The following is a 51,862-nucleotide window of genomic DNA, read 5'->3' on the forward strand; positions in this document are numbered from 1 at the left end:
GATCTTGGCAAGAAACCGCCCCTCCAGGGGCCCTCTCGTACCAAGATCTCCACCGGTGCCTCGGTGACCTGGTGTCCGGGGCGACTCCGGTGACCCCCGGCGACCGCAGTGACCCAGTGACCCAGTGACCCGAGGACCGGCTCACCCGACTCACCTGGGTTCACTCGACTGAGCCGGATGAGCCAGGTGACCAGGTGAGCAGGTGAGCAGGTGAGCAGGTGAGGAGGCTGAGCAGATGAGCAGATGAGCAGGTGAGCCGGGGAGCAGGTGAGCCGGGAGTCGGTGACCCGTGGGCCCGGGTGTGACCGGTGTCCGGTTTCGGGGTGGCTGTCCGGGGCGGCTTGAGCCGGTGAGTCGTCAGCGGTTGGCGTGTCGGTGCCGGGTGGGTGGTTTGGGGGTGTGACCGGGGGCATCGTGGGGGGCGGAATCGTGGCCGGGGCGGGGTCGTTACACCCTGCGTACGACCGAGCAAGACCACCCCGCCGAGGTCACGCCGCCCCGACGGATGGCGGGCCCGGGGCCCCGGAATGATGGCGGGCCGGCGGTGGTTACACATGGTCCGGCCGACGCGAGGGCACCCCCCCGCCCCGCACAAACAGCCCGGCCCCCTTCGGCCCACCACGGGTTCGGACATCCGGCCGGCACGGCCGAGCTGATCTTCCCTCTGATCTTGCTCCGGCTTGATCGTCGGAGATTCTCTCCAGGTTTCCGCTGGAGATCCCCCGTGAGTTCATGAGCGCCGACGGTGCTTGCACCCGCGTGAAGCCGATCCCCCTTTCGGTGTGGGTGCCGACCCCCGAATGGAGCGTTTCTGATGAACACGATCATCCGTAAGAGCGTTCTCGGTATCGCTGGTCTCGCGTTCGCCGGTGGCGTGTTCGCCGGTCCCGCGACCGCGCACGCGGCCCCGTCGGTGGAGTCGACCCCGGTCGCGGTGACGGTGCAGGCTGACAAGCCGGCCGTGGACAAGGCCAAGCTGGTCCCGCACGGTGTGCAGGGCACCCAGTCGCACGTCGACCTGTCCGACGAGCAGGTCGCCAACGTGAAGGCCATCATCGCGGCGACGAAGAAGGCCGGTATGGACGAGCGGGCCGCGGTGGTGTCGATCGCGACGGCGTTGCAGGAGTCGAAGTTGGAGAACCTGGGTCATCTGGGTGACCGCAACGACCACGACTCGCAGGGCCTGTTCCAGCAGCGCCCCTCCAGCGGGTGGGGCACGGTCGAGCAGATCACCGACCCCGAGTACTCCACCACCGCGTTCCTCAAGGGCCTCAAGCAGGTCGACGGCTGGCAGGACATGCCCCTGACCAAGGCCGCCCAGACCGTGCAGGTCTCGGCCTACCCCGACCACTACGCCCAGTGGGAGCAGCAGGCCGCCGACCTCGTCACCGAGCACTGGAACAGCTGACACAGACTTTCCACCACAAGGGGGATCGCTGGCCGGCACCCGAACACAGGGTGCCGGCCAGCGGCACATCCACCGCCGGCCATCCGGAGAGGGCTCGACGTCAGGTTCCTGGCCGGACGGCGGCCGAAGCCACGGCGGACTGGAGCACGAGCGCCAGGAACACGTTCGGGGTTGTCGCAGGCGATGAGGACGCGCTGACGCGTCCCGGCCGGCATCTGCCACACGTGAGTCGTGGTCCTCGACGGGGTGTCGCCCCCAGGTCCCGTCAGGGCAGGAGCGGCACAGGCGGGGACGGCGGCGCGGCGCAGGCGGTGACGGCGGCGGGCAGCGTGGACAGTCGGGTCGCCGGTGCGGCGAGCGGCTCGATCCAGCCCGGGCCGGCGCCGTACACCCGGGTCGCCGGGAAGTCGCGGGCGAAGCGCACCAGGCGGTACGCGCGGCCGGTGACCGGCGTCTGCGCCCAGACCACGACGATGCGCGGACGGACCCGACGGGCGGCGCTGGCGAGCGCCGTCCACGGCAGTGCCGGCCCGAGCAGCAGGCTCCCCCGGGACCGCTCGCGCAGCGCGGCGGCCAACGCGTGCAGGCCGAGGCAGTGCGTCTCCTGCTCCGCGCCGGCCAGCAGCACGCCGCCGGTGGGCAGCGGGCGGCCCGGTACGCGCCGGAACACGTCCAGGCCGACGCGGACGCCCTCGGCGAGGGCGTGCTCGACGGCGACCTCGATGGCGGTGTGCCCGGGCAGTGCGGCCAGCATCGGCACGCAGACCTGTTCCCACAGCGCCGCCGCGCCCCACTCGTCGGCCACCTCGACGACGAGGGCGGCGATCCGGTTGGCGTCGAGGTCGTCGGCGGCCAGTGACAACTGCTTGCGCGCGGTCTCGACGGCCCCGACCGGCATGGGATCTGTCAGCACCAGACGTACCCCCGGGTAGACGTTCACTACCCGGGGGTTCGTCGGGAGGGCCGCGGCTGGATGCGCCCGGGTGCGACTACCGGCGGCGAGATGCCGCCCAGCGCGTCGCCAGGGCGGCGGCGCTGCCCCAGATGCCGCGCCGGAACACCAGGACGACGAGGACGAAGATTCCGCCGGTGACCAGGCCGATCGCCTCGAACCCGGAGAACGACAGCCAGTCCTCCAGGCGGACCAGGATGCCCGCGCCGAGCACCCCGCCCCAGAGCGTGCCGATGCCGCCGAGCACCACCACGATGACCGCCTTGCCGGAGGTGGTCCAGTGCAGCACGTCGAGGGAGACGAAGCGGTGGCCGACGGCGAACAGCCCGCCGCCGAGCCCGGCGATGAAGCCCGACAGCACGAACGCGGTCAGCTTGTAGCGGTGCACGGGGTAGCCGAGCGCGCGGGCGCGGGCCGGGTTGTCGCGGATGCCGACCAGCACCCGCCCGAAGGGCGAGTGCACGATCCGCCAGGCGGCGGCCAGCCCGAGCAGCACGATCGGCAGGATCGCGTAGTAGAAGTAGTAGTCGTCGGTCAGGTCCAGCCCGAACAGCTCGCGTGGCACGCCCTGCAGGCCGTTCTCGCCGCGGGTGACCGAGCGCCACTCGTTGGCGACGTAGTAGACCATCTGCGCGAACGCCAGGGTGACCATGGCGAAGTAGATGCCCGTCCGCTTCACCGCCAGGTAGCCGATCGGCACCGCGAGCACGGCCGCCGCGAGCGCCCCGGCCAGCACGGCCGCCGGGAACGGCAGGCCGAGGTGGATGGCCGTCAACCCGGTGACGTACGCGGAGGCGCCCCAGAAGGCCGCGTGCCCGAAGGACATCAGCCCGGTGAAGCCGAGCAGCAGGTCCACGGCGACGGCGAAGAGCGCCCAGCAGAGGATGTCCACCGCCACCGCCGGGTAGAGCCCGTTGGGCAGCCAGAACGCCACCAGCAGCCCGACGGCGAGCAGCGCGTACCGGACCCAGCCGGGGGCCCGGGTCACGGCGACCAGACCGGACCTCGGCGCCGGGCGACCGGCGTCGGTCTCGGTGTCGACGGTGCTCGTCATGCCGGTGCCTCCTCACGGCCGAACAGCCCGGCCGGGCGCCAGAGCAGCACGACGGCCATCACGATGAAGACGATCGTCTGCGACACGATCGGGAAGTCGGACAGGTACGCCTCGCCCCACGCCTGCACCAGGCCGATGCCGAAGCCGGCGGCGACGGACCCGAAGATCGAGCCCAGCCCGCCGATCACCACCACCGCGAAGACCACGATGATCAGGTCGGCGCCCATCAGCGGGTTCACGGCCCGCATCGGCGCGGCCAGCACCCCGGCCAGCCCGGCGAGGCCGATGCCGAAGCCGAAGACCGGGGTGACCCAGCGCCCCACGTCGATGCCGAACGCCCGGGTCAGCTCGGGTCGCTCGGTCGACGCCCGGACCACCATGCCGACCCGGGTGCGGGTGAGCACCCACCAGACGCCGGCGCAGACGGCGAGCGCGAAGCCGAGGATGAAGACGCGGTAGGTGGGGAAGTCGAAGAGCCCGAAGTCGACCGACCCGCTGAGCGCGGACGGGGTCTCGTACGGGCTGGACTGCACGCCGTAGCGGAGCTTCACCAGGTCCTGGAGGATGAGCGTCAGGCCGAAGGTGAGCAGGAAGTTGTAGAGCGGGTCGAGCCGGGTGAGCCGGTGGATGAAGGCCCGCTCCAGGGCCATGCCGACCAGGGCCAGCCCCACCGGCATGATCACCAACGCCGCCCAGAACGGCACGCCCGCCTCGGTGAGCAGGACGTACGCGCCGAAGGCGCCCAGCATGTAGAACGCCCCGTGGGCGAAGTTGACCACCCGCAGCATGCCGAAGATGACGGCGAGCCCGAGGGCGAGCAGGGCGTAGAACGCCCCGCTCACCAACCCGTTGAACGTGTTCTGCAAGAAGCTGGTCATGCCCTGGTCACATCTTGCAGTCCGCCGACGGGGCGCGGAACGCCTCGGCGGCGGGGATGGTCTTGAGAACCTTGACGTAGTCCCACGGCTCACTGACCTCTGACTGCGGCTTCACCTGGGCGAGGTAGGCGTCGTGGATGACCCGGTGGTCCTCGGCGCGGAACTTGCCGTTGCGCAGGAAGACGTCGTTGACCTCCTTGCCCTCCAACTCCTTGACGATCGCGTCGGCGTCGTCGGTGCCGGCGGCCTGCACGGCCTCCAGGTACTGCATCGCGGCGGAGTAGTTGGCCGCGTGCGCGAAGGACGGCCGGGTAGCGGTCTCCTTCTGGAACCGGTCGGCGAACTCGCGGTTCTTCGCGTCGAAGTTCCAGTACCAGGCGTCGGTGTAGGTGGTGCCGGCGAGCGCGGCCGGGGTGAGCGAGTGGATGTCGGTGATGAACATCAGGCCGACCGCCAGCCCGACGCCCTTGTCGCGCAGCTTGAACTCGTTGTACTGCTTGACCACGTTGACCAGCTCCGCGCCGGCCTGCATGGTGCCGAGCACCTGCGGTTTCGGGTTGAGCGTCGGCGCCTTGAGCAGGAAGGTGGAGAAGTCGCCGCTGGTGTTCGGGAACGGCGCTCCGTCCTTGCCGACGACCTGCCCGCCAGCGGCGGTGATGGCGGCGGTGAAGCTCTTCTCCATGTCCTGGCCGAAGGCGTAGTTCGGGTAGAGGATGTACCAGTTCTTGCCGACCTGCTCGGTGGTGACCTTGCCCGTTCCGTTGGCCAGCATGTAGGTGTCGTACGCGTAGTGGAACGTGTACTTGTTGCAGCTCTTGCCGGTCAGGTCGGTGGTCGCGGCGCCGATGTTGAAGTAGAGCTTCTTCTTCTCCTTCGCCACGTCGGCCACCCGCAGCGCCGCCGACGAGGTGGGCACGTCGAGGATCAGATCGACGCCCTGGCGGTCGTACATCTCCTGGGCCTTGGTGTTGGCGATGTCGGGCTTGTTCTGGTGGTCGGCGGTCTCCACGGTGATGTCCTTCGTCACCGCCCTGTCGCCGTGCCTGGCCTTGAAGTCGGCGATGGCCATCTCCACGGCCTTGACCGAGTTCTTGCCGGACAGTTCGGAGTACGCGCCGGACTGGTCGTTCAGCACGCCCAGCACGATCTTGCCGCCGGTCAGCTTCTGGTCCCCGCCCGCCTGGGGACCACCGCCGCCGCAGCCCGCGACCAGCACCACCGCCGCCGCCGAAGCGGCGGCCACACCCACCGTCCTACGCATGCCCATCCCTCCACCCCGCGCGCCGCGCGGGTCGTCGAATCGGAATTCAGATACCGAGGTACGACAGCAGCTCCCGTTCCCGCGAGCGCACCTCGGAGTTGTCCATCGCCTCCACGACGCGTCCCTCGGCCAGCAGGTAGTGCCGGTCGGCGACGCCGGTGGCGAAGTGCAGGTTCTGTTCGACCAGCAGCACGGTCACCCCGTGTCGTTTGGCCTCGCGCAGGAGGTCGCCGACCTGCTGCACGAGCAGCGGCGAGAGCCCCTCGGTCGGTTCGTCGCAGAGCAGCAGCCGGGCGCCCATCCGCAGCACCCGGGCCAGCGCGAGCATCTGCTGCTCGCCGCCGGAGAGCATGGTGGCGGCCGAGTCCCGCCGCTGGTGCAGGGCGGGGAACGCCTCGTACACGCGCTCCAGCGACCACGGGTCGGGCCCGACTCTCGGCGGCAGGATGAGGTTCTCCGTCACGCTCAGCGTGGCGTAGCTGCCCCGGTCGTCGGGGACCCAGCCGAGCCCCAACCGCGCCCGCCGGTACGCGGGCAGCCTCCCGACGTCCCGCCCGTCCAGCTCGATCCGGCCGCGCTGGCCGGCGTGCAGGCCCATCACGCAGCGCAGCAGGGTGGACTTGCCGGCGCCGTTGCGCCCGACGAGGGTGACCACCTCGCCGGCGGCGACGTCCAGGCTGACCTCCCGCAGCACCTGCGCCTCGCCGTACCAGGCGGACAGGTTCTCAATGCGCAGCATCGGCGGCTCCCAGATAGGCGGTGATCACGCGCTCGTCGGCGCGCACCTGCTCGTACGGGCCCTCGACGAGGACCTTGCCGGCCTGTAGGACGGTGACGGTGTCGGCGAGCCGCCCGACAACGCTCATGTTGTGCTCGACCAGCACCACCGTCCGGCCCCGCCGGACCCGCGCGACCAGCTCGACGGTGCGGTCGACGTCCTCCAGGCCCATCCCGGCGGTCGGCTCGTCGAGCAGCAGCACCTTCGGGTCCAGGGCGAGGGCGATGGCCAGCTCCAGCGCCCGCTTGCGCCCGTACGCCAGCGCCTCGGCGGGGGCCTCGGACAGCTCGGCCAGCCCGACCATGTCGAGCAGTTCGCCGGCCCGGTCGGTGTAGCGGCGCATCAGCTTCGCCGAGCGCCAGAACCGCCAGCCCAGCCCGCTCGGGCTCTGAAGCGCCAACTCGACGTGCTCCCGCGCGCAGAGCTGCGGGAAGAGGCTGGTGATCTGGAACGACCGGGCCACGCCGAGCCGGGCGACCCGCTCGGGGGGCAGCCCCGTCACGTCGCGGCCGGACAGCTCGATGCGCCCGCCGCTGGGCCGCAGGAAGCCGGTGAGCAGGTTGAACAGGGTGGTCTTCCCGGCGCCGTTCGGGCCGACGAGCGCGTGGACGCTGTCCGCCGCGATGTCGAGGTCGACCTCGTCGACCGCCCGGAAACCCCGGAAGTCACGGGTCAGCCCGCGGGCCGACAGGAGCGCTTGCCCGGCCATCGCCTACTCCTTCGTAGGTCCGGCGACGACCGGATCGGTGACCGGGGTCACATGGCCGTCGCGTGCTGGAAACCTACGGCGGCGTCGCGATGTCGAACTATGTCGATGGCAGCCACATTCTGGGACGCCCGACCGTGCGGGAACTCCACCCCGCCGCCCGGCCACCCCGCCCGCCGGCATCGACGGCGGTGACTGTCGAGCCACGGCCTACCACGTCATGTGGGCGCGCCACGGCCGCGCCCCACCTGCGTTTTGCCTTGACCGGTGCCCCTAGGGTGATGGCCCCCTCCTGCGAAAGGTGCCGAGCGAAATGCCCTTCGGCTTCACTGTTGCGATCATCTTCGCCGTCGGCCTGGCGATCTCCGGCCTGCTGGCGCTCGCCGCTCCGAACAGGTCGACCAAGCGGACCGCCACCCTGGCGGCGCTCGGCTGCCTCGTCGGCGCGGTCGTGTTCGTCGTCGGCTCCAGCGCCCACTCCGTGCCGATCCGCTCGGTCGGCATCGTCACCAGCTTCAACAAGCCGACGGGCAAGGTCACCGGCTCCGGCCTGAAGTGGGTCGCCCCCTGGCACAAGGTCGGCGAGTGGGACGCGGGCCGGCAGAAGTACGACCACATCGGCGGCGACCACTGCGTGCGGGTCCGCACCGGCACCCTCGCCGACGCCTGCGTCGAGGTGCTCGTCGAGTGGCAGGTCAAGCCGGAGAACGCGCCCAAGCAGTTCATGGACTACAAGGGCGACTTCGACAGCTTCCGGGGCCAGCGGGTGGGCGTGCAGCTCGACAGCGCCGTCAACGACGCCTTCGCCACCTACAACCCGCTGGAGAAGATCGACTCGGACACCGGCAGCCTGAACGTGGACCTGAAGCCCTTCGCCGAGAGCATCAAGACCAGCGCCGAGTCGCGGCTCTCCAGCGACGTCGACATCCTGTCGGTGACGATCACCCGGGTCAACCACGACGACAAGACCGAGGGCAACATCAAGGCCTTCCAGGACAAGCTCGCCCAGACCCGCAACCTGGAGCAGGACCGGAAGAACGCCGCCATCCAGAAGCAGATCACCGAGACCAACGCGAAGGTCGACAAGGTGTCGCGGTGCCTGGAGATCGCCGAACGCAACGGCAGCAACCCCGGCCTCTGCATCAACCCGGGGATCGTCACCGGCGCCAAGTGACGGTCGGCCGGCGTCGACCCCGCCCTTGGCCGCGCCCCGGCCTCAGCCGGTGAGCGCGTCCAGGGCGAGGTCGACGTCGGCCTCCGTGGAGTAGACGTGGAAGGACGCCCGCACCCGGCCGGCACGGACCGCCGCCCGGACGCCGGCCCGCTCCAGCCGCTCCGCCGCGCCCGGCACCTCCACCGCGACGATCGCGCTCTCCCCCGGCGGGCGGCCCAGCCCGGCGAGGAACCGGTTGGCCAGGGCGACGTCGTGGGCGTGCACGGCCGGCACGCCGATCTCGGCGAGCAGTTCCAGTGCGGGGGCCGTGCCGACCCAGCTGAACCACGCCGGCGAGATGTCGAACCGGCGCGCGTCGCCGGCCAGGCGCAGCGGCAGGCCGTAGTAGGAGGCGTGCGGGTCGTCCCCCGCGTACCAGCCGGCGGCGTCGGGGCGCAGCCGCTCCCGCAGCGCGGGCGCCAGGTAGGCGAACGCGGAGCCGCGCGGGGCCATCAGCCACTTGTACGCGCCGACCGCGACCACGTCGGCGAGGCTCGCGTCGAACGGCAGCCAGCCGCACGCCTGGGTGGCGTCGACCGCGACGAGGGCGCCGTACGCCCGGGCCGCCGCGACGATCTCGGCGTACGGGGCGACCGCGCCGTCGGCCGACTGCACCAGACTGAACGCCACCAGGTCGGTGTCGGCGTCGATCGCGTCGACGAGCCCGGCCAGCGGCACGGTGCGTACCCGCACGCCCCGCTCGACCTGCACCAGCCACGGGAAGAGGTTGGAGGTGAACTCGACCTCCGGCACCACGACGGTCGCGCCGGCGGGCAGGGCGGCGGCGACCGGGGCCAGCAGCTGCGAGACCGTGCTGCCGACCGTGACGTCGGCGACCGGCACCCCGACCAGGCCGGCGAAGGCGGCGCGCGACCGCTCGGTGGCCTGCCCCCAGCCCTCCCACGACGTGCGCCCGGCCCGCCAGTCGGTCAACGCCTCCTGCACCGCGTCCCACACCGGATCGGGCGGGAGCCCGTAGCTGGCGGTGTTCAGCCAACCCGGCTGCGACTGCCACAACTTCTGCGCCTGTGCGATCTCCACAACGCCGACGCTAGCCACTCGCGCCGCGTACCGGGACGGCCAATCCGGCGCTCGCGGCCCCGGGTGCTGGTTCAGGTCGCCGCGCGCAGGGCGTGCAGACCTCGTCGCACCTCGTCGAGCCCCCGGTCGAGGTCCCAGGTGGCAATCTCGTGCAGCGGGTGGCGCTCGCGCAGGAGCCGGACCAGTTCCAGGCCGACCAGGTAGCCGCAGCGGCGCGGCAGGTCGCCCCGGTGGTCGCTGTCGCGCATGAGGAACCAGGCGGCGTACCGGTCGAGGTCGGTGGCGTCCACGTCGGCGGCGATCCGGTGCAGGATCTCCGGCCAGCGGCGCCGGCAGTCGGCGAGCCACCGCCGGTGGGTGGCGCCCATCCAGAGGTGTTCGTCGTCCGGTCGTCGCGGGTCCAGCTCGGCCGTCACCTGGGTGGCCAGCCCCTCGGTGAGCAGCGCGTGGGCGACCCCGCGCTCCGGCCAGTCCCGGATGCGGGCCAGCCGGTCGTGCACCACGTGCGCCACCTCGTGCCGGACCAGCAGCTCGTCGTGCTCCGGCTCGCCGAGCCGCTCGACGGCGAGAAACAGGGCGAAGCGGCCCCGGAACTCGTCGGCCCAGCCGTTGGCCTGTTCCAGCCCGACCAGCAGGACGCAGTCGAGCGGTTCCCCGTCGCCCGGCCAGCCCATCGCCCGGCCCACCCCGGCGACCGTGGCGGGCAGCAGCGCGGCCAGCCGCTCCGCGCGCGCGGCGAACACCGCCTCATGCCCGTGCAGCCGCTCCAGGACGGCTTCGAGGTCGTCCACGCCGGACCAGTCGCCCCGGCGGTCCAGCGCCGCGTACAGGTCGCGGTGGGGCGCCAGGTAGTGCGTCCGCCACAGCTGCGCCCACCGCTGCCGGGGGACGTGCGCGGCGCGGCTCGCGTACGCCAGGAAGTCCGGCACCAGGTCGCGGACCCGCAGCGGGCTCGCGGCGGCCTCCCCGGCGGGCACGGTCATGCCCGCGATCATGCCGCATCCGCCGCGGGCCCGCTCGATCGTCAGTCGAGGCGGTCGGCGCGGTGAAGCAGGTACCGCCGCTCGACCTGGTTCGCCGTCAGGGTGGCCGCCTCGCGGTACCGCGTCGCCGCGCCTCGCGCGTCGCCGGTCATCTCGAGCAGGTGGGCGCGCACCGCGCGTTCCCGTTGCCGGGTCAGCGGTTCCCGGTCGAGCCCGAAGCGCCGGTTGAGGTCGTCGAGCAGGGCCAGCCCCCGGGCCGGCCCGTACGCCCGGGCCACCGCGACCACCCGGCTCAGCCGTACCGGCGCGGTGGGGTGCAGTCGTTCGAGCCACAGGTAGAGCGCCGCGATCTGCGGCCAGTCGGTGTTCTCCGGCGACCCGGCGTCGGCGTGCACGGCCGCGATCGCCGCCTGCAACTGGTAGGGGCCCACCTCGCGCCGGTGCCAGACGCTGTCGATCAGCGCGGTGCCCTCCCGGATGAGGTCGGGGTTCCACCGGGTCCGGTCCTGCTCGTCCAGCGGCACCAGCTCGTCGTCGCGGCCGGTGCGGGCGGCACGCCGCGACTCGGTGAGCAGCATCAGCGCGAGCAGGCCGGCGACCTCGGCGTCGTCAGGCAGGCTGGCGTGGAGCATCCGGGCCAGCCGGATCGCCTCGCGGGTCAGGTCCACGCGGGCGAGTTCGGCCCCGGCGGAGGCCGTGTAGCCCTCGTTGAAGATCAGGTAGAGGACCCGCGTCACCGCGGTCACCCGGTCGTGCCGGTCGGCGTCGGTCGGCGGGATGAAGCGGGCGCCGGCACGGGCCAGTTGCTGTTTGGCGCGGCTGATCCGGGTACCCATGGTGCCCTCGGTGGTCCCGTGGGCGTGCGCGATCTCGGCGGTCGTCAGACCCCCCACCGCGCGCAGCGTGAGCGCCACCTGGGAGCTGCTGCTCAGCGCCGGATGGCAGCAGAGCAGCAGCAGGGTGAGGCTGTCGTCGGTCTCCGGCGGAGGGGAGGCCAGCCGGGCGGGTTCCCGCATGGCCAGTTCGGCTGTTCCGGCTTCCCGCTCGCGTCGGCGCCGGGCCCCCTCGGAGCGGAGCAGGTCGACCATCCGCCGGTAGCCGATCCGGATCAGCCAGCTACGCGGGTTCTCCGGCACGCCGTCGACCGGCCACGCCCGGCTCGCGGCGAGCAGTGCCTCCTGCACCGCGTCCTCGGCGACGTCGAAGTGCCCGAAGCGCCGCACCAGCGCGCCGAGCACCTGCGGCGCCTCAGAACGCAGCAGGTGCTCGACGTCCGTGGGCACGCCGGCGTCCCCCTTCGTACCCGCGCCCGGGCCTGCGCCCGCAACGGGTGCGGGCCGGCGCGGAGGGGTCATGCCGTGAAGTCCTCGCCCATGATCGGCCGGATCTCGATGGGCTCACCCAGCGCCTCGACGATCCGCGAGGCGATCTCGACGGCCCGTTCCCGACTTGCCACGTCGATGACGGCGAAGCTGGCCAGGACCTCCTTCAGCTCGGCGAACGGCCCGTCGGTGGCGATCACACCGGCCGGGGTCGGGCGGACGGTGGCGCTGACCACGGGGTGGCCGAGGCCCTCGCTGCCGACGAGCTCGCCGGTCTCGGTCAGCTCCCGCTCGAACCTCTGGTACGCGGCGAACGCGGCCATCGCCTCCTCGGACGGGACATCGGCGGTCGCGCCGTCCCAGGCGGCGGCCGGCGTGTAACTGAGCAGCAGGTACTTCACGGGTTCTCTTCCTGGTCGGGCCTGGATCGACGGTACGTGGGGTCAGGCGGGACGGCGCAGGGACAGGGCGAGGACTGTCGTCCAGGTGAAGGCGACGAGTCCGTTCACGGCGATCTGGATGCTCATCCGGTCCGGCGACACGGGCAGCAGCAGGACGAGCGCGGCGAGGCTGCTCAGCACGGCCGGCAGCACGGCCCGGCGGCGCCCGCACCGCACGGCCAGCACGATGGCGGCGACGGCCAGCGCGGTGAAGGCGACGGTGGCCGAGGCCGAGTGCGCGACGCTGTGCCAGGACATCCGGTCGACCGGACCGTCGGGGGTGCCGGCCGGGAAGCCGTTCTCCGGATCCATGGTGAACAGGCCTGCGGCGACCAGGCCGACGCCGAAGGTCCCGACGAGGATCGGCAGCGCGCGCCGGCCGACCCCCTCGGTGAGGGCGCGGCTGATCCCGGCGGCCAGCGCCAGCCCGCCGAGGCCGGCGAGGACGAACGTCGTGATCTGGATCCAGCCGAGGCTGCCGGTGGCGAGCTGGCTGATCGGGTGCCGGGTGATGTCGAAGCCCTCCCGGGTCAGCATCTGGACGACGGCCGAGGCGAAGAAGACCGGTCCGGCGAGGGCACCGGCCAGCAGCAGGTGGTCGGAAGAGCGGCGGACGGCGGGGACGGCGAGGGTGGCCACGGGTTCCTCCTTGGTGGGTTCCTGCCGCTACCTCGTGGCCGGCCCAGGGATCTCGACACGGCCATGCGGTGATCGGGGTCACATCAGGCGCGTGTCGAGATCTTCCGGCCGCCTCCGAGGTACCGGCAACGACCCAGCAAGGAGGACGACATGTCTGAAACCCCTGAGCCGAGCGCCGACCTGACGGCCCTGGACCGCCTGGTCGGCACCTGGACGGTCACCGGCGGGGCCGAGGGAACCGTGACGTACGAATGGATGGAGGGCCGGTTCTTCCTGCTCCAGCGCGTCGCGCTCACCCAGTTCGGCCAGCCCGTCACCGGCCTGGAGGTGATCGGCAACCTGCGCCCGTTCGGCGAGCCGGTGGGCGCGGACGTGGTGTCGCGGTTCTACGACTCGACCGGCAACACCCTCGACTACGTCTACGAGCTGGCCGGCGACAAGCTGACGATCTGGGGCGGCGCGAAGGGCAGCCCGGCGTACTACGAGGGCACGTTCAGCGCCGACGGCACCACGGTCACCGGCGAGTGGGTCTACCCCGGTGGGGGCGGCTACCCCTCGACCATGACCAGGATCTGACCTCGACCCACCCCGCCGGCCAGGCTGGCCGGCGGGGTGGCGGCGTCAGCTGACGTTGGCGGGGCCGAGGACGCTCTTCAGGTCGCCCATCAGCGCGGTGGTGGCCGCCACCCGGAACGGCCCCAGCCGCAGGGTGGTGGTCCGGCCGCCGTTGAGCAGCTTGACGTGCACCTCGGTGTCGCCCGGATGCAGCACCAGGGTCTCCTTGAGCCGCTCCACCAGCGGCGGGGTGCACCGGTGCACCGGGATGGTCAGCGTGACCGGCTTGCTCCCCGGGGTGCTGCTGACGTCCGGCATGGACATGTCCATCGCCATGATGCGCGGGGTGTCGTCGCGCCGGTCCACCCGCCCCTTGACCACCACGATGGCGTCCTCGGCGATGTACTGCCCGATCACCTCGTAGGTGTTGGGGAAGAAGAGGGTCTCCACGCCGCCGGCGAGGTCCTCCAGGGTGGCCGACGCCCAGGCCCGGCCCTGCTTGGTGACGCGCCGCTGCACCCCGGAGAGGATGCCGGCGAGGGTCACCACGGCCCCGTCCGGAACGGTGCCCTCCTCCGACAGGGAGGCGATGGTGCAGTCCGCCGCCGCGCCGAGGACGTGCTCCAGGCCGAAGAGCGGGTGGTCGGAGACGTAGAGGCCGAGCATCTCGCGTTCGAAGGCGAGCTTGTCGCGCTTGTCCCACTCCCCGTCGCCGATGACCGGCATCACCGTGGTGCTGTTGGTCTCCGCGTCGCCGAAGCCGGCCCCGAAGAGGTCGTACTGGCCGACAGCCTCCTTGCGCTTGACGTCGGCGTACGCGTCGATCGCCTCCGCGTGCACCGTGAGCAGCGCCTTGCGGGAGTGTCCGAGCGAGTCGAACGCCCCGGCCTTGATCAGCGATTCGATGGTCTTCTTGTTGCAGACCACGGCGTCGACCTTCGACAGGAAGTCGTAGAAGTCGGCGTACTCGCCCTTCTCCTCCCGGCAGCGCATGATCGCGGCGACCACGTTGGCGCCGACGTTGCGCACCGCGCCGAGGCCGAACCGGATCTCCTTGCCGACGGGGGTGAACGGCCCGGCGGAGGTGTTCACGTCCGGCGGCAGCACCTGGATGCGCATCCGGCGGCACTCCGACAGGTAGAGCGCCATCTTGTCCTTGTCGTCACCGACGGACGTGAGCAGCGCCGCCATGTACTCGGCCGGGTAGTGCGCCTTCAGGTACGCCGTCCAGTACGACACCAGCCCGTACGCCGCCGAGTGCGCCTTGTTGAAGGCGTAGCCGGCGAACGGGACCAGCACGTCCCAGACCTTCTGGATCGCCTCGTCCGAGTAGCCCCGCTCCCGGCAGCCGTCCCGGAAGGGGATGAACTCCTTGTCGAGGATCTCCTTCTTCTTCTTGCCCATCGCGCGGCGCAGCAGGTCGGCCTGGCCGAGGGTGTAGCCGGCGAGGATCTGCGCGGCGCGCTGCACCTGCTCCTGGTAGACGATCAGGCCGTAGGTGGGCGCGAGGATCTCGCGCAGCGGCTCCTCCAGCTCCGGGTGGATCGGAGTGATCTCCTGGAGGTTGTTCTTGCGCAGCGCGTAGTTGGTGTGCGAATCGACGCCCATCGGGCCGGGCCGGTAGAGCGCCAGGACGGCGGAGATGTCCTCGAAGTTGTCCGGCTTCATCATCCGCAGCAGGGAGCGCATCGGCCCGCCGTCGAGCTGGAACACGCCCAGGGTGTCGCCCCGGGCCAGCAGCTCGTACGCGGCCCTGTCGTCCAGCGGCAACGCCAGCAGGTCCAGCTCCTTGCCGTGGTTGAGCTGGATGTTCTTCACCGCGTCGTCGATGATCGTCAGGTTGCGCAGGCCGAGGAAGTCCATCTTCAACAGCCCGAGCGACTCGCACGTCGGGTAGTCGAACTGGGTGATGATGACCCCGTCGGAGTCCCGGCGCATCAGCGGGATGTGGTCGATGATCGGCTCGGCGGACATGATGACGCCGGCGGCGTGCACGCCCGTCTGGCGGATCAGCCCCTCGATGCCCCGGGCGGTGTCGATGACCTTCTTGACGTCCTGTTCGGCCTCGTACATGCCCCGGATCTCGCCGGCCTCGGCGTAGCGGGGGTGCTTGGGGTCGAAGATGCCCTCCAGGGGGATGTCCTTGCCCATCACCGCCGGGGGCATCGCCTTGGTGATCCGGTCGCCCACCGCGTACGGGTAGCCGAGCACCCGGGCCGAGTCCTTGATCGCGGCCTTGGCCTTGATGGTGCCGAAGGTGGCGATCTGGGCGACCTTGTCCTCGCCCCACTTGTCGGTGACGTACTTGATGACCTCACCGCGCCGGCGCTCGTCGAAGTCGATGTCGACATCCGGCATGGAGACGCGCTCGGGGTTGAGGAAGCGCTCGAAGATCAGGCCGTGCGGGATCGGGTCGAGGTCGGTGATGCCCAGCGCGTAAGCGACCAGCGAGCCGGCGGCCGAGCCACGGCCGGGGCCCACGGCGATGCCCTGGTTCTTGGCCCACTGGATGAAGTCGGCGACCACGAGGAAGTACGACGGGAAGCCCATCTGGATGATGACGCCCAGCTCGTACTCGGCCTGCCTGACGTGCCCCTCGGGGATGCCGCCGGGGTAGCGCCGTTCCAGCCCGGCGAAGGTCTCCTTGCGGAACCAGGACTCCTCGGTCTCCCCTTCCGGGACCGGGAAGCGCGGCATCAGGTTGTGGAACTCGAACATCCCCGCGGGGTCGACCTTCTCGGCCACCAGCAGGGTGTTGCGGCAGCCCTCCAGCCAGAAATCGGAGTTGTCGACGGCGCGCATCTCGTCGGCGGACTTGATGTAGTAGCCGCTGCCGTCGAACCGGAACCGGTTCGGGTCGGCGACGTTCGCCGCCGTCTGCACGCAGAGCAGCACGTCGTGCGCCTCGGCCTGCGACTCGTGGGTGTAGTGCGAGTCGTTCGTGACCACCGGCGGGATGTCCAGCTTGCGGGAGATGTCGTGCAGCTCCTGGCGGACCCGGCTCTCGATGCTGATGCCGTGGTCCATGACCTCCAGGAAGTAGTTCTCCTTGCCGAAGATCTCCTGGTACCGCGCGGCGGCCTTGAGCGCCTCGTCGTACTGGCCCAGGCGCAGCCGGGTCTGCACCTCGCCGGAGGGGCAGCCGGTGGTGGCCATCAACCCGTCGGAGTTCGCGGCGAGCAGCTCCGCGTCCATCCGCGGCCACTTGACGAAGAACCCCTCCGTGTACGACCGGCTGGTGAGCTTGAAGAGGTTGTGCAGGCCGGTCTTGTTCTTCGCCCAGATGGTCATGTGGGTGTAGCCGCCGCTGCCGGAGACGTCGTCGCTCTTCTGCTCCGGCCGGCCCCACTTCACCCGCTGCTTGTGGAACCGCGACTCCGGCGCCACGTACGCCTCGATGCCGAGGATCGGGGTGACGCCGGCGGCCATCGCCTGCTTGTAGAAGTCGTTCGCGCCGTGCATGTTGCCGTGGTCGGTCATCGCCACCGCCGGCATGCCCTGCCGCTTGACCTCGGCGAAGAGGTCCTTCAGCCGGGCCGCCCCGTCGAGCATCGAGTACTCCGTGTGCACGTGCAGATGCGCGAACGAATCGCCCATGCGTGGCGCCCCCCGGGTCGGATCTTGGGTTGGTCGAGCTCGGACGGCCTACCCTATCGCCGCCGGGAAACGCGGCTCCAGACGCCGCGCGGACAGGGCCTGGCCGGGTGGCGCGCGTCTCTCCGCCGGCCCCGCCCCGCGCGCTCGGCGGGGCCCACGACGGCCTCCGGCAGTCGGTTCCCGGACTCGGGGCGCCCCGATCGGCGGCGGCGGCCGTAGCCTGGTCGGACGGTATCCGGCGAGCATTGGACGACCTGATGCCCCTCCCGGACGGTGTCGAGGAGCTGGTCGAGTCGGCGGCGCGCGGCGATCCCGCGGCGCTCGACGCGCTGCTGGTCGGGGTCCGCCCGGAGGTGCTGCGGCTCTGCGCCCGCCTGCTGCCGAACCGCCAGGACGCCGAGGAGGCGTGCCAGGACGCGCTGCTCGCGCTGGCCCGGGGCGTCGGCCGCTTCGAGGGCCGCTCGTCGTTCCACACCTGGCTGTACCGGCTGACGGCCAACCGGGCCCGCTCGACGTACCGGGTGCTGCGGCGGCGCTGGCTGGTGGAGGCCGACGGCGTGCCGCTGCCGGAGCCGGTGGACCCGCGCCGCACGAGCGTGGTCGCCGGCACCCGGCTGGACCTGCTCGACGCGCTCGACGCGCTGCGCCCCGAACTCGCCGAGGCGGTGACCCTGCGCGACGTCCTGGGGCTGGGCTACCGGGAGATCGCCGGCCTGCTCGGCGTGCCCGAGGGCACCGTCAAGTCCCGGATCCACGAGGCCCGCCGCCAGCTGCGGCACCGGCTCTCCGGTGAGCCCGCCGCCGGCGAGGGCCGGCGGTGACGGCGACGGGCCGCCGCCGAGGCTTCGGCGGCGCACGGTTCTCCGCCCCGCGGCTCGCCGGGATCGCGGTGGTCGCCGTGACCGTGGCCGTGCCGCTCGCGGGATGCGGCGGCGGGGACGCTCCCGTCTCCCCGCTGCCCGTGCAGGCGCCGGCCTCCCGCTCCCCCGGCCCGGCCCCGCCCTCCCCGTCGGCCCTCCCACCGTCGGCCTCCCCGCCGTCGCCGAGCACGCCAGGCCGTCCGCCGGGCACGTCGGCCGTCGTCCCGCCGTCCCGCCGGCCCCCGCCGGCCGCGCCCCCGACGACCGCCGCCGGGCGTACGCCGACCGCGACGCGCTCGCCGGGCGAGCTGCCCGGCACCTGCTTCGGGGCGGTACGCCACGACCTGGTGCTGGCCGAGACCGAGCTGGCGCTGGTGCGCTCGCTCTGCTTCGCGACCGGCGGGGTGCTGCGGATCATCGGCATCGGGCCGGGTGAGGTCGGCGTGGACCGGGAGGACCTGGTCTCCCGCAGCTACGAGGCGGGGGTGGTCGACATCCGGTTCGTCCGCCCCGGCACGGTGGACGTGCTGATCCCCCAGGGCGGTACGACGCACACGGTCACGGTGGTGGTGCGCTAGCACCGACGGAGGGCGGCGGTGCGCCGGCACGGGCGTACTCCCCCGTCGATGACGGCCCCCTCGATGGCGGGCTGACCAGCCGTTTCCCTAGGCTGGACCGTCATGACGGAGCGGAAGACGATCCTCGTGACCGGCGCCACCGGCAATCAGGGCGGCGCCACGGCCCGCCGGTTGCTCCAGGACGGCTGGCAGGTGCGGGCACTCGTCCGCGATCGGGCCAGGCCGGCCGCGCGCCTCCTCGCGGAGCAGGGCGCCACCCTGGTCGAGGGGGACATGGACGATGCCGGGTCGCTACGCGAGGCGATGCGCGGTGTGCACGGTGTCTTCAGCGTCCAGGCACTGGCACACACTCCGGACGGCCTCGCGGCCGAGGTCAGGCAGGGCAGGACGGTCGCCGACGTGGCCGGGGAGACCGGTGTCGCGCACCTGGTCTACAGCTCGGTGGGCGGCGCGGAGCGGCGGACCGGCATCGACCACTTCGAGACCAAGGCCGAGATCGAGCGGCACATCCAGGCGTCGGGCCTGCCCGCGACCATCCTGCGCCCGGCGTTCTTCATGAACAATCTCCTCCATTACGCCGACGCTGAGGGAGAACGGGTCCTGCGCCTCCAGGTCCTTCCCGACCGACCGCTGCAGATGATCGCCTCCGACGACGTCGGCCGCATCGCCGCGTACGCCTTCGCGCACCCCGCGGACCACCTCGGCACGCAGATCGAGATCGCCGGGGACGAGCTGACCTTCACCCGGGTCGCCGAGATCTACGAGGCGCTCACCGGCACCCCCACCCGCCTGGAACCGCAGCCGGTCGAGCACCGCATGTACGCCTGGTTCGCCGAGAGCGGATACCAGGCCGACATCGCCGGCCTGCGCAACCGGTTCCCCGGGCTGCTGACGTTCGAGGAGTTCCTGCGCGACCGCCTCGGCCGGGCGGCGGCGTCCGCTGGGCACGGGGACCGGGCCGGGGAGCCCGCGAAGCGGGGCGGGCCCCGGGAGAGCTAGTGCCTCGTTCCAGAGCGGTGTCCGTCGGTGGCGGATCCGCACGTACGACGCTGTCGAGCTGATGTCGCAGACGACTCACCGCCCCCTGGTGCCCCAGTAGTGGCCCCGACGACGCCTGATGTCACAGACGACTCAGCTCGACAGCGTCATCCGATCCTCCCGCCCGCGGACCGGCTCGGCGGCCACCGCCGCCCCACGCACCGCGGAGTACCCGCGCAGGGCTACCTGACGAGGCACTAGTCCACCCGCACCCCGGCCAGCAGCGTGTCGACGAAGTCGGCCCGGCTGCCGGCCGGGGGCGTGATCTGCACGTAGACCAGGCCGGCGCGACCGGGTGCGAGCCCGGCGGCCTCGACCACCTCGGGCCGTCCCCGGTCGCAGGTGAACCGGGCCACCACCCAGTCCACGCCCGCCTGTCGGGTACGGCGTACGGGCGCGGCGGCACACCCCGCGTGGGAACGCTCGGCGACGAAGCCCGCCGGGCTGGTGCGCGCGGCGATGCTGACGGAGAGCCCGACGAAGGCACCCGGCACGGTGGGGTCGGCCGCCCACCGGTGCGGGTCGGGCGACATCACCAGGGCGGGTTCGAGCCGGCCGTCGGGTCCGTACCGTCCGGCCCAGCCGGTGCCGGTGGCCCGCCACCCGGGCGGCAGCGCGACGGTGACCGGCCCGCTCGTCCAGCTTCCGGCGTCCCGCCGGCCCGTCGTGTCGTCGCCGGCGGTGGACAGGGCCGCCAGGAGGGTCAGGGCCCCCAGCGCCAGCGCGCCGAGCCGCCGCCGGGCGACCGGCCGCCCCGCCGTGCGCGCCCGGAGGGCCGGATGCCTGACCGTCCCGTCGGCCGGCACGGGAGCGGCCGGCACCGGAGCGGCCGGCACGGGAGCGGCCGGCACGGGAGCAGCCGACGCGGAGGCGGCCGGGGCGGGGCGGCGCAGGGCGGCGCGGAAGGCGGTGGCGTCCGGGTACCGGTCCGCGGCCCGGGGCGCGGTGGCCCGCCGTAGGACCTCGGCCACCTCCGGCGGGGCGCCCCCACCCGCCCCGCCCGCCGCCTGGGCGACGGCGACGGCACCGGGGGCGGCAGCGACGTCGGGGGCCGGGGCGAGGAGGCGGAGGCCGAGCCGGCCCAGCGCGTACACGTCGGCGCGGGTGTCGACGATGGCGAACGGGTCGTCCTGCTCCGGGGCCATGTAGCCGGGGGTGCCGGCCCGGGCGGTGAGACCGGAGGCGGCGGCGAGGGCCTTGGCCAGCCCGAGGTCGGCGATCAGCACCCGCTCGCCGTCCGGGCCGGAGCGGAACAGCACGTTGCCCGGGCTCAGGTCGCGGTGCACCACGCCGTGCTGGTGCAGGACGGCGACGCCGGCGGCGATCTCGGCCAGCAACTCCAGGGCGGCGGGCGCCGGCACCGGCCCGGCCGCCAGCCGGTCGCGCAGGCTGCCGCCGTCGGCCCAGGTCAGCACCGAGTACGGCCGGCCGTCGGCCAGTTCGCCGACCGCGTGGACGCGGACCAGCCGCTCGTCGTCGAGCTGGCGCAACAGGCGGGCCTCGTCCAGGAAGCGCTCCCGTACGCGCAGGTCGTGGTGCCAGTTCTCGGCCAGCACCTTGATCGCCACCCGGGAGTCGAGCACCGGGTCGTGGGCCAGCCACACCGTCGCGAACGACCCCGTGCCCAGCAGCCGCTCGACCCGGTAGGGCCCGATCCGCCCCGGACTGGTCACCGCACCACCCCCGACACCGGCACCGCCGGTCGCCGTTCCGCCTCGACAGTAGACGGCGCAGCGGGCCGGGGGCAGCCCGCGCGGGTCGGCGCGTCGGGCGGGCCGGGGCGCACCGGTCGGGGCCTGCCGGTCGGGGCCTGCCGGTCGGGCGCACAGGTCCGGGCGCACAGGTCCGGGCGCATCGGTCGGGAAGCCGACGAACCGATCCGGCCGGACGGGTGACCAACAAGACAAGGACACCCGCACTCCGGAGAAGGAGATCCCCGTGCACCGTCTCTCGTACACCGTCGTCACCGCCCTGCTGGCCACGGCCGGGCTCGTGCCGATCACCATGGCGGCACCGGCCGCCGCCGCGCCCAGGCCGGCCGCCGTCGCCGGGAACCTGTCCGAACGGACCGACGGCCACCTCGGCGCGGGTACGGACGGCGCCGCCCGGCCGGCCGCCGCCGACCCCGACGAGGTCCGGCTCATCAGCGTCCGGGGCGCGGGGCCGTTCCGGATCGGGGCCCGTCTGGCTCGCCTCACGGCGGCCGGCCTCATCGACTGGATGGTTGCCGGCTGCGACGGCACGGTCCATGCCGGCGTCACCGGGGCCTGGGCGGGGAAGATCCTGCTGGCCTTCCGCGACGGGCGGCTGGTGGAGGTGGGCACCGCCACCGCGCCGCCGCGCACGCCCGCCGGGGCGGGGGTGGGCATGTCCTTCGCCGCCCTGGAGGAGATCTACGGCCCGCGGGGCTCGATGATCCGCAACGACGCGGACGACGCCTCGGCCTATCTGGTGCGCGTCGGTTCCCGGGTGGAGCTGTTCACCGGCCACCCGATCCGGCCGGGGGTCGGCTACCTCCAGGTCGGGCCGGCGTCCGTCGTCGAGCGCGGTTTCCGGGAGGGCCGGTCCTGCTGAGCGACCGGCACCCACGGCGGCGGATCCCTCCGAGGGGATCCGCCGCCGTCCGTTTCGCCCGAACACACTAATGTTGCCGCGCACGATGATGTAGCGCTGGACGATAGTGTGTGGCACACAGTATGGTGTGACGCATGGTTAGCGATGAGATCCTGCGAACGCACCTCCAGGAGTTGCGTCGGGGCACCGTGGTGGTGGCGAGCCTCGTCGCGCTGCGCCGTCCCGACTACGGTTACGCGTTGCTGCAACGCCTCTCCGACCACGGCTTTCCGGTCGACGCCAACACGCTCTACCCGCTGCTGCGGCGGCTGGAGGAGCAGGGGCTGCTGACCAGCGAGTGGAACACCGAGGAGAGCCGGCCACGCAAGTTCTACCGGACCAGCGAGGAGGGCGAGTCGGTGCTGGGCCGGCTCCTCACCGACCTCGCCACAGTGCAGACCTCCCTGACCGGGCTGATCGAAGGAGCCGACCGATGACCACCCTGACCGACCGATACCTCGCCGCGACCCTGCGCTCGGTGCCGGTCGCGCGCCGCGCGGAGATCGCCACCGAGCTGCGCGCCTCGATCGCGGACATGGTCGAGGGCCGTACGGCCGGCGGGCAGGACGCCGTTGTCGCCGAGCGGGAGGTGCTCACGGAGCTGGGCGACCCGGACAAGCTCGCCGCCCGCTACGCCGACCGCCGGTTGCAGCTCATCGGCCCGGCCTACTACCTGGCCTGGTCGCGGCTGATGAAGTTGCTGCTCAGCTTCATCCCGGCCCTGGTCGGCGTGCTGGCCGGCCTGCTCAGGGTCGCCGACGGCGGCAACGCGGGCGAGGGGATCGGCGCGGGCATCACCACCGCCTTCCAGGTGGCCGTCCAGATCGCCTTCTGGGTGACCGTGGTCTTCGCGGTGCTGGAGCGCACCAAGACCCCCCTGCACCTGCCCGCGTGGAGCGTCGACCAGCTTCCGGAGGACACGACCGACCGGCAGATCACCCTCACCGACATCGCCGCCTCGGTCACCTTCCTGGCGCTGGTCATCGCCTACCTGCCGATGCAGCACTTCCGCTCGTTCGTGCCCACCGACGACGGCGAGAACCTGCCGATCCTCGACCCGGCGCTGTGGAGCTTCTGGCTGCCGTTCCTGATCGCGGTGCTGGTGGCCACGATCGGCCTGGAGTTCGCCAAGTACCGGGTCGGGCGCTGGACCTGGCCGCTGGTCGCGGTCAACGCGGTGCTCGGTTTGGCGTTCGCGGCGCCGGTGGTCTGGCTGATGTCGACCGACCGGCTGCTCAACCCCGAGTTCGTGGCCCGCTTCGAGTGGCTCGGCGAGGGCGACAACCTGAACATGGTGGCGACGGCCGTGATCGCCGGCACGGTGCTGGTGACGCTCTGGGACATCCTCGACAGCGCCGTCAAGACGTGGCGCAACCGCACCTGATCCACCACCGTCACGGCCCGGCGCGCCACGCGTGCCGGGCCGTGACGCGTCCGGTCCGCGACGGGCCGGGCCGCCCCGGCCGGGTGCCGGATCGGCGGTGCCCGGCGGGATGAGATCCTGACCTGGATGAACAGCGACACCGACGAGGACTGGCGGCGCCCGGGGCCCACCGCGGAGCAGCGCCGGCTGGACGTCTACATCGGGCTGGCCGCGACCGTCCTGGCGCTGTTCAGCCTGACCCTGGCCCGCAGCGCCGGAGCGTTCCTGCTCGGCCCGCCGCCGTCGGTCCCGGAACAGATCTTCTGGACCGTCGCGGTGACCCTGCCGCTGATCTGGCGACGCCGGTTCCCCGCCGCCGTCACGCTGGTGGTCTCGATCGCGTTCATCGCCGCGCAGGCCCGCTCCGCCCCGGAGACGCAGCTCGCCTCGTGGGCGCTGTTCGCCGCCCTCTACACGTTGGGCGCGTGGGGCCGGGAACGACGGCTGTCCCGGCGGCTGCGGATCGGCGTCATCGCCACCATGTTCCTGTGGCTCGGGGTCTACTACGCGACCACCTACACCACCATCCCCCCGGACGCGTTCGCCCGCGCCGTCGGGCCCGTGCCCCCGTTGCTCGCGGCCATGGTGAACGGCGTGCTCGTCAACGGCCTCTACTTCGGGTTCGCGTACTTCTTCGGGGAGACGGCGTGGCTGGCCGCCCGGCGGCAGCACGAGGTGCAGGCCCGGGCCGAGGAGCTGCGCCGCTCGCAGGCCGAGGTCCGCGAGCACGCGGTGGTGGGCGAGCGGGTCCGCATCGCCCGGGAGCTGCACGACGTCGTCGCCCACCACGTGTCGGTGATGGGGGTACAGGCGTCCGCCGCCCGCCGGGTGTTCGACAAGGACCCGGTCAAGGCCCGCGCGGCGCTGAGCGCCATCGAGGAGACCGCCCGCACGGCCGTCGACGAGCTGCGCCGGATGCTCGGCCTGCTCCGCGCCCGCGACGGCGGCCCGGACCGCCCGGACCAGCCGGGACCGGCCGGAGTCGACCAGATCGCGGCCGTGGTCGAGCGCGCCCGCGAGGCCGGGCTGCGGGCCACCATGGGGGTGTACGGGGACCCGGCGCCGCTGCCGGAGTCGGTCTCGCAGGCCGCGTACCGGGTGGTCCAGGAGGCCGTGACGAACACGCTCAAGCACGCCGAGGGCGCGACCGCGCTCGACGTGCGCATCCGCTACCTGGCACACGAGGTGGAGGTCGACGTGACCGATGACGGACGGGCGACCCGCCCGGCGAACGCCGACGGGCTCGGCCTGGTCGGGATGCGCGAGCGGGTCGCCACCCACGGCGGCGCGCTGGAGGTCGGCCCGCGCGCCGGCGGCGGCTGGCGGGTACGGGCCCGGTTCCCGCTGCCGCTGCCGGTGGGGCGGCCCGCGTGAGCGCCGGCCAGGAGGCGCCCGGGACCGACCGTCCGGTCCGGGTGCTGCTCGCCGACGACCAGCACCTGGTCCGCACCGGCTTCCGGGTCATCCTGGAGGTGGAGGACGACATCGAGGTCGTCGGGGAGGCCGCCGACGGGGAGCGTGCCGCGAGCATGGCCCGGGCGCTGCGTCCCGACGTCGTGCTGATGGACGTCGAGATGCCCGGGGTCGACGGGCTGGAGGCCACCCGCCGGATCACCGCCGGGGAGGACGGGCCGGGCGGGCCGGCCGTACTGATCCTCACCACCTTCGACCGGGACGACTACCTGTTCGCCGCGCTGCGCGCCGGGGCCAGCGGCTTCCTGCTCAAGAACGGCACCCCGGAGGCCCTGATCGAGGCGATCCGGGTGCTCGCCCGGGGCGACGGTCTACTCGCCCCGGAACTCACCCGGCGGGTGATCGCCACCTTCGCCCGCCCCGGCGATCCCGGCCCGCCGGGCAGCCCGAGGACGGCTCCCGAGGCGGCGCTGCGGGACCTCACCCCCCGCGAGCGGGAGGTCCTGGTCCTGGTCGCCGGCGGCGCCAGCAACGCCGAGATCGCCGCCGAGCTGCACCTGGGCGAGGCGACGGTGAAGACCCACGTCAGCCGGGTGCTCGCCAAGCTGGGCCTGCGCGACCGGGTGCAGGCGGTGGTCTTCGCGTACGAGCACGGGGTGGTGCGCCCCGGCGGCTGACCCGGCTCCGCCATGAGGGGGACGTCGTGCTCGATCTCGGGGCGGACGGCGGGGCGCGGCCGGCGATCTAGCGTCGACGCCGTGACCAATGTGCTCCGCCTCGACGGCGTCGACCGCAGCTTCGGCGACCGGCGGGTGCTCCAGAACGTGTCCTTCGACGTGGCCGCCGGCCGGATGACCGGCTTCGTGGGCGGCAACGGCGCCGGCAAGACCACCACCATGCGGATCATCCTCGGGGTGCTCGCCCCGGACGCCGGCGAGATCACCTGGCAGGGCGCTCCGCTGAGCCGGCAGGCGCGCCAGCGCTTCGGCTACATGCCGGAGGAACGCGGCCTCTACCCGAAGATGAGCGTCCGGGACCAGGTGAGCTACCTGGGTCGGCTGCACGGGATGACCGCCGCCGCGGCGCGACGCAACACGGACGCGCTGCTGGAGCGGGTCGGGCTCGCCGAGCGTGGCGACGACCTGCTGGAGACGCTGTCGCTGGGCAACCAGCAGCGCGCGCAGATCGCCGCCGCCCTGGTGCACGACCCCGAGGTGCTGGTGCTCGACGAGCCGTTCTCCGGGCTCGACCCGTTGGCCGTGGACACGGTCGTGGCGGTCCTGCGGGAGCGGGCCGCCGCGGGCGCGCCGGTGCTCTTCTCCAGTCATCAGCTGGACGTCGTCGAGCGGCTCTGCGACGACCTGGTGATCATCGGGGGCGGCGTGATCCGGGCCGCCGGCAGCCGCGAGGAGCTGCGCGCGACGTACACCGTGCCCCGGTACGAGCTGGTGGTGCAGACCGACGCCGGCTGGCTGCGGGACCAGCCGGGGGTGACCCTCGTCGACCTGGACGGCGCGCGCGCCGTGTTCGACCTCGCGCCCGGCGCGGACGAGCAGCCGGTGCTGCACGCGGCACTCGCGCGCGGCCCGGTCCGCGCGTTCCGCCCGGTCAGCCCCTCCCTCACCGAGATCTTCCGAGAGGTCGCCCAGTGAACACGATGCAGGCCACCCGGCTGGTCGCCGGCCGGGAGATCCGGGTCAAGCTGCGCGACCGCACCTTCCTGTTCAGCACCCTGTTCTTCCTGCTGATCGCCGCCGCCGCGACCATCCTGCCGCCGCTGCTCTCCGGCGGCCCGTCGAGCGTGGCGGTGACCGCGTCGGCGGCCGGCCCGCTGCGCGAGGCGGGGCTGGAGGTCCGTACGGTCCCCGACGACCGCGCCGCCGAGCAGGCCGTACGCGATGGCGACGTCGACGCCGCAGTGGTCTCCGGGCCGGCGGTGCTGGCCATGGACGAGGCCCCCGACGACGTGGTGGCGGCGCTGAGCACGCAGCCCGCGGTCCGGCTGCTGGACCCCGACGTGGTGGACCCGGTGGTGGCCTTCCTGGTGCCGTTCGCCTTCGCGTTCATCTTCTTCGTCACCTCGCAGACCTTCGGCGTGCAGATCGCGCAGAGCATCGTCGAGGAGAAGCAGACGAGGATCGTGGAGATCCTGGTCGCCGCGGTGCCGGTACGGGCGTTGCTGGCCGGCAAAATGATCGCCGGCACGGTGCTGGCCCTCGGGCAGATCGCCCTGGTCGCCCTCGTCGCCCTGGTCGGTGTGCAGTTCGGCGACAGCGGCGGGCTGCTCTCGCTGCTGGCCCCGGCGATCGGCTGGTTCCTGCCGTTCTTCCTGCTCGGCTTCGTGCTGGTCGCGGCCATGTGGGCGGCGGCCGGCGCACTGGTGAACCGACAGGAGGACATCGCCGGCGTGTCGACGCCGGTGCAGCTCGCGGTCATGCTGCCGTTCTTCGCGGTGATCTTCCTGAACGACAACGCGACGGCCATGCGGGTGCTGTCCTACGTGCCGTTCTCCGCGCCGACGGCCATGCCGTTGCGGCTGTTCACGGGGGACGCGGCCGGCTGGGAGCCGCTGGTGTCGCTGGCCCTGCTGCTGGTCGCGGCCGCCGCGTTCGTGGCCGCCGGGGCCCGGGTGTACGAGGGCTCGCTGCTGCGCACCAACGGCCGCACCTCGGTGCGGACGGCGTGGCGGTCGCGCGAGAAGACGCTGGGCTGAGCGCCGGCGCCGGCGCGGCACAAGCGGCCGGCGGCGATCAGCGGGACGGTGGGACCGTGTCCCAGCCGGGCGGCAGGGCCGGCACCGGCCAGGCCGGGTCCGGACGCCAGGTCGACCAGGCCTCGTCCCACCAACGCTCCCCCGCGTCGAGCAGGGCGGCGATCCGGTCGCCCTCGGCCCGGATCGCGTCGGCCATCCCCGGGTAGCGCCCCTCTTCCAGGCGCTGGGCGAACATCTCCACGTCCTTCCAGACGTAGCGGTCGGCGCCGGCACCCCACCAGAGGTCCAGCTCGTGGTCGAGGGTGTCCACGCCGACCGGGGTACGCCGCACCGGCTCCTGGAGGTTGAAATACCACCCGGCGAAGGCGCGCCGCGGGCCGGTCCAGAAGACGTCCACGGAGTGCGCCTCACCCGGGCGGTGCAGCATCAGCTTGCCGTGCCCGCTCCACGCCCGGTGCCCGGCGACCTGCCACGGGTGCCGCCCGCACCGGACGCCGCCGGCCTCGGGGAAGCCGAACTCCGCGCCCGGGGGCAGGTAGAGCACGAGCAGGTCGGGCGTGTCCTCGACGCAGATCGTCGGGCAGCCGAACCACACCTCGCCGTGCAGGATCTCGCGCCGGACCACGACGTCGCCCGGCGCGAACCGGCCGCCGTCGCCCGCCCCACCATCGTCTCGCTCCGCCCGGCCCGAGTGGTCCACGCCCCGCAGCCTAGCCAGCGCCGGGCGGCGCACCCCCGACCGCGGACCCGGCGAGTCCGGCGAAATCGGTCGCACGTCGGACAGCACGCGCCCGCGCGCTGCGACACGGGGGCCGCCGCCTCCCGCCGCCGGCTCCCGGTCGGTGCCGGGAGTCGACGGCGGTCGCGGCGGTGCCGGCCCGCGCGCCGGGGACGCCGGGATCAGCCGACGGCCTCCATCACCTCGTCGCTGACGTCGAAGTTCGCGTAGACGTTCTGCACGTCGTCGCAGTCCTCCAGGACGTCGATCAGCTTGAAGATCTTGCGGGCGCCCTCCTCGTCGAGGGGGACGTTGACGCTCGGGATCAGCGACGACTCGGCCGACTCGTACTCGATGCCGGCATCCTGGAGCGCGGTGCGCACGGCGATCAGGTCGGTCGGCTCGGAGACCACCTCGAACGCCTCGCCCAGGTCGTTGACCTCCTCGGCGCCGGCGTCGAGGACCGCCATCATCACGTCGTCCTCGGTCGTGCCGGCCTTGGGGACGAGCACGACGCCCTTGCGGGAGAACATGTACGACACCGAGCCCGCGTCGGCGAGCGAGCCGCCGTTGCGGGTCAGCGCGGTGCGCACCTCGGTGGCGGCGCGGTTGCGGTTGTCGGTGAGGCACTCGATGAGCATCGCCACGCCGTTGGGGCCGTAGCCCTCGTACATGATGGTCTGCCAGTCGGCGCCGCCGGCCTCCAGACCCGAGCCGCGCTTGACGGCGCGGTCGATGTTGTCGTTGGGGACCGAGTTCTTCTTCGCCTTCTGGATGGCGTCGTAGAGCGTCGGGTTGCCGGCCGGGTCACCGCCGCCGGTGCGCGCGGCGACCTCGACGTTCTTGATCAGCTTGGCGAACATCTTGCCGCGCTTGGCGTCGATGACCGCCTTCTTGTGCTTGGTCGTCGCCCACTTTGAGTGGCCGGACATCTGCTACCTCCGTTGCTACCCGCCGTCTGCATCGACCGACCGCGCACGCCCCCGCTCCCGCCGGCGCACGCGGTGGTGCCGGGCAGCCCTGCGGGAAAGCCGTGGACGGGCAGCTGGCCCCGCCGAATCTCGGCAATCCTACCGACGCCCGGCGGGTCGCTGTCACCGCGCCGCGCGCCGCCGCCCCGCCCCGCCACTCAGCGGGACGCGCGGACCATCGCCACGAAGTACGCGTGCACCCGCGCGTCGCCGGTCAGCTCGGGATGGAACGAGGTGGCCAGCAGGTTGCCCTGCCGCACCGCCACGACCCGCCCGGCGGCCGGGCCCTCGGTCACCGTGCCGAGCACCTCGACGCCGTCGCCGACCCGCTCGACCCACGGCGCCCGGATGAACACCGCGTGGAACGGGCCGCCCTCGACCCCGGTGACCCCCACCGGCGCCTCGAACGAGTCGACCTGCCGGCCGAACGCGTTGCGCCGTACGGTCATCTCGATGCCGGCGAAGCCGCGCTGGTCGGGCCGGCCGTCGAGGACCTCGGTGGCCAGCATGATCATGCCGGCGCAGGAGCCGTAGACCGGCATGCCGTCGGCGATGCGCTTGTCGATCGGCTCGCGCAACTCGAAGATGTCGGCCAGCTTGCTGATCGTGGTCGACTCACCGCCGGGGATGACCAGCCCGTCCACCGCGTCCAGCTCCCGCGCACGGCGTACCGGGCGGGCGACCGCACCGGCCTCGGCCAGCGCGGCGACGTGCTCGCGGACGTCCCCCTGAAGGGCGAGCACGCCGATCACGGGTGCGTCGCTCATCTGCCGTTCCTCTCGTAACGAACGTGCCGGCGCGGTTGCTGTGTAAGGAAGGGCACCTTCCTATGCACCAGGCGACAGGAAGGTGCCCTTCCTGACAGCTCACCAGCCGCGCTCGGCCAGGCGGTGCGGCTGCGGGATCTCGTCCACGTTGATGCCGACCATCGCCTCGCCCAGGCCCCGGGAGACCTTGGCCAGCACGTCCGGGTCGTCGTGGAAGGTGGTGGCCTTGACGATCGCGGCGGCGCGCTGCGCGGGGTTGCCGGACTTGAAGATGCCGGAGCCGACGAAGACGCCCTCGGCGCCGAGCTGCATCATCATCGCGGCGTCGGCCGGGGTGGCGATGCCACCGGCGGTGAAGAGCACCACCGGCAGCTTGCCGCTCTCGGCGACCTCCTTGACCAGCTCGTACGGCGCCTGGAGCTCCTTGGCGGCCACGAACAGCTCGTCGGTCGGCAGCGAGCTCAGCCGGCGGATCTCCTGGCGGATCCTGCGCATGTGGGTCGTGGCGTTGGAGACGTCACCGGTGCCGGCCTCGCCCTTGGAGCGGATCATCGCCGCGCCCTCGGTGATCCGGCGCAGCGCCTCGCCGAGGTTGGTCGCCCCGCAGACGAAGGGGACGGTGAAGGCCCACTTGTCGATGTGGTTCGCGAAGTCGGCCGGGGTCAGCACCTCGGACTCGTCGACGTAGTCGACGCCGAGCGACTGGAGGATCTGGGCCTCCACGAAGTGACCGATCCGGGCCTTGGCCATGACCGGGATGGAGACGGCGTTGATGATGCCGTCGATCATGTCGGGGTCGCTCATCCGGGACACCCCGCCCTGGGCGCGGATGTCGGCGGGCACCCGCTCGAGCGCCATCACCGCGACGGCGCCGGCGTCCTCGGCGATCTTGGCCTGCTCGGCGTTGACCACGTCCATGATCACGCCGCCCTTGAGCATCTCGGCCATGCCGCGCTTGACGCGGGCGGTGCCGGTGACGGGGCTGGCGCTAGCGTTCTGGGCAGTGGTTTCGGGCACGGGTCATCGCTCCTCGAACGTGCTCGGGGGGTGGCTGCGGAAATGCTACGACGGCTCCAACGCCGATCCGACAGCCAATCAGACCCACGGTGGCCTGCACTGTGGCAGCCATCACCGGCCCCGCGTGGTTCCTCCCCACCTGCCCCGCTGCTCCCGGATGCGAGGTCCGTCCCCTCCCCGCCCGCGATGCTTCCCCGCGGGGACGCCCGCTGGGGGTCAGGTGGCGGGGACGTCAGCCGGGACGGTCAGGGTGGGGTCGTCGATGTCGAAGTAGGTCGGCCACGGCCGGCGGCGCCCCATCCGCAACAGGCGCACCAGCGGGCGGCCCCGCGCCGCGCGGGCGTCGCGGACCAGGTCGGTGTGCACCTGGCGGGCCAGGGCGAGCCGCCGGCTGGCGCCGATCACCGCCTCGCAGCCCGGATCCGCCGGGTCCAGCTCCACCGCCCGCAACTGGCGGGTGAGGTCGTTCTCGGCGGCCTCCCGCTCGTCGGGCTCGGCGTCCAGCGCGATCCGCGCCGCCGCGTACAGCTCGACGCCGTAGCGGCGCTCGGCCAGGACCGCGGCGGCCGCCGCCCGGCGCAGCAGGTGGGCCTCCAGGGCGCGGGCCGCCAGCTCGGCCCGCGCGTGCAGCCGGGCGACCCGGCCGGCGGTCCAGACGAGGTACGCCGCCACCAGCCCGACGACCAGGGTCGCGAGCACCACCCACCACACGCCCGACATCGTCTAGTCCAGCCCCACCCATTCGGTGTCCATGACCCGCCCGTCGGTGGCCTCGATCGCCGCCGCGTACACCTCCAGCACCCGCCGGGCGACCACCGGCCAGTCGAAGGTGGCCACCACCTGGTCGCCGCAGGCGGTCAGCGCGGCCCGGGCGCCGGGATCGTCGAGCAGGTCGGCGAGGGCGGTACGCAGCGCGGCCGGGTCCCCGGTCGGGAAGAGCCGGCCGGCCCGACCCCCGTCGAGCACCCGGCGGAACGCGTCGAGGTCGCTGGCGAGGACGGTCGTGCCCGCCGCGAGCGCCTCGGTGAGGATCATCCCGAACGACTCGCCGCCGGTGTTCGGCGCCACGTAGAGGTGCACGCTGCGCAGCATCCGCGCCTTGTCCTCCTCGGAGACCAGCCCGAGGAAGGTCACCCGGTCCCGCAGGTCGGCCGGGAACCGCCCGAACAGGTCGTCCGCGTCGCCGGGCCCGGCCACCAGCAGCCGCAGCCCGGGCCGCTGCCGGGCCAACTCGACGAAGGCGTCGCGCAGGATCGGGAAGCCCTTGCGGGCCTCGGTGAACCGGCCGAGGAACCCGATCGCCCCGTCGCGGCCCGGCGGGCACTCCCCCGGCCAGCCCGGCAGGGGCTGCGCGTGACTGAACTTCGCGACGGCCACCCCGTTGGGGATCTCCACCGCCCCGCCGTCCATGTGCTCGACCTGCACCTTGCGCGCCAGGGCGCTCACCGCGATCCGGGCGGTGATCCGCTCCAGCACGATCTGGAGCACGCCCTGCGCGGCGGCCAGCGCCCGCGACCGGGTCATCGCGGTGTGGAAGGTCGCCACCACCGGGCCACGCGCGGAGAGCACGGCCAGCAGCGACAGGCTCAGGGTCAGCGGCTCGTGCACGTGCAGCACGTCGAACTCGCCCCGGATGATCCACCGCCGCACCCGCGCGGTGGAGACCGGGCCGAAGGCGATGCGGGCCACCGAGCCGTTGTACGGCAGCGGCAGGGCCCGTCCCGCCGGCACCACGTACGGCGGCAGCGGGGAGTCCTCGTCGGCCGGGGCGAGCACGCTCACCTCGTGCCCGAGCCCGATCAGCGCCTCGGCGAGGTCCATGACGTGGTTCTGCACTCCACCGGGCACGTCGAAGGAGTACGGGCACACGATGCCGATGCGCACGTGCAAACGCCTCCCTTACGCCTGTCCGGCGGCCGGGGAGGGCAGAGTCGCGTCGCCGCCCCTGCCGTGCTGGTCCAGCCACATCCGCTGCAACATGTGCCAGTCTTCCGGATGCCGGGCGATGCCCGCCGCCAGACCGTCGGCGATCCGCTGGGTCAGCGACCGGACCCGCTGGTCGAGCGGGCCCTCCTCGGGGCCGGGCAGCGGCAGCGGTCCCTCGATCGAGGCGCACGCCGCGTCCGCCTCGTACCACATCGAGGCGACGTAGAGCGGCGCTCCGGTGCGCAGCGCGAGCAGGGCCGGGCCCGGGGGCATCCGGGTGCGGTGACCGAAGAACTCGACCTCCACGCCCCGCGCGGAGAGGTCCCGGTCTGCCAGCAGGGGCACCACCGTGCCGGCCCGGACCCGGTCGACCAGTACGTCGAAGGCGTTGCGCTCGCCGCCGTGGGTGGGCAGGATCTCCATGCCCAGGCTCCGGCGGAAGGCGAGGAAGCGCTGGTAGACGCCCTCGGGCTTGAGCCGCTCGGCAACGGTGGTGATCGGCCAGCCGGTCGCCGCGACCCAGGCGCCGGCCGCGTCCCAGTTGCCGGCGTGCGGCAGCGCCACCACCGCGCCCCGCCCGGCCGCCACGTCGGCCGCGAGCTTCGCCTCGCCGTCGAGCCGGAACCCGGCCAGGATCTCCGCCCGGCTGAGCGCGGGCAGCCGGAACGCCTCCAGCCAGTACCGGGCGTACGAGCGCAGGCCACGACGGACCAGCTCGTCGAGCTCGGCCTCCGGCAGGTCGGGGCCGACCACCCGGCGCAGGTTCGCGCGCAGTCGGGCCGTACCGCCGCCGCCGCGACGGTGGGCGCGGTCGGCGCCCGCCCGGAACGCCGCCGCCGTGACGGACCGGGGCAGCGCGCGGATCACGCGCCACCCGGCGACGTAGCCGAGCTCGGTGAGGTTCACCGGCGCCGGCCCCCCGGCCCCGGCCGACCGGCGGGTGTCGCGCTCACCCCTGCCCGCCCGGGGTGTGCACCCGCTGGGCCTGGCGGTGGACGTGCGCCATCCGCTGGCCGACGGTGAAGATCGACACGGCGGCCAGCAGCCAGAGCGCGATCTCCAGCGCGGGCTTGACGTTGAAGCCGGTGAGCAGCCCGCCGACGCCGACGATGAGCAGCCGTTCGGTGCGCTCGGCGATGCCCACGTTGCAGGTCATGCCGAGCCCCTCGGCGCGGGCCTTCACGTAGGAGACCAGCCCGCCGGCGGCCAGGCAGAGCAGCGCGGCGGCGACGCCCGAGTACTGGTGCTGGGTGGCCAGCCAGTACGCCACCGCGCCGAAGACGGCGCTGTCGGCGACCCGGTCCATGCTCGAGTCGAGGAACGCCCCGAACTTCGTCGAGCCCCCGCTCATCCGGGCCATCGTCCCGTCGAGCAGGTCGGTGAGCGCGAAGAAGGTGACTATCAGGGCCCCGGCGACCAGATGACCGCGGGCACCGAAGCCGAGCGCGCCGACGAGCACCCCGAGGGTGCCCGCCACGGTGACCGCGTTGGGAGTTACGCCCGCTCGGAGCAGGCGGCGTGCGACCGGCTCGACGACACGGGTCATCCCCGCGCGGGCCGACACTTGGAAGATCTTCGCCATGGCGGTCCCACGATAACGGTCCGCGTAGCAGCAGCGGTACGGCCGGTCAGGCGACCCGCGGGGACGGAGCCTTGTGCCGACCCCGGATCGGGTGTGAGATCGAGGCAGGGAAGTGAGCCAGCTCACCCACCCGCCCGTTGATTACCCGCAAACCGGCACCACACCGGAGGATGTCGCCGCGGAACCCGACCGGGCCGCTTCCCCGTCGCGCGCGGCGGTCGCCACCAACCACGGCTGAGGGAGGTGCGCCCCATGGCGCAGAAGAGTCAGGAGAAGGGGGCCGCCGGCGGCGCGCCGGTGGTGACCGAGCCCGGCAGGATCCGCAACGTGGTGCTCGTCGGGCACTCCGGAGCGGGTAAGACGACGCTGGTCGAGGCGCTGCTCGCGGCGAGCGGCACGATCGGCCGGGCCGGCGACGTCGCCGACGGCACCACCGTCTGCGACCACGACCCGGCAGCCGTACGCCAGCAGCGCTCGGTGAGCCTGGCCTGCGCCCCGCTGCTGCACGACGGGATCAAGGTCAACCTGCTCGACACCCCCGGCTACGCCGACTTCGTGGGCGAGCTGCGGGCGGGGCTGCGGGCCGCCGACGCGGCGCTGTTCGTGGTCTCCGCCGTCGACGGGATGGACGCCGCCACCGCCGCCCTCTGGGAGGAGTGCGCGGCGGTCGACATGCCCCGGGCGGTCGCCGTGGCCCGGCTGGACCACCCGCGTGCCGACTTCGACGAGGCCGTGGCACTGTGTCAGCGGGTCTTCGGCGACAACGTGATGCCGCTCTACCTGCCGATGCTCGGCGACGACGGGATCTCCACCGTCGGCCTGCTCGGCCTGATCACCCGCCGGGTCTTCGACTACACCGCCGGCCTGCCGGCCGAGGTACGCGAGCCGGACCCGGAGCACCTGCCCGCCATCGTCGAGTCCCGCAACGAGCTGATCGAGGGGATCATCGCCGAGAGCGAGGACGAGTCCCTGATGGACCGCTACCTCGACGGCGAGGAGATCGGCACCGACGTGCTCGTCGACGACCTGGAGAAGGCGGTCGCCCGCGGCCACTTCTACCCGGTGGTGCCGGTCTGCGCCGAGACCGGCGTGGGGCTGGACGCGCTGCTGGAGGTGCTCACCGCCGGCTTCCCCTCGCCGCTGGAGCACGAGCTGCCGGCGGTCGCCGGGGTGGACGGCTCCCCCCGGCCGCCGCTGACCTGCGACCCGGACGGCCCGCTGGTCGCCGAGGTGGTCAAGACGACCGTCGACCGGCACGTCGGGCGGGTCTCCCTGGTCCGGGTCTTCTCCGGCACCCTGCGCCCCGAGCAGACCGTGCACGTCTCCGGGCACGGAATGGCCGAGCGCGGCCACCCCGACCACGACGCCGACGAGCGGGTCGGCCACATCTACACGCCGCTGGGCGCGAGCCTGCGCGAGGTGGGCGCCTGCGTGGCCGGCGACATCTGCGCGATCACCAAGTCGGGCAGCGCCGAGACCGGCGACACCGTCTCCGCCAAGGACGACCCGCTGCTGATCGCCCCCTGGGAGATGCCCGAGCCACTGCTGCCGGTGGCCGTCGCGGCCCGCAGCCGCGCCGACGAGGACGCCCTCGCGCGCAACCTGGCCCGCCTGGTCGCCGGCGACCCCACCATGCGGCTGGAGCGCAACCCGGAGACCCACCAGCTGGTGCTCTGGTGCATGGGCGAGGCGCACGCCGACGTGGTGCTGGAGCGCCTGCGCGCCGGCGGGGTGGAGCTGGACACCGAGCCGGTCCGGGTCGCGCTACGCGAGACGCTGACCGTCGCGGCAAAGGGGCACGGCCGGCACGTCAAGCAGTCCGGCGGCCACGGCCAGTACGCCGTCTGCGACATCGAGGTCGAGCCGCTGCCGCCCGGCGCCGGATTCGAGTTCGTCGACCGGGTGGTCGGCGGGGCGGTGCCGCACAACTACGTCCCCTCCGTCGAGAAGGGCGTACGCGCCCAGATGGAGCGGGGCCTGGTCGCCGGCCACCCGGTGGTGGACCTGCGGGTGACCCTCGTCGACGGCAAGGCGCACAGCGTCGACTCCTCCGACGCGGCCTTCCAGACCGCCGGCGCCCTCGCCCTGCGCGACGCCGCCGGGAAGGGGCAGCCGGCGCTGCTGGAGCCGATCGACGAGGTGGCGGTGCGGGTGCCCGACTCCTCGGTGGGCGCGGTGATGGGCGACCTGTCCGGCCGGCGCGGCCGGGTGCTCGGCACCGAGGCCGACCCCGAGGCCGAGGGGCGCACCGTGGTCCGCGCCGAGGTACCCGCCACGGAGCTGCTCCGCTACGCGGTCGAGCTGCGCTCCATGACGTCGGGCACCGGCACGTTCCGCCGCCACTTCGTCCGCTACGACCCGATGCCCGCCCACCTGGCAGACCAGCTCCGCAAGGAACACCCCACCCACCCCTAGCCACCGCCCCTCGCGGTCGATCATGCAGTTGTGGTGCCCCCTGAAAGGTGCGATTCGGGGCACAACGGCCACCACAAGTGCATGATCGACTCTCGTGAGGGGGTCAGGGGCGGGTCAGGGGCGGGTCAGGGGCGGGCGGTGGGGGGCAGGGGGCTCGGGTGGTGGGGGCGGTCGGCGTCGCGGAGGGCGGCCGAGCGCAGCGCGGCCAACTGGCGCTCCACCTCGGCGAACTGGTCGGCCGGCAGCGGACCCCGGCGCAGGGCCCCGGCGTTCTCCTCCACCTGGGCCACGGTGCGGCAGCCGGGGATCGGGACGGTGCGCTCGCTGCGCGCCCAGAGCCACCCGAGCGCGCCCTGGGCGAGGGTACGCCCGTCAGCGGTCAACGCCGCCCGCACGGCGGTGACACGGCGCAGCCACTCCGGCGCCGGCCGGCCGCCCCGGAACCACTCCAGCCAACCGGGGGCGACGCCGCGCACGTCGTCGCGGGGCAGCGTGGAGCCGGCCGTGTACTTGCCGGAGAGCAGGCCCATGCCCAGCGGTCCCCGGTTGACGCTGGCGAGGTCGTACTTGTCGCAGACGGCGAGCAGTTCGGGGGCGTCCCGGAGCACCGACAGCGTGTGCTGCACGGCGGTGGCGTGCCGGGCGTCCCGCCCGAACGCGGCGGCCCGGTCGGGGCGGTCGGTGCTCCAGCCGTACGCCCGGATCAGCCCTTCGGCGACCAGGTCCTCCAGGGTGCCGACGAGCGCCTCGGCCCGCGGCACCGGCAGGTCCGCCAGGTGCAGCTGGTAGAGGTCGATCCGGTCGGTGCCCAACCGGCGCAGCGAGTGTGCGACGGCCCGCCGCAGGTACGCCGGGGAGGTGTCCTCGCCGGTGGCCTGGCGGGTGGCCTCGTCGAAGGTGTAGCCCCACTTGGTGGCGATCACGGCCTCGTCGCGCCGGCCGGCGAGGGCCCGGCCGAGCACCCGCTCGCCGTGCCCGGCCCCGTAGGTGTCGGCGGTGTCGAAGAGCGTCACGCCGAGGTCGAGCGCGTGCCGGATCGCGCGGACCGACTCGTCGTCGTCGACGGCGCCCCAGCCCAGCGGCTGGCCGCCCTCGGCCCAGGGGCCGCCGATCGCCCAGCACCCCATGCCGAGGGCGCTGACCTCGATGCCGCTGCGGCCCAACGTCCGCGTCGTCACTGCCATCGCCAGATCGTGCCACCTCGCGCCCGACCCGGGGCGGGAAGTTTGCCGACGACACGACCGCAGCCGCCGACCGGCCCGGACCGACGCTTCGGGTCGGTCATCCAGGAGCCGGACGCGGGGAGCGGCGGGCGGAGCCGCACACCGTCACGGACCGCCGGAAAGAGCGAGGGTCGGTCTAGGTCGGCCAGGCCCGGGTGAACAGGTCGCGGGTGTCGGTGAGCAGTTGCGGCAGGACCTTCGTCTGCCCGATCACGGGCATGAAGTTGGCGTCGCCGCCCCAACGGGGCACCACGTGCTGGTGCAGGTGCGCGGCGATGCCCGCGCCGGCCACGCCGCCCTGGTTCATGCCCAGGTTGAACCCGTGCGCGTTGCTCACCTTGCGCACCACCCGCATGGCGGTCTGGGTGAACGCCGCCAGCTCGGTCGTCTCGGCCAGGTCCAGCTCGGTGTAGTCGGCCACGTGCCGGTAGGGGCAGACCAGCAGGTGCCCGGGGTTGTAGGGATAGAGGTTGAGCACCGCGAACGCGTGCTCGCCCCGGGCCACCACCAGGCTCTCCCCGGGCGCCAGCCCCGGGGCCCGGCAGAACGGGCAGCCGGCGGGCCGCTCGTAGCCGCCCTCGGGCCGGTCCTCCCCGGAGATGTAGGTCATCCGGTGCGGAGTCCAGAGCCGCTCCAGGCCGTCGGCCATGCCGCTGTCCATGTGCCGTTCCACCCCAGTCACGCCACCGATCCTACGTTCCCGGCGACGCCCGCTCCGGACGCCGTACGCCGGTCCGCGCCCGACCCCGACGCCCCCTGGGGCCCGGATCGCGTTCAGGGGGACGGATAGGGGGTGAAAGTTCTTGACGAACTGATGAACGTGAATGAAGAATCCATCCACAGACATCATCCCTTGTCGATGGGAGCCCATCGTGAGAACCGCATTCCGCCGCTTTGGCCGGGCGCTCGCCGCCTGCGCGCTCGCCGCCTCCACCGCCCTCGTGGGCGTGGTGGCGACCAGCAGCCCCGCACAGGCGGACGGCTGCTACACATGGGGGCGCGTCCTCGCCCAGGGCGCCACCGGCGAGGACGTCCGGCAGCTGCAGATCCGGCTCGCCGGCTACCCCGGGTACAACGCCCAGCTCGCCCTCGACGGTTCGTTCGGCCCGGCCACCCGGTCCGCCGTGATCCGTTTCCAGCAGGCGTACGGCCTGGCCGCGGACGGCGTCGCGGGGCCGGCGACCCAGAACCAGCTCTACGCGCTCCAGGACAACGACTGCACCCCGGTCAACTTCACCTACGCGGAACTCAACCGGTGCAACAGCACCTGGTCCGGTGGCGCGGTCTCCGCCAGCACGGCCAAGTTCAACGCGCTGGTGTCGATGTGGAAGCTCCAGGCCATGCGGAAGGCCCTCGGGAGCGTGTCGATCAACATCAGCAGCGGGTTCCGCAGCTACTCCTGCAACAGCGCGGTCGGCGGCGCCTCCAACAGCCGGCACCTCTACGGCGACGGCGTCGACCTGGTCGGGTCGCCCTCGTTCTGCCGGCTCGCCCAGCAGGCCCGCTACCACGGCTTCGGCAACATCCTCGGCCCCGGCTACCCGGGTCACAACGACCACACCCACGTCGGGGCGGTCGGCGGCTGGTCCGCGCCGAGCTGCGGGATCTGACACCTGACGACCCCGTGACGAAGGCCCCCCGCGCTGCGGGGGGCCTTCGGTGCGTCGCGGGTCAGGCGGCGGACGGGCCGACGTTGGTCCGGGAGCCGACCACGTCGAGCACGTGGGCCACGGCGTCGGCGACCGGCACCCCGTTGCGCTGCGAGCCGTCCCGGTAGCGGAACGAGACGGTGCCGGCGGCCACGTCGTCGTCGCCGGCGATCACCATGAACGGGACCTTCTGCTGCTGGGCGGTGCGGATCTTCTTCTGCATCCGGTCGTCGCCCGCGTCGACCTGGGCGCGGACGCCCTCGGCGCGCAGCGCGGCGACGAAGCCGTGCAGGTAGTCGGTGTGGTCCTCGCGGATCGGGATGCCGACCACCTGCACCGGGGCCAGCCACGCCGGGAACGCGCCCGCGTAGTGCTCGGTCAGCACGCCGAAGAAGCGCTCGATCGAGCCGAAGAGCGCCCGGTGGATCATCACCGGTCGCTGCCGGCTGCCGTCGGCGGCCTGGTACTCCAGCCCGAAGCGCTCCGGCAGGTTGAAGTCGACCTGGATGGTGGACATCTGCCAGGTCCGGCCAATGGCGTCCTTGGCCTGCACGGAGATCTTCGGGCCGTAGAAGGCCGCGCCACCCGGGTCGGGCACCAGGTCCAGCCCGGACTCCTCGGCGGCGGAGCGCAGGGCCTCGGTGGCCCGCTCCCAGTTCTCGTCGGTGCCGACCGACTTCTCCGGGTTGCGGGTGGACAGCTCAAGGTAGAAGTCGTCCAGGCCGTAGTCACGCAGCAGTTCGAGCACGAAGACGAGCAGCGACTTCAGCTCGCCCGCCATCTGCTCCTCGGTGCAGAAGATGTGCGCGTCGTCCTGCGTCATGCCGCGCACCCGGGTCAGGCCGTGCACCACGCCGGACTTCTCGTAGCGGTAGACCGTGCCGAACTCGAACATCCGCAGCGGCAGCTCGCGGTAGGACCGCCCCCGGGACCGGAAGATCAGGTCGTGCATCGGGCAGTTCATCGGCTTGAGGTAGTAGCTCGCGCCCTCGACCTCCATGGGCGGGAACATGCCGTCGGCATACCAGTCCAGGTGCCCGGAGACCTCGTACAGGTGGCCCTTGGTGATGTGCGGCGTGTTGACGAAGGCGTAGCCGGCCTGCTCGTGCTTGATGCGCGAGTAGTTCTCCATCTCCCGGCGGATGATGCCGCCCTTGGGGTGGAAGACCGCCAGGCCCGAACCCAGCTCGTCCGGGAAGCTGAACAGGTCCAGGTCCACGCCGAGCTTGCGGTGGTCGCGCCGCGCGGCCTCCTCCAGCAGCTTCAGGTACGCCTTCAGCTCGTCCCGGGTCGGCCAGGCGGTGCCGTAGACCCGCTGGAGCTGCGGGTTCTTCTCCGACCCGCGCCAGTACGCGGCGGCCGAGCGCATCAGCTTGAACGCGCCGATCAGCCGGGTGTTCGGCAGGTGCGGGCCCCGGCACAGGTCCGACCAGCAGACCTTGTCCTCCTTGGCGGCGAGGTTGTCGTAGATGGTCAGTTCGCCGCCGCCCACCTCCATCACCTCGGAGGTGTCCAGCCCTTCGCCCTTGACGTCGATGAGCTCCAGCTTGAACGGCTCGGCGGCCAGCTCGGCCTTCGCCTCGTCGAGGCTGCCGAAGCGCCGGCGGCGGAACCGCTGACCGGACTTGACGATCTCCTGCATCCGCTTCTCGAGCTTGCCGAGGTCGTCCGGCTGGAACGGCTTGTCGACGGCGAAGTCGTAGTAGAAGCCGTTCTCGATGGGCGGGCCGATGCCGAGCTTGGCCTCCGGGAAGACGTCCTGCACGGCCTGGGCGAGCACGTGCGCGCAGGAGTGCCGCAGCACGTTGAGCCCGTCCGGCGAGTCGAGGCTGACCGGCTCGACCTCGGTGTCGGCCTGCGGGGCCCAGTCCAGGTCGCGCAGCTGGCCCTGCGGGTCGCGGACCACCACGATCGCCTTCGGGCCGGACGCGGGCAGACCGGCCGCGGCCACCGCGTCGGCCGCCGTGGTCCCGGCGGCGACGACGACGGGGTCGGCCACGGCGGGGGTACGGGGTGCGGACACGGTGACTCCTCCAGCAGACGGCACGGATGACGCCGAACGTTCGGCTCCTGCGATGCTATCGGTCGCCCCCGCCGGCACGGTCGCCGACGCCACCGCCCCCGGGGTCCGTGGGACGGGCCCCGCCCCGGCCGGCCCCCGGGGAGGGGCCGGGCTCGCCGCGTCCGACCGGCGTCCTGGGCCCTGCGTTGAACCTTTGCGTCCCCGGATCCGAACTACCGGATGTGGCCGGAACCGTGCCGGCCCGTGGAAACGGATGGGACCGACGATGGCGACGATGCACGGTGTGCGGCCCGAGCCCCGGCGCCGGGCCGCGACGGTGGCCGCCCTGGCGGCGGCCGGGGTGCTGGCCTGGCCCGCCCCGGCGTACGCGGCCGACGTGACGACCAGCCCGACGCAGGCGCGGCAGGGCGGTGCGGTCAAGCTGGAGTTCGTGGTGCCCGACGAACTGCCGGGCGCCCGCGCCGAGCGGATCGAGATCCGGCTGCCGGCCGACGCCCCGATCGCCGAGGTCTATCCGATGTCGGTGCCCGGCTGGGCGCCCCGGATCACCTCCCGCAGGCTCGACCAGCCGGTCGCCGGCATCCACTCGTCCCGGGTCGACGAGGTGACCAGCGCGGTGACCTGGGTCCGGATGCCCGGCACGGCTCCCGGCCCGGCCCGGCTCACCCTGTCCATGGGGCCGTTGCCGCAGACCGACCGGCTCACCTTCGAGGTGCTGCGCACGTACGCCGACGGCACGGTGGTGCGCTGGGCCGGGCCGACCGGGGCCCGCCGGGCGCCGTCGCTCACCCTGCTGCCGGCCGCCCCCGGCGCGGCGGCCGGGCACGGCGGACACGGCAACGCCCCGGCGGCCGGCGCGGCGGTTGGCGGGGCGGGCGACGTCCCGGCCGCGGGGGCCCGGGCGGCGGGTGGGCCCGCGGCCGGCGACGCCCCGAGCGGCGGCGGGAACGCGGACGGGATGCTGGCCGCCGGGCTGCTCGCCGGCCTCGGCGGGGGCGCGGCGATCGGCTGGCTGGTCAGCCGCTGGCGCCGCCGCGAGCCGGCCGAGCCGGTCGATCTGTCGGTGCTGCGGGAGGACCCGACGCCCCGGACCGACCCGGACGGGCCCGGACCGGCCGCCGCCGCCCGGACCGGCGCGGCCGGCGTCGAGCCGGACGGGCGCGCTGCCGGGGCCGACGCGGCCGACGAGCACGTCGCCCCGGAACGCGTCCCGCACGTGCCGGCCGGCGCGCCCACCGTCGGGGCCGGTGCGTCCGCCGCCGGGGCGCAGTCGCCGGGCAGGCCGGTCGCCGCCCGCTGAGCGGGGCGGGTGTCGGGCCGTGGACCGGGGCGGCGGTCAGCCGGCCCAGTCCGGCAGGGGCTCGCGGGCGGCCAGCCAGTCGGTCGGCACCCCGCCCGGCGTGCCGACGCCGGTGTGCGCGGCCACCACCGCCCCGACGATCGCGGCGGTGGTGTCGACGTCCCCGCCGGCCTCGACGCACGCGCGGACCGCCGCCGGGTAGTCGTCCAGGTGCACGGCGGCCACCCAGCAGGTGAAGGCGACGGTGTCCTGGGCGGTGACCCGGGAGCCGTTGCCGAGCACGTCGGCGGCCTCGGCGACCGGGCGGTCGAGCAGGCCGGCGGCCCGGCGTACGCCCCGGTGCACCTCCGTGGCCGGGTCCAGCGCGGCGGTGACGCCGGCCAGCAGCCGCTCCGGGGCGGGCCGGTGGCCGTCGAGGCGGGCGCGGGCGGCCAGCGACGCGGCCACCGCCACCGCCACCGCGCCGGCGACGCCCTCCGGGTGCGCGTGGGTCACCTCCGCCGACGCCCGGGCCTGCGCCGCCGCCCGCGCCGTGGAGTCGGCGTACCACGCGCCCAGCGGGCCGACCCGCATCGCCGCGCCGTTGCCGCAGGAGCCCTGGCCGTCGAAGGCCGAGGCGGCCGCCACCGGCCACGGCGTGCCGGTGCGGATCAGCCGCAGGATGGTCACCGCGCCCGGCCCGTACCCCCGGTAGGGCTCGCAGCGCTCGGCGAAGGCCGCGGCGAGGGCGTCGCGGTCGATCCGGCCGGTCTCGGCCAGGGCGGCGACCACCGAGCAGGCCATCTCGGTGTCGTCGGTCCACTGCCACGGCGGCGGGGGCAGCTTCCCGGCGGCCAGGTCGGCCGGGTGCCGGCCGGGAACGAAGAACTGCGAGCCGAGCGCGTCGCCCACCGACAGGCCGGCGAGCGAGTCCCGGGCCAGCGCGAGGCGGGTGTCGGGAAAGAGCGTGAAGGACATCGTTGTACCAGCTTGCCCTGTTGCCTCGTGCGCCGCAAACGCGATCAACTTGCCACCGCGAGTACGGTCTTGCTGTGGCCACCGTGCTCCTGGTCGAAGACGATCACGTCGTACGCGGCGCGATGCTGCGATCCCTCGCCGACCGGGGGCACGCCGTGCACGCCGTCGGCACGGCGCTGGACGCGCTGCGCCGGGTGGCGGCCGAGACCCCCGACCTCGTGGTGCTCGACCTCGGGCTGCCCGACCTCGACGGCTCGGACGCGCTGCGCATGCTGCGCGGCATCACCGACGTGCCGATCATCATCGCCACCGCCCGCGACGACGAGCAGTCCGTGGTACGTCTGCTGCGCGCCGGGGCCGACGACTACATGGTCAAGCCGTTCACCGGCGCGCACCTCGACGCGCGGATCACCACCGTGCTGCGCCGGGCCGGGCGGGCCAGCCGCACGGTGCAGCCGGCCGTGCACAGCGTCGGCGGGCTGCGGGTGGACGTCGGCGAGCGCAGCGCCCACCTCGACGGCGAGCCGCTGGCGCTGACCCGCAAGGAATTCGACCTGCTGGCCTATCTCGCCGCGCGGCCGGGACGGGTAGTGTCCCGCCGGGAACTTCTGGAGGAGGTATGGCGGCAGCCATCGGTCGGCGAGGACCAGACCATCGACGTTCACCTGTACTGGCTGCGCCGCAAAATGGGCGAGTCCGCGGCGAAGCCGCGCTACCTGCGCACCGTGCGGGGGGTCGGCTTCCGGCTGGTGGCGCCGGACTGAGGCCGTCGCTGGCCCTGCTCACGGCCGGCATGTGTGCCCTGGTGGCGCTCGCGTTCCTCGTCCCGCTCGCCCTCGGTCTCGCCGATCGCGCGCGCGAGGAGGTCATCGCGGACGCCGCCCGGCGCAGCGCGCTGGTGACCGGCGCGCTCGCCGTCAGCACCGACCCCGCTGTGGTGCAGCGCGTCGTGGCGGCCAGCGGCGACGACCCGGCCACCCGGCCGGTCGTGCACGGGCTCGGGGTGGACGAGTCGGCGGGCCGGGCCGACGCCGGGAGCCTCGAGCGCGCGCGGGCCGAGCGGCGTTCCGTGGTCGTCGACGTCGAGGGCGGCGTGCTCCGGCTGGACCCGGTGGTGCTCGGCGACACGACGGCCGTGGTCGAGGTCTTCGTGCCCGAGTCGGAGCTGGCCGGCAAGAGCCGGTGGCTGCTGCTGCTCGGGGTGGCCGCCGCCCTGGTGGGCGCGGCGGTGCTGGTGGTGGACCGGGTCGCCGCCCGCGCGGTCGACTCGGCCCGGGGCCTGGTCCGCGCGGCGCTCGCGATCGGCGACGGCGACCAGGGCGTACGCGTCGACCCGAGCGGCCCGCGGGAGCTGGCCGAGGCCGGGCACGCCTTCAACCGGATGGCCGACCGGCTGGACGCGGCCCGCACCGACGAGCGGGAGCTGGTCGCCGACCTGTCGCACCGGCTGCGCACGCCGCTGACGGTGCTGCGGCTCGACGCGGAGGCGCTGGAGTCCGACGACACCAGCGTGGGCTCGTTCAGCGAGGCGGAACTGGACCGGCGGCGCGGCATCCGCCGGATCCGGCAGGCGATCGTCACCCTCGAGGGCGAGATCGACGTGCTGATCAAGACCACCCGCAAGGCGGTCGCGCACGAGGCCGGGCCGGCGATGTGCGACGTCAGCGAGGTGGTGCGGGACCGGATGGTGTTCTGGGCCGCCCTGGCCGGCGACCAGAACCGGCCGCACCGGGTCAGCGGCGCCCAGCTGCGCATCCCGGCACCGGTTCCCCGGGCCGAGCTGGCCGCCGCGCTGGACGCGGTGATCGGCAACGTCTTCCGGTACACCCCGCAGGGCACCGCGTTCGAGGTGGCGGTCTCGCGCCGCGACGGGTACGTGGCCATCCGGATCGACGACGCCGGGCCGGGGATCGCCAACCCGGACCGGGCGCTGCGCCGGGGCGCCAGCGACCAGGGCTCGACGGGGCTGGGGCTGGACATCGCCAAGCGGGTGGCGTTGCAGGCGAACGGCTCGGTCAGCATCGACCGGGCCCGGCTGGGCGGGGCGAGCGTGGTGATGCTGCTCGCCGACCCGGAGGCGACGCCCCGGCAGGTCAGCCGGTTCGGCCTGGTCGGCCGGATGGCCCGGGAGCAGAAGACCGGCAGCCGTCGCTGGCCCCGCCAGCGGCCCACCGACGACTGAGCCGCGGCTCGGTCCGGCGGCCGGTTGTGGGGCGGCGCAAGTCTTCCTTAGATCGCGGTTAACCGTGGTGCCGGAGCGGGCCGGCGCTGACAGGATCGAATCCGAACCCATCAGTTCCACCGGTCAATGCCTCGGGGCACCCCACCGGCCGGTGGAGCCGGGCGCGCGGCGGGAGACTCGGTCCCCCCACACCTCCTCCCGCCGCGCGCCGTCCCCTCTCCGCGCTCAGCCGGTAGCGGTGGCCAGGTGGGCGTCGATCTCGGCGGTGATCCGCCGCTTGCCGGCCGGGTCCAGGAACGAGGCGGTCACCGCGTCGCGGGCCAGCGCGGCCAGCCCCTCCGGGCCCACGTCGAGCAGTCGGGCCGCGACGGCGTACTCCTCGTCGAGGGTGGTGCCGAACATCGGCGGGTCGTCGGAGTTGATGGTGACCAGCAGGCCGGCCTCGACCAACTGCCGCAGCGGGTGCTCCTCGATGCTGGCGACCGCGCGGGTACGCACGTTGGAGGTCGGGCAGACCTCCATGCCGATGCGGTGCTCGGCGAGATAGGCCAGCAGCTCCGGGTCCCGCGCGGCGGAGATGCCGTGCCCGATCCGCTCCGCGCCGAGGTCGCGCAGCGCGTCCCAGACCGTCTGCGGGCCGGTGGTCTCGCCGGCGTGCGGCACCGAGCGCAGGCCGGCCGCCCGGGCCCGGTCGAAGTACGGCTTGAACTGCGGCCGGGGCACCCCGATCTCGGGACCGCCGAGGCCGAAGCTGATCAGCCCGTCCGGGCGCTCCTCCAGCGAGATGCGCAGCGTCTCCTCGGCCGCCGGCAGGCCGGCCTCGCCCGGGATGTCGAAGCACCAGCGCAGCTCGATGCCGAAGTCCGCCTCGGCCCGCTTGCGGGCGTCCTCGATCGCCTCGCAGAAGGCGGGCGCGGGGATCCCCCGGTGCACGTGCGAGTAGGGCGTGACGGTCAGCTCGGCGTAGCGGACCTGCTGGCGGGCCAGCTCGCGGGCGACCTCGTGGGTGAGCAGCCAGACGTCCTCGGGGTCGCGGATGAGGTCCACGACGCTCAGGTAGACCTCGATGAAGTGCGCGAAGTCGCGGAAGGCGAAGTAGTCGGCGAGCGCGGCCGGGTCGGCGGGCACGGGGCTGCGGCCCTCGTGGCGGGCGGCCAACTCGGCGACGATCCGGGGCGAGGCGGAGCCGACGTGGTGCACGTGCAGCTCCACCTTGGGCAGTCCGGCGATGAAGGTTTGCAGGTCGGTCACTGGTTCTCCTCTGCGCGGGCGCCGGTGCGGGCGACGAAGAAGACGCGGCGGAACGGGAAGTGCACCTGAGCGTGCCGCACCGGGTACACCTCGGCGAGTCGTACGCCCAGCTCGGCCCGGAAGTCGGCCCAGCCGGCGGCGTCCAGGGCCGCGCGGACCGGCCGGAGCGCGGTCCCCTCCAGCCAGCTCAGCACGGGGTGGTCCGCGTCGACGCGGGCCGGCAGCAGGTGCACGTAGGTAGTCTCCCAGGCGTCTACCGCGCAGCCGGCACCGGTCAGCAGCTCGGCGTAGCCGACGGCGGTGTCGTCGGCCGGGGGCCGGCGCAGCAGCGGGGCGACGTCGGCACGCCACGCCGGACGGTCGGCGACCTCGCGCAGCGCCCGGTGCGAGGGGGCGTCGAAGTTGCCCGGCACCTGCACGGCCAGCCAGGCGCCGGCGGGCAGTTCCCGGGCCCAACGGGTGAGCAGCTCCCGGTGGCCCGGCACCCACTGGAGCACGGCATTGCTGATCACCACGTCCACGTCGGGTTCCGGGTGCCAGTGCCGGACGTCGCCGACGGCGAAGGAGACCCTGGTGGCGCTGGCGCTGGCGCTGGCGGCGGTGGTGGCGGTGGCAGTGGCCGCCTCCGCGATCATCTCCGGCGAGGAGTCGAGGCCGGCGATCCGGCTGTCCGGCCACCGCGCGGCGAGGGTGGCGGTCAGGTTGCCCGGGCCGCAGCCGAGGTCGACCACCGCGCGCGGGCGCTCGGCCGGGACCCGGGCGAGCAGGTCGCGGAAGGGCCGGGAGCGCTCGTCGCCGTAGCGCAGGTACGTCGTCGGATCCCACATCGCTGCCTCCCAAACCGTACGTCCGTCTTGTTAACCGTACGGCCCGCCGCGCGACCGGACAAGCCGATCACTAGGCTCAGTCCCATGGAGCAGCGCACCTTTCCCCGGCTGGGGCGGCGCGTCGGGGTGATCGGGCTGGGCGCCTGGCAGCTCGGCGCGGACTGGGGCACGGTCAGCGAGGCCGACGCCAGCGCCGTGCTGACCGCCGCCGTCGAGTCGGGGGTCACCTTCCTCGACACGGCGGACGTCTACGGCGACGGGCGCAGCGAGCAGCTCATCGGGCGGTTCCTGCGCAGCCGGCCCGACGCCGGGCTGACGGTGGCCACGAAGATGGGCCGCCGCGTCGCGCAGACGCCCGAGGCGTACACCCTGGCGCACTTCCGCGAGTGGACCGACCGGTCCCGGCGCAACCTCGGCACGGACACCCTCGACCTGGTGCAGCTGCACTGCCCGCCCACCGCCGTCTTCGCCGACGACGCCGTCTTCGACGCGCTGGACACCCTGGTCGCCGAGGAACGCGTCGCCGGCTACGGGGTGAGCGTGGAGACCTGCGCGCAGGCGCTCACCGCCATCGCCCGGCCGGGGGTGGCCAGCGTCCAGATCATCCTCAACGCGCTGCGGCACAAGCCCCTCGACCGGGTGCTCCCGGCCGCTGCCGCCGCCGGGGTCGGCGTCGTCGCCCGCGTCCCGCTGGCCAGCGGGCTGCTCTCCGGCCGGTACGACGAACACACCACCTTCGCCGCCGACGACCACCGCACCTACAACCGGCACGGCGAGGCGTTCGACGTCGGCGAGACCTTCTCCGGTGTCGACTTCGCGCTGGGCCTGGCCGCCGTGCGCCGGCTTGCGCCGCTGGTCGGCGACGGGCGCACGATGGCCCAGTTCGCGCTGCGCTGGGTCGTCGACCAGCCCGGCGTCACCGTGGTCATCCCCGGCGCCCGCGACGCCACCCAGGCCCGGGGCAACGCCGCCGTGGCCGGCCAGGCCCCGCTCTCCGGACGGGAACTGGCGGCGGTGGCGGAGGTCTACGACGAACTGGTCCGCCCGCGGGTGCACGACCGGTGGTGAGTCGGGCGGCCCGGACCGGCAACGACGGAGGGAAGACGCGATGAAGGGCTGGCTGCCGCTCACCCTCGGCCTGCTCGCCGTGGTCGGCGGCGCGGTGTGGACGGTGCAGGGCCTCGGCTACGTCGAGGGCAGCGTGATGACCGACCAGCGGGTCTGGGCCGTGTTGGGGCCCGTCGTCGTCCTGGCCGGGCTGGTCGCGCTCTGGTTCGGGCTGCACGCCCGAAAGCCACGCTGAGCGCCGCCCGCCGCCGTCTCGGCTGCCCCTCCCGGTGGGCGGCCAGAGTGGCGAGCGACAGGCCGGGCGCCGGCAGCTCGCGTACCGGCCGCGGCGGCGGGCCACCGTGGACGCGGAAAGCCCCGCATCCCGGGCGGGATACGGGGCTTCGCTGTGATCCGGGCGCCGGATCACCCACTGGCCGGCGGCTGCCGACCGGCACTGCTCAGATGGGGCGGACCTGCTCGGCCTGCGGACCCTTCTGACCCTGGGCGATCTCGAACTCCACCCGCTGGTTCTCCTCCAGCGTGCGGTAGCCGCTGGTCTGGATGGCCGAGAAGTGGACGAACACGTCAGCACCCCCGCCGTCGACGGTGATGAAGCCGAAGCCCTTGTCTGCGTTGAACCACTTCACGGTTCCCTGCGCCATGTGTATCTCCTTCTAAAACTGGCGGCCGAGCACGCCGTGCGGCCGATTGGCCGTTTTCGAGCAGCGGTGCCTGAGGCGGCCCCCACGAAGGAGACTTCGCTCAACCCACGCCATCTCTCAACAGCGTGGAACAGCAAACCACGTAGCGAAAACTCTGCACAGAGTACCGGACGAAATTCTTCGACATGTGACCTGACGGGTGCCGAAGATCCGCTGGGTGGGCCCTTGCACCCGCGCGAAAAGACCCCCGCACCAGCGCACCGGCACGGGGATCCTTTTCGTCGTCGTCGGGTCAGTCCGGCCAGCTTCCGGTGAACCGGCGTACGCCCACCGCGCCGCCCCGGTCCACGGCGGCCCGGACGACCGCGAAAATGGCGCCCTGCAACGCCGCCGCCGCCAGGATCTCGCCCCAGCCGCGGTCCTCGTCGGTGGCGCTGGGCGCCTCGCCGTCGCCCGCCGTCATCTTCCACACCTGCCGGAAGATCGCGCCTGCGACCGTACCGGCGGCGATGCCCATCAAGACGCCGACCGGCTTGTACGCGGCCTTCCCGATGCCCCTGCTCACCGCTGCCTCCCCCGAACGATCACCAACACGATCACGGCCGCCACCGCGCCCGCCGCGAGGGCGACGAACGGCGTCGGGTTACGCCGTACGACGGCGCCCTTCTCCTGCGCCTGCTCCCGCGCGAGCTGCGCCTTCTGCGCCGCCTGCCCGCGCACCCGGGCCACGGTCTGCGCCGTCTGGTCCCGCATCCGCTCCTTCGCCTGGTCGGCGGAGGACCTCAGCCGGGCCTTGACGTCGGCCTTGGCCGCCAACGCCTCCATCGTCTCGCCCAGCTCGACCCGGGTCCGCCGGATCTCCTCCCGCAGCGCGTCGGTGTCGCCGGTGCCCCGGCCGTTGCCCGTCGTCATGCCCGTCCCCTGTCCTTCACGGCGGCAGCGACCGTGTCCACGTCCGCCCGGACGCTACGGACCGCAGCCTGCGGCACCGGCGGGACCGCCTGGCTGACCTGCTTCTTGCCCACCAGGGCCAGGACCCCGGCCAGCGCGAAGAGCACCACCGCGACGATCAGGGCCGCCGCCCAGGCCGGAAGCACCAGGTCGAGCAGCAGGATCGCGGTGGCGACCAGGGCACCCAGGCCGTACAGCGCCAGCGCCCCGCCGCCGCCGAAGAGACCGATGCCGATACCGGCGTGCTTGCCCTTCTGGGTCAGCTCCGCCCGGGCCAGGGCCAGTTCGTCCCGGACCAGGCGGGAGACCTGCTCCGTGGCCCGCTGCACCAGCTCGGCGGTGGACGGCTCGCTCCCGGTCCGGGATGTGCGGGCGTTCGCCACGTCAGCCATGCTGTCCTCCTTTCATCATCACCGCGCTGTATGCCCGGAGTCGCCGCCCGTCAATCCTTCGCCCGGCAGCCGTTGAGCCCGGACCGCCGCGTCCCCGAGCCGCCGCACGGCGCGGAAGAAGGTGCAGAAGCGTCGCGCAGCAGGTCCCCGCCAAACGCCCGGTCAAACTTCCCGAGCCAGCGCACTCCGCCCGGCCGCCCCACGAGGCACAACCCCGCCCACACCTCCAACGCCCCCACCCCCCACAGGTCACGCCCCACCCACCCGCGCCCCTTCCACCCACCCCACCCCGCACCCCCGGCCCCGCCGCACCCCCGGGCCCGCCGCGCCCCGCGGCCCCGCGCCCCGCTGTGCCCCGCCCACCGCTGTGCCCCGCCCACCGCTGGGGTCGATCATGCAGTTGTGGTGGGCGTTATCCGAACGATGCCCCCCTTTGTGTGGGGGGTGTCCCTATGGGTTTCGTCAAGCGGGGACTGGTCTGGTGGGGCGTGGTTGGTAGGGGATCTTGTCGCGGAGCATGGCATGGAGGACGTC

Annotated in this window: 51 protein-coding genes; 20 read left to right on the forward strand and 31 right to left on the reverse strand. The window is 73.4% G+C overall.

Annotation, left to right across the window (positions count from 1 at the left end):
* The first annotated feature begins 814 nt into the window (after positions 1-814).
* The gene (locus EV374_RS31310) at positions 815-1,408 is read left to right on the forward strand and encodes a hypothetical protein (protein ID WP_132240775.1); all 594 of its coding nucleotides are present in this window, start codon (positions 815-817) and stop codon (positions 1,406-1,408) included.
* A 265-nt stretch (positions 1,409-1,673) separates the two neighbouring features.
* On the opposite strand, the gene EV374_RS31315 is transcribed toward EV374_RS31310, so the two are convergent.
* The 6 genes from EV374_RS31315 to EV374_RS31340 form a co-directional block, all read right to left on the reverse strand.
* Positions 1,674-2,321 carry a transcriptional regulator gene (locus EV374_RS31315; protein WP_486486064.1) on the reverse strand — a complete coding sequence of 216 codons (648 nt, stop codon included), beginning with the start codon at positions 2,319-2,321 and terminating at the stop codon, positions 1,674-1,676.
* A gap of 76 nt (positions 2,322-2,397) precedes the next feature.
* Entirely contained in the window at positions 2,398-3,414 is a 1,017-nt protein-coding gene (locus EV374_RS31320; protein WP_121395353.1) for a branched-chain amino acid ABC transporter permease, read from the reverse strand.
* Positions 3,411-4,292, reverse strand: a complete 882-nt coding sequence (locus EV374_RS31325) for a branched-chain amino acid ABC transporter permease (RefSeq protein WP_132240776.1) — start codon at positions 4,290-4,292, stop codon at positions 3,411-3,413. The genes EV374_RS31320 and EV374_RS31325 overlap by 4 nt, the downstream gene beginning before the upstream one ends.
* Before the next feature lie 7 nt (positions 4,293-4,299).
* Positions 4,300-5,559, reverse strand: a complete 1,260-nt coding sequence (locus EV374_RS31330) for an ABC transporter substrate-binding protein (RefSeq protein WP_132240777.1) — start codon at positions 5,557-5,559, stop codon at positions 4,300-4,302.
* A 40-nt stretch (positions 5,560-5,599) separates the two neighbouring features.
* Positions 5,600-6,292, reverse strand: coding sequence for a branched-chain amino acid ABC transporter ATP-binding protein (locus EV374_RS31335; protein ID WP_132240778.1), 693 nt, complete (start codon positions 6,290-6,292; stop codon positions 5,600-5,602).
* Entirely contained in the window at positions 6,279-7,040 is a 762-nt protein-coding gene (locus EV374_RS31340; protein WP_132240779.1) for an ABC transporter ATP-binding protein, read from the reverse strand. The genes EV374_RS31335 and EV374_RS31340 overlap by 14 nt, the downstream gene beginning before the upstream one ends.
* Positions 7,041-7,350: 310 nt before the next feature.
* On the opposite strand from EV374_RS31340, the gene EV374_RS31345 reads away from it, so the two are divergent.
* Positions 7,351-8,211 carry an SPFH domain-containing protein gene (locus EV374_RS31345; protein WP_132240780.1) on the forward strand — a complete coding sequence of 287 codons (861 nt, stop codon included), beginning with the start codon at positions 7,351-7,353 and terminating at the stop codon, positions 8,209-8,211.
* 42 nt (positions 8,212-8,253) lie between these two features.
* Here the strand turns inward: EV374_RS31345 and EV374_RS31350 are convergent, their stop codons facing one another.
* From EV374_RS31350 to EV374_RS31370, 5 genes are all read right to left on the reverse strand, one after another.
* On the reverse strand, positions 8,254-9,291 hold the full coding sequence (locus EV374_RS31350; RefSeq protein ID WP_132240781.1) for an aminotransferase class V-fold PLP-dependent enzyme: 1,038 nt from the start codon (positions 9,289-9,291) through the stop codon (positions 8,254-8,256).
* Positions 9,292-9,362: 71 nt separating this feature from the next.
* Positions 9,363-10,274 (reverse strand): DUF2268 domain-containing putative Zn-dependent protease, encoded by a 912-nt coding sequence (locus EV374_RS31355; protein ID WP_132240782.1) that lies wholly within the window; start codon positions 10,272-10,274, stop codon positions 9,363-9,365.
* A gap of 41 nt (positions 10,275-10,315) precedes the next feature.
* On the reverse strand, positions 10,316-11,557 hold the full coding sequence (locus EV374_RS31360; RefSeq protein ID WP_486486065.1) for an RNA polymerase sigma factor: 1,242 nt from the start codon (positions 11,555-11,557) through the stop codon (positions 10,316-10,318).
* A 68-nt stretch (positions 11,558-11,625) separates the two neighbouring features.
* Positions 11,626-11,997 (reverse strand): YciI family protein, encoded by a 372-nt coding sequence (locus EV374_RS31365; protein ID WP_132240784.1) that lies wholly within the window; start codon positions 11,995-11,997, stop codon positions 11,626-11,628.
* Positions 11,998-12,039: 42 nt separating this feature from the next.
* On the reverse strand, positions 12,040-12,675 hold the full coding sequence (locus EV374_RS31370; RefSeq protein WP_132240785.1) for a DUF998 domain-containing protein: 636 nt from the start codon (positions 12,673-12,675) through the stop codon (positions 12,040-12,042).
* 150 nt (positions 12,676-12,825) lie between these two features.
* Here EV374_RS31370 and EV374_RS31375 point away from each other — a divergent pair, with 150 nt between their 5' ends.
* Positions 12,826-13,251 carry a hypothetical protein gene (locus EV374_RS31375; protein ID WP_132240786.1) on the forward strand — a complete coding sequence of 142 codons (426 nt, stop codon included), beginning with the start codon at positions 12,826-12,828 and terminating at the stop codon, positions 13,249-13,251.
* A 45-nt stretch (positions 13,252-13,296) separates the two neighbouring features.
* Here the strand turns inward: EV374_RS31375 and dnaE are convergent, their stop codons facing one another.
* Positions 13,297-16,827 (reverse strand): DNA polymerase III subunit alpha, encoded by a 3,531-nt coding sequence (gene dnaE, locus EV374_RS31380; RefSeq protein ID WP_132240787.1) that lies wholly within the window; start codon positions 16,825-16,827, stop codon positions 13,297-13,299.
* A 257-nt stretch (positions 16,828-17,084) separates the two neighbouring features.
* Between dnaE and EV374_RS31385 the strand changes: the two genes are divergently transcribed.
* From EV374_RS31385 to EV374_RS31395, 3 genes are all read left to right on the forward strand, one after another.
* Complete coding sequence (locus EV374_RS31385; protein WP_132240788.1) at positions 17,085-17,648, forward strand: RNA polymerase sigma factor; 564 nt, start codon at positions 17,085-17,087, stop codon at positions 17,646-17,648.
* On the forward strand, positions 17,645-18,265 hold the full coding sequence (locus tag EV374_RS31390; protein ID WP_132240789.1) for a Rossmann-fold NAD(P)-binding domain-containing protein: 621 nt from the start codon (positions 17,645-17,647) through the stop codon (positions 18,263-18,265). The genes EV374_RS31385 and EV374_RS31390 overlap by 4 nt, the downstream gene beginning before the upstream one ends.
* 102 nt (positions 18,266-18,367) lie before the next feature.
* Positions 18,368-19,264 carry an NmrA/HSCARG family protein gene (locus EV374_RS31395; protein ID WP_132240790.1) on the forward strand — a complete coding sequence of 299 codons (897 nt, stop codon included), beginning with the start codon at positions 18,368-18,370 and terminating at the stop codon, positions 19,262-19,264.
* A 236-nt stretch (positions 19,265-19,500) separates the two neighbouring features.
* Here EV374_RS31395 and EV374_RS31400 read toward each other — a convergent pair whose 3' ends face one another.
* A complete protein-coding gene (locus EV374_RS31400; protein WP_132240791.1) occupies positions 19,501-20,976 on the reverse strand; it encodes a serine/threonine-protein kinase in 1,476 nt (491 codons plus the stop codon).
* A 265-nt stretch (positions 20,977-21,241) separates the two neighbouring features.
* On the opposite strand from EV374_RS31400, the gene EV374_RS31405 reads away from it, so the two are divergent.
* The 7 genes from EV374_RS31405 (at position 21,242) to EV374_RS31435 (ending at position 27,465) form a co-directional block, all read left to right on the forward strand.
* Positions 21,242-21,877, forward strand: coding sequence for a hypothetical protein (locus EV374_RS31405; protein ID WP_132240792.1), 636 nt, complete (start codon positions 21,242-21,244; stop codon positions 21,875-21,877).
* 134 nt (positions 21,878-22,011) lie between these two features.
* On the forward strand, positions 22,012-22,353 hold the full coding sequence (locus EV374_RS31410; RefSeq protein ID WP_089001033.1) for a PadR family transcriptional regulator: 342 nt from the start codon (positions 22,012-22,014) through the stop codon (positions 22,351-22,353).
* Entirely contained in the window at positions 22,350-23,300 is a 951-nt protein-coding gene (locus tag EV374_RS31415; protein WP_132240793.1) for an HAAS signaling domain-containing protein, read from the forward strand. The genes EV374_RS31410 and EV374_RS31415 overlap by 4 nt, the downstream gene beginning before the upstream one ends.
* A 126-nt stretch (positions 23,301-23,426) precedes the next feature.
* Positions 23,427-24,713 (forward strand): sensor histidine kinase, encoded by a 1,287-nt coding sequence (locus EV374_RS31420; protein ID WP_132240794.1) that lies wholly within the window; start codon positions 23,427-23,429, stop codon positions 24,711-24,713.
* Complete coding sequence (locus EV374_RS31425; protein WP_132240795.1) at positions 24,710-25,429, forward strand: response regulator transcription factor; 720 nt, start codon at positions 24,710-24,712, stop codon at positions 25,427-25,429. The genes EV374_RS31420 and EV374_RS31425 overlap by 4 nt, the downstream gene beginning before the upstream one ends.
* An 81-nt stretch (positions 25,430-25,510) precedes the next feature.
* Positions 25,511-26,404 carry an ATP-binding cassette domain-containing protein gene (locus EV374_RS31430; RefSeq protein ID WP_132240796.1) on the forward strand — a complete coding sequence of 298 codons (894 nt, stop codon included), beginning with the start codon at positions 25,511-25,513 and terminating at the stop codon, positions 26,402-26,404.
* Positions 26,401-27,465: an ABC transporter permease gene (locus tag EV374_RS31435; RefSeq protein WP_132240797.1), complete on the forward strand. Its 1,065-nt coding sequence runs from the start codon at positions 26,401-26,403 to the stop codon at positions 27,463-27,465. Before EV374_RS31430 ends, EV374_RS31435 begins: the two co-directional genes overlap by 4 nt.
* A 37-nt stretch (positions 27,466-27,502) precedes the next feature.
* On the opposite strand, the gene EV374_RS31440 is transcribed toward EV374_RS31435, so the two are convergent.
* The 8 genes from EV374_RS31440 to pgsA form a co-directional block, all read right to left on the reverse strand.
* Positions 27,503-28,165 carry a ribonuclease FAU-1 family protein gene (locus EV374_RS31440; RefSeq protein WP_207914690.1) on the reverse strand — a complete coding sequence of 221 codons (663 nt, stop codon included), beginning with the start codon at positions 28,163-28,165 and terminating at the stop codon, positions 27,503-27,505.
* A 200-nt stretch (positions 28,166-28,365) separates the two neighbouring features.
* Positions 28,366-29,115 carry a YebC/PmpR family DNA-binding transcriptional regulator gene (locus EV374_RS31445; protein WP_101409175.1) on the reverse strand — a complete coding sequence of 250 codons (750 nt, stop codon included), beginning with the start codon at positions 29,113-29,115 and terminating at the stop codon, positions 28,366-28,368.
* A 197-nt stretch (positions 29,116-29,312) separates the two neighbouring features.
* A complete protein-coding gene (pdxT, locus tag EV374_RS31450) occupies positions 29,313-29,921 on the reverse strand; it encodes a pyridoxal 5'-phosphate synthase glutaminase subunit PdxT (protein ID WP_132240798.1) in 609 nt (202 codons plus the stop codon).
* A gap of 99 nt (positions 29,922-30,020) precedes the next feature.
* The gene (pdxS, locus tag EV374_RS31455) at positions 30,021-30,938 is read right to left on the reverse strand and encodes a pyridoxal 5'-phosphate synthase lyase subunit PdxS (protein ID WP_132240799.1); all 918 of its coding nucleotides are present in this window, start codon (positions 30,936-30,938) and stop codon (positions 30,021-30,023) included.
* A 216-nt stretch (positions 30,939-31,154) separates the two neighbouring features.
* Entirely contained in the window at positions 31,155-31,658 is a 504-nt protein-coding gene (locus EV374_RS31460; RefSeq protein ID WP_132240800.1) for a hypothetical protein, read from the reverse strand.
* A gap of 3 nt (positions 31,659-31,661) precedes the next feature.
* Positions 31,662-32,822, reverse strand: a complete 1,161-nt coding sequence (locus EV374_RS31465) for a glycosyltransferase family 4 protein (protein ID WP_132240801.1) — start codon at positions 32,820-32,822, stop codon at positions 31,662-31,664.
* Positions 32,823-32,837: 15 nt separating this feature from the next.
* Positions 32,838-33,770 (reverse strand): phosphatidylinositol mannoside acyltransferase, encoded by a 933-nt coding sequence (locus EV374_RS31470; RefSeq protein WP_132240802.1) that lies wholly within the window; start codon positions 33,768-33,770, stop codon positions 32,838-32,840.
* A 43-nt stretch (positions 33,771-33,813) separates the two neighbouring features.
* Positions 33,814-34,446, reverse strand: a complete 633-nt coding sequence (gene pgsA, locus EV374_RS31475) for a phosphatidylinositol phosphate synthase (protein ID WP_132240803.1) — start codon at positions 34,444-34,446, stop codon at positions 33,814-33,816.
* 252 nt (positions 34,447-34,698) lie between these two features.
* Between pgsA and EV374_RS31480 the strand changes: the two genes are divergently transcribed.
* A complete protein-coding gene (locus EV374_RS31480; RefSeq protein ID WP_132240804.1) occupies positions 34,699-36,861 on the forward strand; it encodes an elongation factor G-like protein EF-G2 in 2,163 nt (720 codons plus the stop codon).
* A gap of 125 nt (positions 36,862-36,986) precedes the next feature.
* Here EV374_RS31480 and EV374_RS31485 read toward each other — a convergent pair whose 3' ends face one another.
* Positions 36,987-38,045 carry an aldo/keto reductase gene (locus EV374_RS31485; RefSeq protein WP_132240805.1) on the reverse strand — a complete coding sequence of 353 codons (1,059 nt, stop codon included), beginning with the start codon at positions 38,043-38,045 and terminating at the stop codon, positions 36,987-36,989.
* Positions 38,046-38,220: 175 nt separating this feature from the next.
* Complete coding sequence (locus EV374_RS31490) at positions 38,221-38,733, reverse strand: HIT family protein (protein ID WP_207914693.1); 513 nt, start codon at positions 38,731-38,733, stop codon at positions 38,221-38,223.
* A 223-nt stretch (positions 38,734-38,956) separates the two neighbouring features.
* Between EV374_RS31490 and EV374_RS31495 the strand changes: the two genes are divergently transcribed.
* Positions 38,957-39,694 (forward strand): D-Ala-D-Ala carboxypeptidase family metallohydrolase, encoded by a 738-nt coding sequence (locus EV374_RS31495; RefSeq protein WP_484512799.1) that lies wholly within the window; start codon positions 38,957-38,959, stop codon positions 39,692-39,694.
* Positions 39,695-39,755: 61 nt separating this feature from the next.
* Here the strand turns inward: EV374_RS31495 and thrS are convergent, their stop codons facing one another.
* Positions 39,756-41,756 (reverse strand): threonine--tRNA ligase, encoded by a 2,001-nt coding sequence (gene thrS / locus EV374_RS31500; RefSeq protein WP_132240808.1) that lies wholly within the window; start codon positions 41,754-41,756, stop codon positions 39,756-39,758.
* A 265-nt stretch (positions 41,757-42,021) separates the two neighbouring features.
* Between thrS and EV374_RS31505 the strand changes: the two genes are divergently transcribed.
* Entirely contained in the window at positions 42,022-43,056 is a 1,035-nt protein-coding gene (locus EV374_RS31505; RefSeq protein WP_486486066.1) for a DUF1775 domain-containing protein, read from the forward strand.
* 36 nt (positions 43,057-43,092) lie between these two features.
* Here the strand turns inward: EV374_RS31505 and EV374_RS31510 are convergent, their stop codons facing one another.
* The gene (locus EV374_RS31510; protein ID WP_132240809.1) at positions 43,093-44,013 is read right to left on the reverse strand and encodes an ADP-ribosylglycohydrolase family protein; all 921 of its coding nucleotides are present in this window, start codon (positions 44,011-44,013) and stop codon (positions 43,093-43,095) included.
* 74 nt (positions 44,014-44,087) lie between these two features.
* Between EV374_RS31510 and EV374_RS31515 the strand changes: the two genes are divergently transcribed.
* Both EV374_RS31515 and EV374_RS31520 read left to right on the forward strand, forming a co-directional pair.
* Positions 44,088-44,777: a response regulator transcription factor gene (locus EV374_RS31515; RefSeq protein ID WP_089001050.1), complete on the forward strand. Its 690-nt coding sequence runs from the start codon at positions 44,088-44,090 to the stop codon at positions 44,775-44,777.
* A 29-nt stretch (positions 44,778-44,806) separates the two neighbouring features.
* Entirely contained in the window at positions 44,807-46,195 is a 1,389-nt protein-coding gene (locus tag EV374_RS31520; protein ID WP_207914691.1) for a sensor histidine kinase, read from the forward strand.
* A gap of 225 nt (positions 46,196-46,420) precedes the next feature.
* Here EV374_RS31520 and EV374_RS31525 read toward each other — a convergent pair whose 3' ends face one another.
* Both EV374_RS31525 and EV374_RS31530 read right to left on the reverse strand, forming a co-directional pair.
* Positions 46,421-47,446, reverse strand: coding sequence for an adenosine deaminase (locus EV374_RS31525; RefSeq protein ID WP_132240810.1), 1,026 nt, complete (start codon positions 47,444-47,446; stop codon positions 46,421-46,423).
* Positions 47,443-48,273: a trans-aconitate 2-methyltransferase gene (locus EV374_RS31530; RefSeq protein ID WP_132240811.1), complete on the reverse strand. Its 831-nt coding sequence runs from the start codon at positions 48,271-48,273 to the stop codon at positions 47,443-47,445. The genes EV374_RS31525 and EV374_RS31530 overlap by 4 nt, the downstream gene beginning before the upstream one ends.
* Positions 48,274-48,357: 84 nt before the next feature.
* Here EV374_RS31530 and EV374_RS31535 point away from each other — a divergent pair, with 84 nt between their 5' ends.
* Both EV374_RS31535 and EV374_RS31540 read left to right on the forward strand, forming a co-directional pair.
* Positions 48,358-49,341 (forward strand): aldo/keto reductase, encoded by a 984-nt coding sequence (locus tag EV374_RS31535; RefSeq protein ID WP_132240812.1) that lies wholly within the window; start codon positions 48,358-48,360, stop codon positions 49,339-49,341.
* 40 nt (positions 49,342-49,381) lie between these two features.
* A complete protein-coding gene (locus EV374_RS31540; RefSeq protein ID WP_132240813.1) occupies positions 49,382-49,576 on the forward strand; it encodes a hypothetical protein in 195 nt (64 codons plus the stop codon).
* 205 nt (positions 49,577-49,781) lie between these two features.
* Here the strand turns inward: EV374_RS31540 and EV374_RS31545 are convergent, their stop codons facing one another.
* The 4 genes from EV374_RS31545 to EV374_RS31560 all read right to left on the reverse strand — a co-directional run bounded on the left by EV374_RS31545 (position 49,782) and on the right by EV374_RS31560 (position 51,328).
* On the reverse strand, positions 49,782-49,985 hold the full coding sequence (locus EV374_RS31545; RefSeq protein ID WP_007075740.1) for a cold-shock protein: 204 nt from the start codon (positions 49,983-49,985) through the stop codon (positions 49,782-49,784).
* A 292-nt stretch (positions 49,986-50,277) separates the two neighbouring features.
* On the reverse strand, positions 50,278-50,550 hold the full coding sequence (locus EV374_RS31550; protein ID WP_121395419.1) for a DUF4235 domain-containing protein: 273 nt from the start codon (positions 50,548-50,550) through the stop codon (positions 50,278-50,280).
* Positions 50,547-50,897: a DUF3618 domain-containing protein gene (locus tag EV374_RS31555; protein ID WP_132240814.1), complete on the reverse strand. Its 351-nt coding sequence runs from the start codon at positions 50,895-50,897 to the stop codon at positions 50,547-50,549. Before EV374_RS31555 ends, EV374_RS31550 begins: the two co-directional genes overlap by 4 nt.
* Positions 50,894-51,328, reverse strand: a complete 435-nt coding sequence (locus EV374_RS31560; protein WP_132240815.1) for a phage holin family protein — start codon at positions 51,326-51,328, stop codon at positions 50,894-50,896. Before EV374_RS31560 ends, EV374_RS31555 begins: the two co-directional genes overlap by 4 nt.
* Between the last annotated feature and the right edge of the window lie 534 nt (positions 51,329-51,862).

It is taken from the genome of Micromonospora sp. CNZ303, assembly GCF_004345505.1.

What these genes read in the sequence shown, in the direction of transcription:
- EV374_RS31310 (WP_132240775.1), top strand. Translation starts at nt 815, where the DNA reads ATGAACACGATCATCCGTAAGAGCGTTCTCGGTATCGCTGGTCTCGCG.
- EV374_RS31560 (WP_132240815.1), bottom strand. Translation starts at nt 51,328, where the DNA reads ATGGCTGACGTGGCGAACGCCCGCACATCCCGGACCGGGAGCGAGCCG.
- EV374_RS31385 (WP_132240788.1), top strand. Translation starts at nt 17,085, where the DNA reads ATGCCCCTCCCGGACGGTGTCGAGGAGCTGGTCGAGTCGGCGGCGCGC.
- EV374_RS31340 (WP_132240779.1), bottom strand. Translation starts at nt 7,040, where the DNA reads ATGGCCGGGCAAGCGCTCCTGTCGGCCCGCGGGCTGACCCGTGACTTC.
- EV374_RS31395 (WP_132240790.1), top strand. Translation starts at nt 18,368, where the DNA reads ATGACGGAGCGGAAGACGATCCTCGTGACCGGCGCCACCGGCAATCAG.
- EV374_RS31325 (WP_132240776.1), bottom strand. Translation starts at nt 4,292, where the DNA reads ATGACCAGCTTCTTGCAGAACACGTTCAACGGGTTGGTGAGCGGGGCG.
- dnaE (WP_132240787.1), bottom strand. Translation starts at nt 16,827, where the DNA reads ATGGGCGATTCGTTCGCGCATCTGCACGTGCACACGGAGTACTCGATG.
- pdxT (WP_132240798.1), bottom strand. Translation starts at nt 29,921, where the DNA reads ATGAGCGACGCACCCGTGATCGGCGTGCTCGCCCTTCAGGGGGACGTC.
- EV374_RS31410 (WP_089001033.1), top strand. Translation starts at nt 22,012, where the DNA reads ATGGTTAGCGATGAGATCCTGCGAACGCACCTCCAGGAGTTGCGTCGG.
- EV374_RS31345 (WP_132240780.1), top strand. Translation starts at nt 7,351, where the DNA reads ATGCCCTTCGGCTTCACTGTTGCGATCATCTTCGCCGTCGGCCTGGCG.
- EV374_RS31555 (WP_132240814.1), bottom strand. Translation starts at nt 50,897, where the DNA reads ATGACGACGGGCAACGGCCGGGGCACCGGCGACACCGACGCGCTGCGG.
- EV374_RS31460 (WP_132240800.1), bottom strand. Translation starts at nt 31,658, where the DNA reads ATGTCGGGCGTGTGGTGGGTGGTGCTCGCGACCCTGGTCGTCGGGCTG.
- EV374_RS31535 (WP_132240812.1), top strand. Translation starts at nt 48,358, where the DNA reads ATGGAGCAGCGCACCTTTCCCCGGCTGGGGCGGCGCGTCGGGGTGATC.
- EV374_RS31355 (WP_132240782.1), bottom strand. Translation starts at nt 10,274, where the DNA reads ATGACCGTGCCCGCCGGGGAGGCCGCCGCGAGCCCGCTGCGGGTCCGC.
- EV374_RS31330 (WP_132240777.1), bottom strand. Translation starts at nt 5,559, where the DNA reads ATGGGCATGCGTAGGACGGTGGGTGTGGCCGCCGCTTCGGCGGCGGCG.
- EV374_RS31485 (WP_132240805.1), bottom strand. Translation starts at nt 38,045, where the DNA reads ATGGCAGTGACGACGCGGACGTTGGGCCGCAGCGGCATCGAGGTCAGC.
- EV374_RS31490 (WP_207914693.1), bottom strand. Translation starts at nt 38,733, where the DNA reads ATGGCCGACGGCCTGGAGCGGCTCTGGACTCCGCACCGGATGACCTAC.
- EV374_RS31415 (WP_132240793.1), top strand. Translation starts at nt 22,350, where the DNA reads ATGACCACCCTGACCGACCGATACCTCGCCGCGACCCTGCGCTCGGTG.
- EV374_RS31545 (WP_007075740.1), bottom strand. Translation starts at nt 49,985, where the DNA reads ATGGCGCAGGGAACCGTGAAGTGGTTCAACGCAGACAAGGGCTTCGGC.
- EV374_RS31540 (WP_132240813.1), top strand. Translation starts at nt 49,382, where the DNA reads ATGAAGGGCTGGCTGCCGCTCACCCTCGGCCTGCTCGCCGTGGTCGGC.
- EV374_RS31375 (WP_132240786.1), top strand. Translation starts at nt 12,826, where the DNA reads ATGTCTGAAACCCCTGAGCCGAGCGCCGACCTGACGGCCCTGGACCGC.
- pgsA (WP_132240803.1), bottom strand. Translation starts at nt 34,446, where the DNA reads ATGGCGAAGATCTTCCAAGTGTCGGCCCGCGCGGGGATGACCCGTGTC.
- EV374_RS31480 (WP_132240804.1), top strand. Translation starts at nt 34,699, where the DNA reads ATGGCGCAGAAGAGTCAGGAGAAGGGGGCCGCCGGCGGCGCGCCGGTG.
- EV374_RS31530 (WP_132240811.1), bottom strand. Translation starts at nt 48,273, where the DNA reads ATGTGGGATCCGACGACGTACCTGCGCTACGGCGACGAGCGCTCCCGG.
- EV374_RS31335 (WP_132240778.1), bottom strand. Translation starts at nt 6,292, where the DNA reads ATGCTGCGCATTGAGAACCTGTCCGCCTGGTACGGCGAGGCGCAGGTG.
- EV374_RS31420 (WP_132240794.1), top strand. Translation starts at nt 23,427, where the DNA reads ATGAACAGCGACACCGACGAGGACTGGCGGCGCCCGGGGCCCACCGCG.
- EV374_RS31320 (WP_121395353.1), bottom strand. Translation starts at nt 3,414, where the DNA reads ATGACGAGCACCGTCGACACCGAGACCGACGCCGGTCGCCCGGCGCCG.
- EV374_RS31520 (WP_207914691.1), top strand. Translation starts at nt 44,807, where the DNA reads ATGTGTGCCCTGGTGGCGCTCGCGTTCCTCGTCCCGCTCGCCCTCGGT.
- EV374_RS31505 (WP_486486066.1), top strand. Translation starts at nt 42,022, where the DNA reads ATGGCGACGATGCACGGTGTGCGGCCCGAGCCCCGGCGCCGGGCCGCG.
- EV374_RS31510 (WP_132240809.1), bottom strand. Translation starts at nt 44,013, where the DNA reads ATGTCCTTCACGCTCTTTCCCGACACCCGCCTCGCGCTGGCCCGGGAC.
- EV374_RS31445 (WP_101409175.1), bottom strand. Translation starts at nt 29,115, where the DNA reads ATGTCCGGCCACTCAAAGTGGGCGACGACCAAGCACAAGAAGGCGGTC.